Here is a 57671-nt window from a genome sequence, read left to right as displayed (position 1 = left end):
CAGGCCAGGACAAATTGCTCAATATCCGCTTCCCATGGCCATGGGAGCGTTCACGTGATCCAGTCGTGAGCATTGATACTTTCTCTGAAAAGAAAGATCACATCCTGCATGAATCCCGTATCGATGCCGACACCGTGATTCATGCGCATACGCCTTACCTGGCGGCGTGGTCACTGGCGCAAATCAACTTCCCGATTTTGTATGTGGCGGCGCAGCGTTATTTGCTGGCGCGCGAGATTCCTAACCATCTTGACCGCACCCGCAGCATCCTGTCGATTATTTCCGAGCGCCTGGATAACCATCCCGAACTGGCACCACCGCCAGCCTTACTGGAGTCCAATGGCGGCGCCAATATCTGGGGCAAGGGCATTATCGGCACCTCACAGCTGGTACTGCTGGTTGAAGAGGCTGCACGCTTCCAGTCACTGGCTGAACAAGTCGGTGGCGCTAAAGAATACACGCCGGGTGCACTCGAAGTGCAATGGAAACGCACTGGCCTGGTAGAAAAAGCCAAGCAATATTCCGGACGTTTTATTGCCGATCTGCTCAAGCAAAAAGCAGCTTAATTTTATTTTTCTGTCAGTCGGGGCAAGGTCAGCTTGTCCCGACTTTTTATTGAAAGTGTTGATCATGAGTCAGAGCAAAAAAAGGCAATTGGCCCTGAATGTATTTTTGTTACGTTACGGACACCATCCGGCAGGCTGGCTGCACCCGACATGGACGGAGAACGGGCGCCCGGATTTGCAGTGGTGGATACGTGCTGCCCAGATTGCTGAGGCCGCCAAGTTTGATACTTTTTTTGTGGCTGACTTTATTGGTCGTTCGGGTGTGATAGACAAACAGTCCGTCAAGAACCCAAATAACTTTCACTTCGAGCCATTTACTTTACTGTCGGCAATTGCTTCTCAGACCAAAAATATCGGCCTGGTAGCGACAGTGAATACTAACTTTTCTGACCCATACAATGTGGCGCGCCAGTTCACCTCACTCGATCACCTGAGCGGTGGCCGCGCGGGCTGGAACGTGGTGTCGTCATTGAATCCTGTCACTGCCAAAAACTTTGGCATAGAAGCACCGATTACCCATGAGGAGCGCTATGAGCGCGCCAGTGAGTTTATCCAGTTAACCAAGGCGTTGTGGGATAGCTGGGATGACAATGCGTTTGATCACCCTAACCGCCAAAGCGGGCAGTTTTATGATCCGGCTTCGGGCCATCCGGTCAATTTTAACGGCCAGTATTTCAAGTCAGAAGGCCTGCTGGATTTCCCGCGGCCGATTCAAGGTTACCCGGTATTTGTGCAAGCAGGTAATTCTGAGACTGGTCGCGAATTTGCTGCACGCGAAGCCGAGATGACCTATAGCTCGGCCACGTCTTTAGAGGTGGCCAAGGCTTATTATGCCGATGTGAAATCACGCATGGCCAAATATGGCCGCGCTGAAGACCAGCTCAAAATTACGCCTGGCCTGAACGTCGTTGTCGCTGAAACGGATCAGGAAGCACAGGACAAATATGGTGAGTTGCAGGCATTGGTCGATTTTTCGGATTTAGAGTTTGGCGGGCAGGATTTATCCAAGTACCCACTCGATGGCCCATTGCCAGACCTCGCTTATGATCCGGGTGAGAATGGCCGTGGCCGTTTTCAGCAGCAACTCGAATTAGCTCGCCGTGAAAACCTGACGATTCGTCAACTGGTACTGAAATTCCGCGTGGCGCGTGGTCATTTGCAAGCGATCGGTTCGGCGAAAAGCGTGGCTGACACCATAGAACAATGGTTTGTGGAAAAAGGAGCAGATGGCTTTAATGTGGTCCCGCCATATTCGATCAAAGGCCTGGAGGACTTTACGCGTCTGGTGGTGCCAGAATTACAACGTCGCGGTATCTTCCGCACAGAGTATGAAGGTAAAACCTACCGTGAGAATCTGGGTTTAAACCGGCCGGAAAATGCCAATACCGCGGCACCTCAAGCACTGAAAGCGGCATCATAAGTCTATTGATATCTGGCGTCTACGCAACATGAAAATCCACATCATGGGCGCTTCAGGCAGCGGCACTACCACGCTGGGACAGGCGCTTGGCCGCACCTTATCACTCAGGCATCTGGATACCGATCACTACTACTGGCTGCCGACACATCCGCCCTATCAGGAAAAGCGGCCGCCATCGCAACGGCAAGCGTTACTCCTCACGGATCTTAACGCTGAAACAGGCGTGGTGGTGTCGGGGTCGCTGGTGGGGTGGGGACCGGAAATTGAAAATGCATTCGACCTTATCGTATTTTTATATCTGCCCGCCAGTATTCGAGTGGCGCGGTTGCATCAACGCGAAGTCGCTCGCTATGGCAAAGTCGATCCGGCTTTTTTAACGTGGGCATCACAGTATGACGAAGGTCAGGCAGAAGGTCGCAGCCTGTCGAAGCATCAGGCCTGGTTGGCTGAGCGGACAAGCCAGATATTGCTTCTTGAGCAAGACTTGACGGTGGCCGAGCGCATGGCAGCCGTCATTGCTGCCATACACCACCTATCACCTCAACCGGCTGCTTTTGGCAGCCATTTTATTTAAACAAGATCAGGACCATCATGGCAAGCACCGCCCGCCAACTTATTCTTAATGTGTTTTTTCAGCGTTTTGGCCACCACCCTGCCGGGTGGCGTCATCCTAGTTCTAAGGATGATGGCCGCCCTAATCTTGACTGGTGGCTGCGCGCCGCCAAACTGGCAGAAGATGCCAAATTTCATACCTTCTTTCTGGCTGACTTTATTGGCCGGTCGGCTGAAGTGACACCGCAGACAGGTCGCAGTGGCCTGAGCTACCAGTTTGAGCCACTCACCTTGCTGTCAGCGATTGCGGCTTCTACGCAACATATCGGCCTGGTGGCGACGGTGAATATCAATTTTTCTGACCCCTATAATATCGCCAGGGAATTTACCTCGCTGGATCACTTGAGTGGCGGTCGTGCGGGTTGGAATATTGTCTCGTCGTTTAGTGGCGCCACCGCCGCCAATTTTGGCCTGGAACAAGACCGCGCGCATGATGAGCGCTATGCCCGTGCGGCCGAGTTTGTTGGACTGACCAAAGCCTTGTGGGATAGCTGGAATGATGATGCATTTGACCATCCCGACCAGAAAACGGGCGTGTACTTTAATGCCGACAGTGCGTATCCGGTGAATTTTCAAGGTAAATATTACCGGTCTGAAGGCCTGCTGGATTTCCCGCGGCCATTACAAGGCTACCCTGTGTTCGTACAGGCAGGCAATTCAGAGACCGGGCGCGAATTTGCCGCTCAGCATGCAGAAATGACCTATTGCTCAGCGACTTCGCTCAAGGTCGCGCAGGAATACTATGCTGACGTCAAAGGGCGCATGGCCAGATATGGCCGTGACCCGGATCAACTCAAAATCTCTCCTGGCTTGTCTGTCGTCGTGGGCGAGTCTGACCAGGAGGCTCAGGATAAATTTGGCGAACTGCAAGCGGCAGTCGATTTCAGCCATATCGAATTTGGCGGCTATGACTTAAGCCAATACCCCCTGGATGAGCCTTTGCCAGACCTGCCTTACAAGCCTAGCGAAAATGGTAAGGGCAGATTCTTGCAGCAGTTAGAGCTGGCGCGTCGTGAAAATCTGACCATTCGCCAATTGGTACTCAAATTCCGCGTCGCGCGCGGCCATTTGCAGGCCATCGGTTCAGTGAAAACCGTGGCCGACCTCATCGAGCAATGGTTCGTCGAAAAAGGTGCGGACGGTTTCAACGTGGTACCGCCTTTATTGCCGCAAGGTTTTGAAGACTTCACACGACTAGTGGTTCCCGAATTGCAGCGCCGTGGCATTTTCCGCAAAGACTACAGTGCGGGCACATATCGCGACAACCTCGGCCTCAATCGACCTGCGAATCCATATCAGAAATAGCGGCTGTTTGATGCAAGTGGTTGAACTCATTATTTTTGATTGTGATGGCGTGCTAGTCGATAGTGAGTTAATTGTTAATCGGGTTTTTTTAGAGGCGCTCAATCAAGCGGGTGTGCCCATCACGCTCAATCATTTACTTGAACGGTTTGTTGGGCACTCTTTGGAGCAATGCTTAACGATGGTTCATGATCAATACGGTGTGGCATTGGGGAGTAACTTTGTTGCGGAATATAAAGTAAAACGCGATCTGGCATTGGCGCAACAGGTCAGGGCCGTTGATGGAGTTGAGGCACTGATTAATCAATTGACAATACCATTTTGTGTGGCATCAAACAGTGAAGCGCAAAAAGTACATACCATGCTCACGCTCACCGGCCTGATAGGCTACTTTGCCGGAAAGATATTGAGTGCAACTGACATGTCCAAACCCAAGCCTGCACCTGATGTGTATTTAAAAGCGGCCGCCATGTTTGGAGTGAGTCCGGCACATTGCCTGGTGATTGAGGATACCCCTACTGGAGTGAAAGCCGCGGTGGCAGCGGGCATGCCTGTGTTTGGCTATGCCGCACTTACGCCGAAACAGATTTTGCTACAGGCTGGCGCGGCGCACACTTTTTTCTCAATGACTGAAATACAGCAAACAATCAGTGATTTATTAATAAAGGAAACATCATGACGAGTACGTCACCAAAACGTTATAACAACACCGCGATTGTGCTGCACTGGTTGTTGGCACTGTTAATTATTGGCCTGTTAGTGGTCGGTTTCTTGATGCCTGACCTGCCTAAAACGCCGCTGCGCAAACTCATCTACAACTATCACAAGTCATTCGGTCTCATTGTATTTGCGCTGGTACTGTTCAGAATCTACTGGCGCCTCACGCATGCTGTGCCGGATCATGTGCCGGGCAGCCGCTGGCAAGTGCAGTTGGCACATTATGCGCATATTTTTATTTATGCGCTGATCCTGATTGTGCCAGGCGTAGGCTTGTTAGCGAGCGCATTTAATCATGGCTTTAACCTGTTTGTGTTTCATTGGGAACCGCTGTTTGCTATCGATAAAGATCTGGCACACAAGATCATGGGTTGGCATGGTGTGACCGCCTATGTGTTGGCCGGGTTGCTGAGCCTGCATGTTGCCGCGTTTGTCTGGCACCAGTTTGTGCAAAAAGATGGTTTGATCAGTCGACTCTGGTTTAGCTCTCCCCGTCACTGATTTAAATGTGTTTCCTGCAACAGCTGCCATCCGCAGCTGTTGGCAGCGCATCACACGCCCTGTTCCCCTCCTCTCGTGCTTTTGTCTTTAAAAATCCATAAGCTGATGATTTTAAATAAATAAGTTTAATTTCATTGTCGCTTGAAAAAGAAATCAACAGTTGGTACGGAAACTGCAATACCTCATCGACCAGATGTAGTCATCAACCTTGATCCCTTAGAAAATAATATGTGGCATTACCTGTTAAAACGCTTGCTGATGATGATACCCACCCTGATCGGGGTGATGACACTCACTTTTCTGGTGACCCAGTTTGTGCCCGGTGGGCCGGTCGATAGTGCCATTGCGCAAATTGATGCACAAGACGCACGCTCAGGTGCTGATGGTTCTTCCAGCACAGGTGGCTGGAGTTACAGTGGCAGGCAGGGCATCGATACGCAGCAGGTTGAACAACTCACTGCTTTGTATGGGTTTGATAAGCCTGTGCTGGAACGTTACTGGCAGATGCTGGTGAATTATGCGCACTTTGATCTGGGAGAAAGTTATTTCCGCAATCAGAGTGTCTGGGATCTGATTAAGGATAAATTAGGCGTTTCAGTGGCACTGGGCATCTGGACGTTTACACTGACCTACCTGATCGCCGTGCCATTAGGTGTCGCCAAAGCGGTCAGGGCCGGCAGCAGTTTTGACTTTATCACCAGTTTCCTGGTGCTGTTTGGGTACGCTATTCCTGGTTTTGTATTAGGTGTGCTGTTGATTGTACTGTTTGGCGGGGGGTCGTTCTGGGACGTGTTTCCGCTGCGCGGTTTAACTTCGGATAACTGGGCAGAACTCAGCCCGTTGGCCAAAACCACCGATTACTTGTGGCATATCACTTTGCCGGTGACGGCTTCCGTCGTCAGCACGTTTGCGTTCAAAACACTGCTGACGAAAAACACCTTTCTTGAAGAAATCCGCCGCCAGTATGTGCTGACGGCGCGTGCCAAGGGCTTGTCCGAGCGACAGGTGTTGTGGAAGCATGTGTTCAGAAATGCTTTACTGCCCTTGATCACTGGCTTTCCTGCTACGTTCATCATGGCTTTTTTTACCGGCAGCCTGCTGATTGAGACTTTGTTCTCACTGGATGGCCTGGGCCTGCTTTCATTTGAATCCATTAATAGCCGTGATTACCCGGTGGTACTGGGCACGCTATATCTGTTTACCTTAGTCGGATTGTTCATCAAGTTGCTGGGCGATTTTGCTTACGTATTGGTGGATCCCCGCATCAAGTTTGATCGTCAAGATTCGTAAGGCCGGAGTCATCATGAGTCAAGTTATTCCCCATCTTTCTCCTGCCCGTCGCAATTGGCAGCGCTTCAAGCGCAATCGCCTGGGATACTGGAGCCTTATTGTATTTGTCGTGCTGTATGTGCTGAGCCTGGCCGGGGAAGTAATTTCCAATGACCGGCCGCTGGTGGTGCGTTATGAGCAGCAATGGTATTTCCCTTTGCTTAATGAGTACCCAGAATCCATTTTCGGCGGCAATTTACCTATTAAGGCCGACTATCACGACCCGTTTATCAAGGCACAACTGAGCAAAGCGGGCAATTTTGCCATTTATCCGCTCAACCCTTATTACTACGACACACTCAACTATTTTTCCAAGGCCGAGCATTATCCTGGCAAGCCGGATGATGAAAACCTGCTAGGTACCGATATTGCCGGTTATGACATTCTGGCCAGACTCATTTATGGCTTCCGCGTCTCAGTCACGTTTGCGCTGGGCCTGACTGCGGTAGGTGTGGTGTTGGGTATCTTTTTTGGTGCCGTGCAAGGCTATTTTGCTGGCAAGACCGACCTGGTAATACAGCGCCTGATTGATATCTGGGGCTCCATGCCGGAGTTATACCTGCTGATTATTTTTGCCTCGATTTTTGATCACAGCTTGCTGTTGCTGTTTGGCTTGTTGTCGCTGTTTGGCTGGATCACTTTGTCTGACTATGTCCGCGCCGAGTTTTTGCGCAATCGCCAGCTTGAGTATGTGAAATCTGCCAGGGCTCTGGGCTTATCCAACACGCAGATTATCTGGCGCCATATTCTGCCTAACAGCCTGACACCGGTGATCACCTTTTTACCGTTTCGGATGAGCGCCGCCATTATGGCGCTGGCCAGCCTGGACTTTCTTGGCCTGGGCGTGACTGCACCAGCGCCCAGCCTGGGGCAGTTACTGCTACAAGGCAAGGAAAACCTCGACGCCTGGTGGATTGCACTGTCTTCTTTTAGTGTGTTGGTACTGACATTGCTGTTACTGACTTTTACCGGCGAGGCGCTGCGTAATGCGCTGGATACCCGCATTTCTGATGCCAGACAAGGTGGGACGTTGTAATGACACAGCCATTATTATCCATAGAGAATTTCTCGGCCCGTTTTGACCAGAAAACCGTGGTTGAACAGTTGAACCTGACCATACAAGGCGGCGAGCGGCTGGCCCTGGTAGGTGAGTCTGGCTCGGGTAAAACTGTGACGGCACTCTCGATTTTAAAGCTGGTCGAAGCGGCGCAATTGAGCGGCAAGATCGTGTTTAACGGCGAAAACCTGTTGCAAAAATCCGCGCGTGACATCCAGCGTGTACGTGGTGCCGATATTGCCATGATTTTCCAGGAACCGATGACGGCGCTCAATCCTTTGTTCACCATTGGCGAACAGATTGTGGAAACCATTATTGCCCATCAGGCCTTGTCACGTGCTGAAGCAACGCAGAAAACGCTGGAATTGCTCACGCGCACCGGCATCCGCCAGCCAGAAAAAAACATCAACAGTTATCCGCACCAGTTATCGGGTGGCCAGCGCCAACGCGCCATGATTGCCATGGCCTTGTCTTGCAAACCCAAGCTGCTGATTGCCGACGAGCCGACCACCGCACTGGATATGACCATCCGTGCACGCATCGTCAAATTACTGATTGAACTGCAGGAAGAAGACGTGCGTGCAAATGGCACGCAGGGGATGGCGATCCTGCTGATTACGCATGACCTCAACCTGGTGCGTAAATTTGCACACCGGGTGGCGGTGATGGAGCGTGGCCGCCTGGTGGAAACCGCCGATACGCAAACCTTGTTTGCGCAGCCGCAACATCCTTACACCATCAAGCTGATTAACAGCATCCCCGAGCGCAATGTGTTACCGGTGGCCAGTGATGCTAAAACCTTGCTGGAGGCACGCAAACTGCGCGTGGAGTATCCATTGCCCCGCAAAGGCTGGCGTGGTTTGTTGCAATCGCACAGCTTTACTGCCTTGCATGGCGCAGATGTGACGCTGCGTGAAGGTGAAACTGTAGGCATCGTTGGTGAGTCCGGCTCAGGAAAATCGACACTGGCGCAGGCCGTGCTCAACCTGATCAAGGTCAAGTCGGGCACCATCGAAGTTGATGGCGCACCGCTGTATCAACTGAGCAAGCGTTTACAGCGCGAAATGCGCGCCAGGTTGCAAGTGGTGTTCCAGGATCCGTTCGGCTCATTGTCTCCGCGGCAGACCGTCCGCCAGATCGTTGGCGAAGGGCTGGAGTTGCATTTTCCAGCGCTGACTGCCGAAGAGCGTTACACACGCATTGTGCAGGTGCTGTCCGAAGTGGGCCTCAGTGCACAGGTACTGGATTCTTACCCACATGAGTTTTCTGGCGGCCAGCGCCAGCGTATCGCGATTGCGCGCGCATTTGTGCTGTCACCCAAAGTCGTCATTCTCGATGAGCCGACTTCAGCGCTGGATGTGTCGATCCAGAAACAGGTGCTGGAATTGCTAGTGAGCCTGCAGAAAAAGTTTGGGCTGAGTTATTTGCTCATCAGCCATGACCTGACCGTGATCCAGGCACTCGCGCACCGCGTCTATGTGCTCAAGGATGGCGAAATCATTGAGTCCGGCGATACCGAGCAAATCATACACACGCCACAGCATCCTTATACACAGTCACTGGTGCAAGCCTCGCTTTAATCAAGATAAAAACAATATGCATATTCGATCCAATCATTCTTTATTGCCCTGGGCCTTGCTGATGGCGCTGTCTTTTGTGACAGGTGTCATGCTGCCTATGGATAGTGCTTTGTCTGCGCACGCCGTGGCTCAGTTTGGCGAGCCAAAATATCCAGCCGATTTCAAACATTTTGACTATGCCAATCCTGACGCCCCCAAAGGCGGCCAGATTCGTTTTGCCGTGATCAGCCAGAACAGCGGCTTTGATAAATTCAATCCATTCAGCCTTAAAGGCAAGCCAGCCCCCGGCCTGATTGAGCAGATGTTTGAAACACTGACGGTATACAGCCTGGATGAGATCAATACCCAATATGGCTTGCTGGCCGACGACATCAAGCTGGCGCCGGATTTCAGTGCCGTGACGTTTCATATCAACCCGTCTGCCAAGTTCTCCAACGGTGACCCGGTCACGGCCAAAGAGGTCAAACATTCGTTTGATACCTTGACCAATAAAGAAGGTAATCCACGCTTCAAGGCTTACTTCTCAGAGATTAAATCACTGACGGTGATTGACGCACAAACCGTGCATTTTGAATTTAAACGCAAGGGCAGGGATTTGTCGTTTGTGGCAGGCAGCCTGCCAATCTTTTCGCCCAAGTGGGGATTGAAAGCGGATGGTAGCCGTGTGCCATTTAACAAGATCGGCCTCGAAATCCCGGTGGCTTCCGGGCCTTATTTAATCGAGCGTGCCGTCAGTGGCCAGGGCGTGACGTATAGACGCAATCCCGCCTATTGGGGTAATCAGGTGCCTTCACGCGCGGGTAGTTACAACTTTGAACGCGTGATTTACCGCATTTATAAAGACACTGACACCATGGTCGCCGCGCTGCGTGCGGGGGACTTTGACTTTTTGAACGAAAACAAAATGCGTTACTGGTGCTGCCAGTATATTGGCAAGCGCTTTGATGAAGGCGAACTGGTCAAGGAGCTGGTGCCGCACCAGAATCCGGTCGCCATGAATGGCTGGATTGTGAATCTGCGCCGCGAAAAGTTCCAGGATCCGCGCGTACGGCTGGCCTTGAACTACGCCATGGACTTCGAGTTTATGAACCAGAAGATCTTTGATAACGAATTCAAGCGTGTGAATAGTTATTTTGCCTATAGCCCATTGGCGGCCAAGGGCGTGCCTAGCGCAGAGGAGTTGGCGATTCTGGAACCTTATCGCGACCAGTTACCGGCGGAAGTATTCGGCCCCATGCTGGAGCAGCCCAACACAAAGCCGCCAGGCAGTGTGCGGCAAAGCCTGACCAAGGCGCTGGAATTGTTAGGCCAGGCCGGTTGGCATAACCGCGATGGTGTGTTGCGCAACGCCAAAGGCGAACCGTTTGTGATTGAGGTGACTTTTGCTAACCGCGGGCAGACGCCTTATATGGATCCCGTGTGCTTGAATATGACCAAGCTGGGAATGATAGTCGTCAAACGGGTAGCGGATGCGGCCACCGCGCGCAGCCAGATGAGTAAGTTTGATTATGATTACACGACCATTGCATTACGCGAGGCCAGAATGCCTGGTGCTGAGCTCTGGCGTCAGTTCAACAGCAAGGATGCTGATGTCCCTGGCTCGGAAAACGTGATCGGCGTGAAGTCGCCCGTGGTAGATGCGCTGATCCAGAAGCTACTGGATGCCGATAGCCAGCATGAGCTGGAAATAGCCGCACATGCACTGGACCGCGTGCTGGTGCATAGCCATTACGTCATTCCGTGGCGCTACCTGACCAAGCATTACATGATCTATCACCAACGTTTAAAACGCCCGCAAGTGCTGCCCAAGTACTACGGTGCGCAAGAGTGGGTGCTGGCGTATTGGTGGGATGGTCAGCCCAATCATAACCATTCAAAATCTCATTAAGCGTGACTCAGATGCAATTACAAAAAAAAATCTTAATCGGGCTGGCAGGGGTGCTGTTATTTGCCGGGATCGGCAAAGGCTGGAGCGAGTTGCGTAGCAACCCGGCAGACAAAGGGGCGGCGCCTGCTGAAGCGACTGATAAAAATCCAGCTAAAAAGGGCGGTAAGCCCTTGTTCGTTTCGGTAGAGCAGGTCAAGCCGGGCACCATCCATGTGTATCACCAGGCGCTGGGCAACGTGACTTCATTTGCGACGGTGGCCGTGAAAAGCCGTGTCAATGGGCAACTGACCGCCATTCATTTCCGTGAAGGGCAGTTGGTCAAAGCTGGCGATCTGCTGGCCAGGATTGATGCCAAGCCTTTCGAGGCGCAGCTGGCGCAGATTCAGGGCCAGCAAGTGAAAGATAAAGCCCTGCTGTCGAATGCGGTGGCCGATCTGGACAGATACCAGACCTTATTGAAACAGGATTCGATTGCCGGCCAGCAGGTGGATGCGCAGGCTTCACTGGTGCAGCAATACAAAGGCGCCGTGCTGTCTGACACTGGCGCGGTGGAGAGTGCGCAGTTACAGGTAGCGTATACCAAAATCGTGTCGCCTATCAGTGGCAGGATAGGCCTCAGGCAGATTGATGGCGGCAATAATATCACCACTGCGGATACGCTGGCCGTGATCAACCAGATTTCCCCCATCGCCGTGACCTTTACCTTGCCCGAGAACATGGCGCAGGAAGTCAGCCGTTTGCTCGATCAGCGCGCCCATCACGGATTGCCGGTACTGGCGCTGGACAAAGGCAATACGCAAGTGCTGGCGCAAGGCAAGTTGCTGACACTGGATAACCAGATTGACCCTGCTACCGGCACGATTAAACTCAAGGCCGAATTTGCCAATGATAACAATGCTTTGTTCCCCAACCAGTTCGTCAATGTGCGCTTGCTGTTGAATACGTTGCCGCAGGTGAATGTGCTGCCGCCGGTTGCTATCCAGCATGGCAGCCAGGGTGATTTTGTCTATAAGGTTGACGCGCAAAATACCTTGCATGTGCAACTGGTGAAAGTCGGGCCCAGTGACGGCGATGCCGTGGCCGTGCTGAATGGCCTGAATGTGGGGGACCGCGTGGTAGTGAGTGGCCTGGATAAATTGCGTGACGGTGCCAAAGTGGTGGTGGCCGGTGGTAAAGGCAAACCTGGCGGCGGCAATGAATTTAAGCACTCTGGTGAGTTCAAACGGCCGGGTGCATTCCAGCAGTCTGGCGAATTCAAGCGCCACCAGTCATAGGCTGAGCGCGTATGAATCCCTCACGGTTATTTATTGAGCGGCCCGTGGCGACGCTGCTGTTGATGCTGGGCGTGTTACTGTCCGGCCTCATGGCATATCGCCTGTTGCCGCAGTCGGCTTTGCCGCAAGTTGATTACCCGACCATACAAGTGGTCACCATGTATCCCGGTGCCAGCCCCGATGTGATGGCCACAGCGGTCACCGCGCCACTGGAGCGGCAGTTCGGCTCCATGACCGGCCTGAGCCAGATGTTTTCTTCCAGCTCGGCGGGGAGCTCGGTGATTACCTTGCAGTTTGCCTTGCATTTAAGCCTGGATGAGGCAGAGCAGTACGTACAGGCCTCGATTAACGCTGCCGCCAATTACCTGCCTACCGATTTGCCCGCGCCGCCGGTATTCAGCAAGGTCAATCCGGCCGATACAGCGGTGCTGACCCTGGCCGTCAGTGACGAAAGCCTGGCTCTGCCGGATTTGCAAGATGTCGTAGAAACGCGTCTGGTGCAGAAAATCTCACAGGTCAGTGGGGTTGGTCTGGTGAGCGTCGGCGGCGGCAATCGCCCGGCGGTGCGTATCCGTGCCTATCCACAGGCACTAGCAGCGTATGGCATCAGTTTTGAGACCTTACGTACCGCCATCGCTGCGGCCAACTCCAATCAGGCTAAAGGCAATATAGATGGTACTTATTTGTCGATTGCCCTGGATGCCAACAGCCAGTTGAAAAAGGCCAGCGAATACCGCACGCAAATTGTCGCTATCCGCAATGGGACACCGGTGCGTTTGGGCGATGTGGCAGAAGTCACGGATGATGTCGAGAATCGCTATCTCGGTGCCTGGGTCAACCAGAAGCCGGTCATCTTGCTCAGCATACAACGGCAGCCGGGCGCGAACGTGATTGAGGTGGTCGACAGGATACAGGCGCTGCTACCAGAGTTGAAAGCGACCATTGCGTCCAATATCCAGATTGAGGTTATTTCAGACCGCACCACCAGTATACGCAACGCTATTCACGATGTGCAACTCGAGCTGATGCTGGCGATTGCACTAGTGATCATGGTGATCTTTCTGTTCCTGAAAACCCTGGCCGGCACCCTGATTCCTAGCCTGGCGGTACCGTTATCGCTACTGGGTACATTTAGCGTGATGTATTTTGCGGGCTTTAGCGTCAACAACCTGACCTTGATGGCCCTCACCATCGCCACCGGCTTTGTGGTGGATGATGCGATTGTGATGATAGAAAACATCTCGCGTCATATCGAGGAAGGTGCCAGCCCTATGCAGGCCGCCTTGCAAGGTTCGCGGGAAATCGGCTTTACCATTATCTCGCTGACCTTCTCACTGATTGCGGTGCTGATTCCATTGTTGTTTATGCAGGATATCGTCGGTCGCTTGTTCCGCGAGTTTGCCAGTACGCTGGCGATTGCCATCCTGATTTCCGGCATTGTGTCATTGACCCTGACACCGATGCTAAGTGCGCGCCTGCTAAAGCGTGCCGATGCGCGCAACACGGCCGCCTGGCAACGCTGGCTGGAGCAGCGGTTTACCGCACTCACCAACGGCTATGCGCGTTCGTTACGCTGGGTATTGGCACATCAGGCACTGGCGCTGGCGGTGACCCTGGTGACGCTGCTGCTGACCTTCTGGCTAGTGTGGTGGGTGCCCAAGGGCTTTTTCCCGATTCAGGATAATGGCTTGATCCAGGCAGCCATCGAAGCGCCACAATCATGGTCATTCCGGCAGGTATCCGAAAAGCATCACGCGATAGTCGAGCAACTATTGCAGGACGATGATGTGGACAGCATTTCTTCTGTGGTCGGTGTAGACGGTATCAATAAAACCCTAAATGAAGGCCGGCTGCTGATTAAACTCAAGTCGCTGGAACAGCGGAAAACACGCATTCAACAGGTCATAGACCGTTTGCAGCAACGCGTGCCTGAAGACCAGGGTTTTACTTTGCGCATGCAACCGGTACAGGATTTAACCGTGGAAACCCGCACCGGGCCGACCAGCTACCAGCTGACCGCCGTCAGTCTGGATGCGACGGCCTTGCAGCAGGCATTGCCAACCCTGGTGCATGCTTTGCAACAATTGCCATCCCTCAAAGAGGTGACCAGTAGCGAAAAGTCTGCGGGGTTGAAGCTGTATGTTGAGGTCAATCGTGATGCGGCCAGCCGCCTGGGCATTAGTATGTCGGCCATTGATGATGTGTTGTACAGCGCGTATGGCCAGCGCTTTGTGTCTACTATTTTTACCCAGACCAACCAGTACCGCGTCGTACTCGAGGCACATGCCAGTACCGATGTGGGCATACAGTCACTGGCACAACTATATGTGACCAATGCTGCAGGCGAAGCCGTGCCTTTGTCTACCATTGCTCAATTCAGTGAGCGTGTGGGCGATTTGCTGATTCACCGCCAGGACCAGTTTCCGGCGGCAGTGGTGTATTTCAATGTGGCGGAGGGCGTGTCTTTGGGCGAAGCCGTGTCTGCCATTGAGGCTGCGACGGCCAAACTGGAATTGCCTTCTACCGTGCAACTGGGTTTCCAGGGGGCTGCCAATGCGTTCAGGGCGGCGCTGGATAATGAATTGCTGCTGGTGGTTGCAGCGCTCATCACCATGTATATCGTGTTGGGTGTATTGTATGAAAGTTTTGTGCACCCGCTGACTATCCTCTCCACTTTACCTTCGGCCAGTGTCGGTGCCTTGCTGGCTTTATCCGTGAGTGGGCAGTCCCTGACGATCATCGCCATTATCGGCATCGTATTGCTGATCGGGATTGTGCAAAAAAACGCCATCATGATGATTGATTTTGCACTGGATGCCGAACGTGCGCATGGTAGCCCGCCCTCGCACGCCATTTACCAGGCATCGTTGTTACGCTTCCGGCCTATCCTGATGACGACGCTGGCGGCATTGTTGAGTGCCTTGCCGCTGATGTTTAGTCATGGCACCGGTGCTGAGCTGCGGCAGCCACTGGGCATTGTCATGGTCGGCGGTTTGTTGTTCAGCCAAGTACTCACTTTGTATACCACGCCAGTGATTTACCTGACGTTTGACCGTTTGGCCGACCGTTTCAGGCATCGTCATGTGCATATTGCGCAATCGGTGACTACCGCGTTGGAAAAGCCATGAGTGTGCTGACCCTCTTTATCCGGCGCCCGGTAGCGACTGCCTTGCTGACACTGGCGATTGCTTTGCCCGGCCTGCTGGCATTTAAATACCTGCCACGCGCTGCGTTGCCACAAGTCGATTATCCGACCATTAATGTGGCCGCCAACTTGCCCGGTGCCAGCCCGGAAACCATGGCGGCGACGGTGGCAACCCCCTTGGAACGCGCTTTCGGCAGGATTGCCGGCATTGAGGAGATGACCTCTACCAGCACGCAAGGCGCCACGCGGATTAATTTGCAGTTTGAGCTGGACCGCAATATTGATGGCGCAGCACGTGATGTGCAGGCTGCCATCAATGCGGCGCGGGCTTTATTGCCGCGCAATATTCCGTCCAATCCCAGCTACCGCCGCATCAATGCCTCTGCCGCGCCTATCCTGGCGATTTCGCTGACCTCGCCTACGCATACCAAAGAGCAGTTGTATGACTATGCGTTTTCTATCCTGGGCCAGAAAATCTCGCAGGTACGCGGTGTTGGCCAGGTCAGTATCAACGGTAGTGCCTTGCGTTCAGTGCGCGTGGAGGTGAATCCAAACGCGCTCAACCAATATGGCATCAGCCTGGAGCAATTGCGCACGGCGATTGCGGCTTCTAACCAGAATCGACCCAAAGGGCAGGTGCAATCAGGGGACCATGCCTGGCAGATTGAGGTCAATGACCAGGCCAAACGCGCGGTGGATTATCAGAACCTGATTGTGGCTTACCGGGGGCAATCGCCCATCCGTTTGACCGATGTGGCCGTGGTCAGGGACTCGGTGCAGGAGGTGCGTAATGCAGGCTCCGCCAATGGCAAGCCGACCGTAATGCTGGTCGTGCTAAGCCAGCCGGGCGCCAATGTGATTGAAACGGTGGATGCCATTCGCACCATGCTGCCAGCATTGAAAACACTGATTCCACAGTCTATCGACCTGGAAGTGATTATTGACCGCAGCACCACGGTGCGCAAATCCATCAGCGAAGTGCAGCACACACTGTATATCTCGATTGCGCTCGTCATCCTGGTGACCTTTGTCTTTTTGCGTAATGGTCGCGCGACACTGATTCCCAGCATTGCGATCCCGGTCTCTTTGCTGGGGACTCTGGCGGTGATTTATTTGTTGGGCTACAGCCTGAATAATTTGTCACTGATGGCGCTGATTATTTCGGCCAGCTTTGTGGTGGATGATGCCATCGTGGTAGTCGAAAACACCATACAGCATCTGGAAAAAGGCGAGTCTCCGCTAGAGGCCGCGATCAAAGGCATGCAGGAAGTGGGGTTTACCGTGCTGGCCATGAGCGTGTCGCTAGTCGCAGTGTTTGTGCCCTTGCTGTTTATGGATGGCATTCTGGGGCGCTTATTCCGTGAGTTTGCAGTGACCTTGTCGGTGGCAGTCATGATTTCATTACTGGTGTCACTGACCGCCACGCCCATGTTGTGCGCACAGTTTTTAAAAGCACCTGAGGCCAAGCCGCAAAGCCGCTGGGCAAGATATTTCTCTAACTTGGTCGATGCACCGTTTGTGTTTTACCGCTGGACGCTGGGCTGGACCTTGCGCCATGGCTGGCTCATGCTCATCCTGCTGCTGGGCGTGATTGTGCTCAATGTGCATCTGTATAAAATCGTGCCCAAAGGCTTCTTTCCGCAACAGGATACGGGCCGTTTGCAGGGCTCTTTCCAGGGCGATCAAAGTCTGTCTTTTGCCGAAATCCGCAAGCGCATAGACCGCCTGATGAAGATTGTCAGCGAAGACCCTGATATCAAAACTCATTATGAATATACCGGCGGTGCGGGTGGCGGCCAAACCAATACCGGCACCATGTTTGCCAGCCTGCGGCCCTTGCCTGAACGTGAAACAACGGCGGCAGATGTGGTTGCACGCCTGCGGCCAAAACTCATGAAAGTGCCTGGCGTGTCACTCATGCTGACCTCGCAACAGGAGCTCAGCATAGGTGCGCGGCAGGGTGGGGCACAATTTCAATATACCTTGCTGGCAGACGACCTGCCTACGCTGGAAAAAATCACGCCCAAATTGCGCGGGCTGATGAATCGCCTGCCAGAACTCACCGACGTCAATACGGACTTTCAGACGCAGGGCTTGCAATTGCAATTGCAAGTAGACCGTAACGCCGCTGCGCAACTGGGGATCACCGCCGCACAGCTGGATGCGACCCTGAACAACGCCTTTAGTCAGCGGTTGATTTCGACGATTTATGAACCACTGAACCAATATTACGTGGTGCTGACCTTGTCGCCCGAATTCACCAAAGGGCCGCAAGCGCTGGAGCAACTCTATCTTAATGGTCTGAATAATACGCGGGTGCCCCTGTCGGCCCTGAGTCGCTGGCAGCTCAAGAGTACGCCGTTAGCGGTGAACCATCAGGGGCAGTTTGTGGCGGCCACCATCTCGTTTAACGTGGCAGAAGGATATTCGCTGGAGCAGGCGACCAGCGCTATTGAGGCGGCGTTTGAACGCTCTGGTGCGCCAGACAATGTCAATGCGACCTTCTCCGGCGCGGCAAAAATGTTCAAAGCTTCACTGGCCAGCCAGCCATGGTTGATACTGACTGGCTTGCTCACGGTGTATATCGTGTTGGGCATCCTGTATGAAAGTTTTATCCATCCGCTGACTATTTTGTCTACCTTGCCCTCGGCTGGTATTGGCGCTTTGCTGGCGCTAATCGTGTTCGACAGTGAGTTTTCCATCATCGCCCTGATCGGCGTCATTCTGCTCACCGGCATCGTGATGAAAAATGCCATCATGCTGATTGATTGTGCCCTGCAACTGGAGCGGCAGGGCTATGCGCCCTATGACTCTATCAAAGAAGCGTGTTTGCTCAGGTTCCGCCCGATCTTGATGACCACGCTGGCTGCCATGCTGGGCGCATTGCCATTGGCATTAGGCTCCGGTGATGGTGCGGAAATCCGCCAGCCATTGGGCATTTCGGTCGTGGGTGGGCTGGTGTTCAGTCAACTGCTTACCTTGTACACCACGCCAGCGGTGTACCTGGCGCTAGACCGCATGCGGCACGCCTTTATGCGCCGCTTTCAACATAACCCTACTTTGCATTTAAAACAGGCTTGATATGTCTCGTCAATTTCAACATGCCGGATTGATTCCATTATTACTGCTCTCGGCTTGCTCGCTCTGGCCGCAGTATGAGCGGCCAGTGGTTGCCGTGCCGGAAGCTTTCAAACAGGCTAATGCCGTCAATGGCTGGAAAGTCAGCCAACCGGGCGACACGGCATTGCGTACCGCCTGGTGGGAAAGTTATGAGGATGCACAGCTGAATACGCTGGTGACGCAGGCACTGGCAGCGAACCAGAACTTGTTATTGGCAGAAGCGAATTATCGCCGTGCTTCAGCCTTATCGTCAGCCAATCGGGCGCCACTCTGGCCGACCATCACCGCCAACGGTTCTGCCTCGCGCGCCAAACGTAGTACCAATGCTATCCGTGTTGGTAGCAGCCCGATTCTGGAAACCTATAACCTGGGACTTAACGCCAGCTGGGAGCCAGACCTCTGGGGGCGCATCAGGAAACAGATCGAATCCGGTGATGCTTCATTGCAGGCCGCTAATGCGGATGTTGAAGTCGCGAAACTTTCTATTGTCGCCAATCTACTGCAGGCCTACTTTCAGCTCAGGGTACTGGATACACAGTTAGTGTTATTGGACGACACACTGAAAGCACTGGAACGCTCACGGCAATTGACGCTGAACCGCTACCGCGCGGGCGTGGCGACTAAAACGGATGTGAATCAGGCTGATGCCTTGCACAAGAACACGCAGGTGACCGCCACAGATACCCGCTTGCAGCGCGCACAAACCGAGCACGCAATTGCCTTGCTGCTGGGTAAATCACCGGCAGAAGTGACCATTGCCGCCAATCCTTATCAGATGCAGGCGCCGCTGGCCCTGCCTGCGATCCCTGCCAGTTTGCCTGCGGCCTTGCTAGAGCGGCGCCCGGATATTGCCGCGGCCGAACACCGTGTTGCCGCTGCCAATGCCGATATTGGCGTGGCAAAAACAGCCTATTTTCCCAGCCTGAACCTGACCGCTGGCCTCGGCTACCAGAGCAATACCCTCAGCAACCTGATTTCTTCGCCTAGCCGGGTCTGGTCTATCGGGCCACTGGTTGCGCTTAATGTGTTTGATGGTGGCTTGCGCAAGGCACAAACGCAGTCAGCCATTGCCAGTTATGACGCCACGGTTGCCCAATACCGGCAAACGGTGTTGGGTGCTTTTCAAGAGGTAGAGGACCAGTTGGTGGCGATCAGCCTGCTCACTGAAGAAGCCGAGTTTCAGCAAGCGGCCGTGAAAGCGGCGAGCGATGCGTTACAGGAGTCAACCAACCGTTACAAAGCGGGCACGCTGGATTATCTCAATGTCATCACCTGGCAAACCAATACCTTAAATAATCAACGTAATCAAATCGCCATCCACGGTCGCCGTTTGCAGGCCAGTGTGGCACTGGTCAGCGCGATTGGCGGTGGCTGGAACGCTAATCATTCGGCTGAGACCATAACCCCATCCAAAGGAGAATCACATGACACAACTCGCTAGCAGAAATGCACAACACAGCATAGAGCCCATCTTTATTGACCGCTGGTCACCACGCGCCTACACCGGCGAAACGATTGATGACGCCACTTTGCTCAGCCTGTTTGAAGCCGCGCGCTGGGCCCCTTCGGCCAATAACTCGCAACCCTGGCGCTTTATCTATGCTAAAAATGGCTCTGCACACTGGGACGATTTGTTTGCATTGCTCAACGAGAACAACCAGCGCTGGGTCAATCGCGCCGCTGTGCTGATTGCACTGGTTTCCAAAAAGACACATGTGCGCCCGGGCGAGACGGCAGCATCGCCATTAAAAAACCATTCTTTAGACGCAGGTGCGGCATGGGCCAGCCTGGCTTTCCAGGCCTATCAACTGGGCTGGCGCACACGGGCGATTGGTGGCTTTAACCGTGACGCTGCGCCAGAAGTATTAGGCGTGCCAGAAGGTTACCAGGTAGAAATCCTGATTGCCGTGGGTAAGCAAGCAGACAAGTCTGTGTTGCCAGAAGACTTTCATGAGCGCGAGCAGCCTACACCTAGAAAACCGGTTGAAAAATTCGTTGCTGAAGGCAAGTTTAGCTTTGCAGAATAATTCTGCTGCCCGGTGAGTTATTGTGTCTTCATTCTGCGAATACTTTATGCATCAAGCCTTGCGGGAAGCTCGTAAGGCCTTGCCCGCGTGTCATCCTAATCCGCCAGTGGGTTGCGTGCTGGTAAATGGAGGAAGAGTGATCGCAACTGGCTATACGCAACCGCCTGGGCGACATCACGCTGAAGCGATGGCCTTGGCTAACGTACAAGGTGACCTGTCCGAAGTCACGGCATACGTCACGCTGGAACCGTGTTCCTTTCACGGCAGAACCCCCTCCTGCGCGAAAGCGCTAGCTGCGAGCGGCATTAAACGTGTAGTCATCGCCACGCTTGATCCTGATACGCGTAATGCTGGTGCTGGTGTCGAAATCTTACAGGCAGCAGGGATTGAGGTCGTGGTCGGTGTGCTTGAGCGCAAAGTGCTAAATGAAATTGGCGCATACCTGGCTGTGCCATACCGGGCTGGCAGTAAGTGAATATTCGGCATTTAACGCGTCAAGATTTGCCCGCGCTGTTTGCGTTATACGAATATCTGCATGCTACGGACTCACCTTTGCCAACGCCACAAGATGTCAGTGCTGTTTGGGATGTCGTTGAGAAAAATGATGGCATTCGCTACTTTGGTGTGTTTATAGACAATATGTTGGTATCAAGTTGCACCATTACCGTGATTCCCAACCTCACGCGAAGCTGCCGTCCTTATGGCGTGATCGAAAATGTGGTGACGCATGCCTTGCATCGAAAGCATGGTTACGGCACAGCGGTTCTTCAATCAGCACTCACGCATGCGTGGTCATTAGGCTGTTACAAAGTCATGTTGCTAACGGGGCGTAAGGATGAGGCAGTTTTCCGTTTTTACCAATCTGCCGGATTCGATTCACAGAGCAAGCAGGCATTTCTTGCCAAGCCTGATCATTAATCAATATATGTGAAGGGATGACTATGGAGTTACGTCATATCACTGAAAACGACCTCGATGCGACCTATGTGTTGTTAGCAGAAAATGGCTGGACCCATCGCCTGGGTTCGGTGGCGGAGTTTCGCACGCTGGTCGCGGCCTCACAAATTGCGACGGTTGCGACTGTGAATGATGAGATAGTCGGCTTTATTCGCGCCCTGACGGATAGACAATCCAATGGCTATTTGTCCATGCTGGTTGTGTCTGAAAAATACCGCCGACAAGGCATCGGTCGCGCATTGGTGGAAAGTGTTGTGGGCAGTCATTTACAGGTGACATGGATACTGCGCGCTGGGCGCGAGGGGGCGGTAACATTTTTTGCCAAGCTGGGTTTTGAGTTTTCTACGATAGCCATGGAACGTCGTCGTTTGTAACGAGCGGCTAGCTTATTTCGCTATTGCAAATGGTGGGAGTGTTATTTGATCTTGACGGTACCTTGCACGATCGCATTGAGGGTGTACGTGCATTCGCTAAAGATCAATTCTCCCGCCTGGGGATAGATATCAGGCAATTGGATCATTATGTAGCACGTTTTCTAGCGCTTGATGCGAATGGCAAAGTATGGAAAGACGAGGTTTATGCTCAACTCGTTGAGGAGTTTCAACTGAAAACAGGCCATGTAGTGGATACGTTAGTGACCGAGTATCTGATGCTTTACCCTCGTTTTGCTATTGAGGTGAAAGATGCAACATTTGTTTTGCAGACGTTAAAAGCGTGTGAAGTTGCTATCGGTATTGTCACGAATGGCCGCAGTGATTTGCAGCAGGCGGTGATCAAGTCATTGGGTTTTGGCGCATTTGTCAAAACTATCGTGATTTCTGAAGAAGTCGGATTCCGCAAGCCGCAGCATCAGATCTTTGAGATCGCTCTTGAGCAATTGGGTACTCAAGCTTCTGAAACTACTTTTGTCGGTGATGACCTGTATGCTGATGTAGGCGGCGCGTTAATGGCGGGTCTTTATCCCATCGCTATGCATTGTCGTGAGGCGCCAGATGGCGTGATTTGTGTGAATACTATGAGGGATGTTTTACATGCAATCTGTACAAGGTATGGCTTGCCGGAAAGGGAAGGATGAAATTTGTTTGTATTGAGTTCTCCTGGCGTGCTGCTTTTGTTGGCATATATATGACCCCTGAGCGGGATCGGCTTTGGGTGGCGATTGTGCCTTTCTTTCCGCTTTATTTTAAAAGGCATTAATGGATGCGCTTTATTGAACATTTAAATGCGTCGCAAAAACGTAGTCATTCGTTGTTGTGTGTTGGCTTGGACCCTGATTTGCAGCGCTTTCCGGCACGTTTTGGCCGCAATGACATCTTTGCGTTTAATCGGGCCGTGATTGATGCAACGCACGATGTGGTCTGTGCATACAAGCCACAGGTGGCATATTTCTCCGCCTTGGGCGCAGAGCGTGCGCTTGAAGAAACCATAGATTATATCCATACATCTTACCCGCATATCCCCGTGATTCTGGATGCCAAGCGCGGGGATATAGGCAGTACGTCTGCCCAGTATGCCAAAGAAGCCTTTGAGCGTTATCAGGCCGATGCGGTGACGATTAATCCATACATGGGGTTTGATAGTGCGGCGCCTTTTCTGGCTTATGCGGATAAAGGTGTGATTTTCTTGTGCCGGACATCTAACGCGGGGGCCGGTGATTTTCAGGATTTGCTGGTTGACGGTGAGCCTTTATACCTGCGCGTGGCCAGAAAAATTGCTGATGAGTGGAATCAGGCAAATAACTGTTTGCTGGTGGTAGGTGCAACCTGGCCGGAGCAGATGGCCAGGTTACGCACGGTTGTCGGCGATATACCCTTCCTGGTGCCTGGTATTGGCGAGCAAGGCGGTGATTTGCCCAAAATTCTGCATGCTGGTCAGACGGCTGGTGGACATGGCCTTATCCTGAGTGCGTCCAGAGCGATTCTCTACGCCAGTCAGCACGCTGACTTTGCCGAGCAAGCCAGGGCCTCGGCGCTGCGTTACCTTGAGTTGATCAGGCGTGCACAATCTTCTGCAGGCATTTTGTAGTTGTAATAACAACACTTAAAGTAGGGGAAATGTTTGCATGGCAACAATGCTGTTGGATTTGCGGCTTTTCCTGCTGGTGTGTCTACATTTGTTGAATGTTTAATTGTTTTTAATATTCATATAGATAGCACTATTTATCACTTCCAAGCTAACCCGTAAAACAGTTGGCACGGAACATGCCAATACATCTTCGTAAGTGCATATTTGCAACGGGCAGGCACAAGCTGCTTGCACAACGAAGGAGAAACATTTTGGCTAATCAATTTTATTGGCAATTACCCACTTCAGGCGATGCGCGCTATGGCAATGCGACCAGGCAGCGCCGCGGCGAAGCCTCTGATCCCAACTATCCTGTATTCGGTAACGGCGTGACTGACCCGCGTCGCAATGCGTTCAGTTATTTCGATTACATCCACCAGGTCACCAAAGCGGCTGACCTTTCCGGTTTTAATGGCATTTTTATTCCAGATAATCCGGATGGCGAAGAGCCGTGGATTGTTGCGGGCTACGTCGCACGCAGCACGCAGCGTTTGAAATTGCTGACCCAGTTTGATGCTTCACGCGGTTCTGCCGTCTATGCGGCCAAAAATGCGGTCAGTTTCCAGCGCTATACCGGTGGCCGGTTTGCCTGGCATATCACTGAAGGCAGCCAGGACGAGCGCATCCGCAAGCAATTGGGTGACTTTGTCCCCAAACAGGATATTTTGGCGCGCATTGATGAATTCATCACCGTGGCAAAAGGCGTGTTAACGACCTTCCCGTTTAATTTTGTCGGACGCTTTTTTGAAGTGCAGGATGGCGGTTTTCAAGGACCTTTGTCTGAGCGTCAAGTGCCAAGCATTTATTTGGGTGGCAACAGCACAGAACAGCTTGAGCTATCCGCAAAGCATGCAGATGTGCATGTGCTGGATGCAGTGGAACATGATGCCATTGCGCAGCAAATTGCCGCGTATCGCCAGATTGCACAAGGCCGGGCAGTCGACTTTGCCTTGCGCATAGATGTGCTGGCCCGTGAAACGCGTGAAGAAGCGCTGGAGGATGCCAAACGTTTCCTGAATCAAACCGAGGCTGCTATCCCCGCCGATGACTCCCCATTGTTGTGGCCAGGCTTCTCTGAGCAACATACGGGCGCCAAAGCTTCACTGATTGGTAGCTATGACGAAGTAGCGACTGCCTTGGCGGCTTACGCACATTTGGGCGTGACGCAATTTGTACTGGCCGCGGTGCCGCATTTTGAAGAGGCTTATCGCGTAGGCACGCATGTGTTGCCGCTGGTCCGCCAGTTAACTAATCCTGCGCAAAAGCAAGCCGCTTAGGACTTATAAGGAGAAAATAATGAGCATAGATGTTTTTTGGAGAATTCCAACCCACGGCGAGCCAGGGTCACACCGGGCACGTGATCCTTTCCGTGGTGACTGGTTTCCTGGCAATGACAACAAGACCTTGAGTGGCCTGGGTGGCGGAGGCGACGATGGCTTCACCTATATCGACTACCTGGCAGAAATTGCACGTGCCGCTGAAATTTCCGGCTTCCAGGGCGGTTTGATTCCCTCTTTCCCGAATACGGATGAGCCTTGGGTGATTTCTGCATTCCTGGCCCGCGAGACGAAAAATTTCCGCTTCATGATCCCGTTCCAGCCTGGGTTTCTTAACCCGGTGGTGGCTGCGCGCATGACTGCCAGCCTGCAACGTGCAACCGGGGGCCGCGCCTTATATAACATTATTACCGGTGGTGGCGGTCCTTCACAATTGTGGTGGGGAGACCCGGTCAAGCATGATGACCGTTATGGCCGTACCACTGAGTTCCTGGATGTGCTTAAAGGCATCTGGGCAGGTGGCCCGTTCTCCTATAATGGCCAGTTCTACCAGGTTGAAGATGCAGGCCTGCCAGATCCGCTGTCCAAAGAAGAGTACCCGGAAATATACTTCTCCGGCTCTTCTGACGCCGCGTTGGCTTCGGCTTCCAAGCATGCGGATTACTACCTGTCATGGCTGGAGCCTTTTGACTTGATCAAAGACAAATTTGCGCGGGTGAAAGAGCGCACCGATCACCTCGGACGCAAGATCAAGTGCTCCATTCGTGTCGATATCGTCGCGCGTCCAACCGAGGAAGAAGCGTGGCGTGAAGTCAGCCGTGGCTTTGAGAATATTCCGAAAGAGATACTGGATCGTTACAAAGCACAAAACGCCGGGGATTCCGTGGGTGCCAGCCGCCAGCGTGGCCTGAGACCGCAAACCATTAACAGCTACAAAGACTTTATCCTGTCGCCCAATATCTGGACGGGATTCAGCTTGCTGCGCGGTGGCCAGACCTTGGGGATTGTCGGTAGCTATGAGAATGTCGCCGCCAGACTGGATGAGTTGGTGCAACTGGGTACGGATGCCTTTATCCTGGCCAGTACGCCGCATCTGGAAGAAGCGTATCGTGTCGGTGAAGAAGTGTTGCCGCTGGTACGTGGTAAATCAGGCGCGAGTAATTTGCGCGCAGTGGCTTAAGTTAACAAGCTGGCAAACAAAGCCCTCATGCACAGCTTGCATGAGGGCTTTTTGGTATGAGTGAATAGTGAGAAAGTGTATATGGCATGACTGCCAAACTGATTGTAGATGCTAATTACAGGTTTATTGCGGCTTACCAGGAGGTCAATGCCAGAATTGCGCAACGTCAGCAAGCGCTGGCGTTGTATGTCACGCTCACAGTCAGTTTGCTTGCCGCCCTCGTAGCACTGAAACCAGGCGAGGGGGCCAGCCAACTGCCCGTTGAGTGGCTGGTACTTGGTTTCCCTGTCTCGTCGACATGTCTCGCATTTTTGAACTACAAGGCTGAGCGGGCGATCACTAATTTGAGGGCATTTTTGTCTGAGCTTGAGCGACTGCAAAACGCACATGTTGAATTGCCCAGCTATAACACGGATCCAAAATGGGCGATGGGTGCGAATAAGGCCAGACGGTTTCATGATTACGCTGCGGCAGTATTAGTGGTTGGCGGCAATACGATTGGCCTGGGCGCTGTGTTAAAAATTTATCCTGAACACATGGCAGAACACCATGTTGTGGTTTGGCTTTCTGTAGCGATTGCCATCGGTTCACTGCTGGCGTTGTTATTGATTCCACGCTGGCGTTACAGGCCCGGTTGAATCTAAAGGAATGCATGAGCATTGACACAATACAGGCCTATTACTCAGCGAGAGCACGCGAATATGATCGTGTTTATTTAAAACCGGAGCGCCAGACAGACCTGAGAAATATTGAGCACTGGTTGCCATCGGTGTTTAAGGGCCATTATCTGCTTGAAGTTGCTTGTGGCACGGGCTATTGGACGCAGTTCTTGGCACCGGTTGTTCAAGCATTACTTGCTATTGATGCATCGCCTGAGACACTCGCGATTGCTAATGAGCGCGTTCAGATATCACATGTACAGTTTGTGATTGGGGATGCCTATCATCCCCCAGTGCGTGAAGACGATTTTTCTGCCGCCTTTGCTGGATTCTGGCTTTCTCATGTACCACGTGAACGGCTTGGTTTCTTTCTCCATCAACTCCATGCCTCCCTAAAACAGGGGGCACGTGTCGTGCTTCTGGACAATCGATATGTTGAGGCTAGTAGCACGCCGATTAGCGAACCAGACGCTTCAGGCAATACTTATCAGGTACGTCGTTTGGAGGATGGTTCCACACATCGCATACTGAAGAATTTTTTTACCGAGCAGGAGCTGCGAGGCGCGGTGAGTGCTTCGGCTAGCCAGGTTCGCTTTCATGCATGGCAACACTTTTGGGCACTTGAATATGTGCTGGCTTAGTATTCGAGCTTTTTGACTATTTCACCTGACAGGCCATGTAGCATTAAAAATGACATATGAGATTAAACCTATAAGCGAGCATGACATTGATGGTTTTGCCGCTGCTGTAGATAGTGTTGCCAGAGAGCTTAAATACCTGTCTTTCACAGAAGGACCGCCGCATGAGATGACCGTTAATTTCGTGAGGAAAAATATTGCCGGACATTGGCCGCATTTTATTGCACTTTACAACCAGCAAGTCGTGGGTTGGTGTGATATTGCCTCACTTGATCGGCCGGTGTATGCACATGCAGGCGTGCTCGGGATAGGCGTTGTGCGCAGACATCGGCAACAGGGAATTGGCAAACGTTTAATGCAAGCTGCGCTGGAAGCTGCATGCGCGTCCGGTTTAACCAGGATTACATTAACAGTAAGAGAGCATAACGATGTTGCCATTAAACTCTATGAACAATTTGGCTTCTTAAAAGAAGGACTTCACATCAATGCTGTGAAAGTTAATGAACACTATGAAAACTATATTTCAATGGCCTTGTTGCTCTAAACATATTTAAATTGCTAGGAGATGTATCAAATGTCTAATCCTCCCAAACACACTGCAAGTGACTTTCACCCGGAAGCATTAAGGTTGTTTGATCAATTTGTACACGGTGACATAGACCGGCGTACATTTATCTCTAAAGCTGGCAGATTTGCCGGTGCGTTTACGGCCGTCGGCTTGCTGGAGACTTTGACCCCAAAGTTTGCCTATGCCCAGCGCATTGCGGGTAATGATGGTCGTATCCAGGCGCAGTATGTCGAAGTCGAGTCGCCCAAGGGCTATGGCAAAGTCAGAGGCTATCTGGTCAAGCCGGTCAACATCACTGGTAAATTGCCAGCTGTCCTGGTGATTCATGAGAATCGTGGGCTGAATCCGCATATCGAAGATATTGCCCGCCGCGTGGCGCTGGAGAACTTTATTGCTTTTGCGCCTGATGCGTTAACGCCGCTGGGCGGGTATCCGGGGGATGAGGATGCTGCGCGTGAGCTGTTTAAAAAGCTGGATCAGCCTAAAACCCAAGAGGACTTTGTGGCGGCATTTCACTGGCTGGCACAATTGCCTGAGAGCAATGGGCGAGTGGGGGCGATTGGTTTTTGCTATGGCGGCAGCCTGAGCAATCTTTTGGCGACGCGATTACCAACATTGGCCGCAGCCGTGCCTTTTTACGGTAGCGCGCCGCCATTGGAGGCCGTGCCTGCTATCAAGTCACCATTGCTGATTCATTTTGCCGAGCAGGATGAGCGTGTTAATGCCAGCTGGCCGCCTTATGAACAGGCGCTGAAATCTGCGGGTAAAGCATATCAGGCCTATCAATATGCGGGCACCCAGCATGGGTTTAATAATGATACGACACCACGTTATGATGAGGCCGCCGCTACGCTGGCCTGGCAACGCAGCATAGACTTTTTTAACCAGCACTTGAGAACATCAGCATAAAAAAGCCAACCCTGATAAGCGGCTGGCGGGAAAGTAATAAAAGTGGGCAAATGCCCACTTTTTTGTGTATATGGTTAGCTTCTGCCTAAAAAATCCTGTTTACCAACATCCACACCGATATGGCGCAAAATGGCGTAGGCAGTGGTCAGGTGGAAGTAAAAGTTGGGCAAAATGTTATTCAGCAGATGTGGCTGGCCTTGTACGACGCGAACTTCGGTGCCACGCGGGATAGAGATTTCCCTGGTTTCCTGGCCATCAATCTGGCTGGCTTCCAGTCCGGACAAGAAATCGATGGATGCTTTGATCAAGGCTTGATACTCGGCAAAGGTGGTCAGTGGCAGGTCAAATTTGGGGGGTGGCAGGCCAGCCAGTCTGGCGGAGTAACTAGTGGCATGATCCGCTACGCGTTGCAATTGGCGGCCAAAGGTAAACATATTGGGATAGAGGCGGGTTTCTAGCAGCACGCTTTGTTCTATCTTTTTTTCTGTGGCAAACGCAGCGGCTTTGTCCAGAATATGGGACAGGTTGCCGAGAAACTTAATAAAGGTCGGGACGGATAATTGATATAAAGAAGTGCTCATTTTTAATCACCATAAAGTGGGGTTGAAGTTAGGCTCAGGCGACGGCCAGATGCCCTTTGGATTGCAGTGAAAATAGTCGTGCATACAGCCCTTGCACGGCGAGTAGCTCGGCGTGATGGCCTCTTTCGATAATATGGCCGTGTTGCAATACCAGGATCATGTCTGCATTCATGACCGTGCTCAGACGGTGCGCGATGATGATGGAACTGCGGCCTGACACCAACTGCTCCAGGCCTTGCTGCACCAGGTGTTCTGATTCAGAATCCAGTGCGCTGGTGGCTTCGTCCAGAATAATCAGCTGCGGGTTTTTAAGAATGGCGCGGGCAATCGCCACGCGTTGTTTTTCGCCACCAGACAATTTGATCCCACGCTCACCGACCCGTGTTTCATACTGGTCATCCAGATGCCGGATAAATTCGTCAGCATGTGCTGCAACCGCCGCGGCAATCACGTCCTGGTTGGTCGCGCCCGGTCTGGCAAAGGCAATGTTCTCACCTATGCTGTCATTAAACAGGGCGACGTCTTGCAACACCACGCCCATCACGGCACGGATGCTGCGTTGCTGGTAATCCCTGAGGTCTATGCCGTTAATGAGGATACGGCCTTCGGTCGGGTCATAAAAGCGCATCAGCAGTTTGACGATGGTGGTTTTGCCACTGCCGCTGGTGCCGACCAGGGCCAGTGTCTGGCCCGCATTGAGATGAAACGACACTTGATCTAAAGCACTGGTTTCTTTGCCAGGGTAACGGAAAGTGACCTGCTCAAAAGTGATGGTTTCCAGTTGTTCCAGCACGATGGCATCAGGTTTGTCTCTGTGTTCTGCTTCTACATCCAGCAGTTCCACCAACCGCTCGGCACTGCTCTCGATTTCACTGGCCTGGTTTACCTGTCTGGCAATCGGGCCGATGGTGCTGATCAGGCTTTGGCTCAAGGTCAGTACCAGCAGGATGTCTCCCGTGGTATATGCACCTTTGAGCGCACCGTTGACAGTGAGGGCTACTGCGGCAAACACGCCAAACGTGTTCACCACATTGAGGCCTTGTTCTGATTTCCATTGGGTTTTATGCAGGTTGTCGCGCACCACGCGCCATTCGGCCTGGGTGGTGTCATAGCGTTGTTTCACTGCCGGTTCGCCGCCAAAGCTGCGTACGGTGGCAATGTTGCCAACCATTTCTGCCAGCAATCCGGTCATACGGCCTGCCAGGGCTTGCCAGCCCCGGCGATACTGGTGTGTCCAGCCTACGGTGCGGTAAGACACCCAGAAGTTGATGGCCAGCACCCCGGCCATGATCAGGCCAATGACGGGGGCCTTGACCAGCAGCACGGTGATGATAAACAGCATTTGCAGGATGCCAGAGAGGGTGCCTTCAGTGAGCGAAGACAGCCACATGGTGATGCTGGTAATGGTGCCAAAGCGATCCATGATTTCGCCGACACGGGTTTTTTCAAAGTAATCAATCGACTTTTGCGTCATGTTATCGAACACGCGCTGGCGGAAGGTGCTCACGGTATCCAGCCACAAATCATCGGCCTGCTTGTTCTGGATCGCGCCGAATATCACCACCCCCAGGCGCAAGGCAAAAAATATCCCGAGTAATACGGTCACACTCCAGGTGGCTTGTTGCTGGGTAATGGTGCCTGACAGCAGGTGTGCAATAACATCAACAATCATCTTGTACAAATACGGGGTGGCGGTATTGATAAATCCCAATGCGGTACCGACCAGGATCACCCCAATGACTTTCCCTTTATATTCGGGAATAAACTGAATGGCACGCCATACGTTTTGCATAGTTAACTCTCTATTCTTTCGCTATGACCAGGGTTGTCCCTGATCCAACTGAAAGACTAATCAAACTTCGTGCCATGATTTTTGCTAATCAAAACAATGGGCTTCGAAGGCTTGATGATTTCAGGTGTTGTAAATGAAACACTGCGCGACTATCGGCTGTTTGCTTGGCAACAGTATGGACTAGTATGCCTGTACGAGGTTCATGCAGGTCATGCCAGTTTTTACTAACCCGGGTGCGCGTTATGGCGGATGATTGCATGCACAATCTAAGGAGACTTGAAATGGGAAGTTTTAGTATTTGGCATTGGGTCATTGTGTTGGCCGTCGTGACCATGGTGTTTGGCACCAAGCGGTTGCGTAACCTGGGGGGCGATGTGGGTGGCGCGGTGAAAAGCTTTAAAGAAGCCATGAACGAGCAACCCGCTGCCGTCGAGGATCAATCCAAGCATGTTTGAGGTCGGGTTTTCTGAAATCATCGTCATCGTCGTGGTGGCGTTGATTGTGATCGGCCCCGACAAACTGCCGAAGCTGGCCAGGACTTATGGCTTGCTGTATGGCCGTGTGCAACGCTATATCTCTGGCGTGAAGCAGGATATTGACCGCCAGGTGGCGCTGGATACCATGAAGAAAGCCACAGCTGATGCGCAGCAGAAGTTGCTGTCTATGCAATCTACCTTGATTGATGTGCATACAGAAATTGAGGATATGGTGCTGCCGCCAGCCGCCACCAAACCGGCACCACCGGTGCCAGTTGCAGAGCCAGTCGCTTTAAAGTAAAACCAAGATGGAACACACCGATACCCTCAGCCATTTTTACGAGTTACGCACGCGTTTTATCCGTATCTTGCTTGGCCTGTTGCTGGCCGCATGCATGACCGTGCCATTCGCCAATGAGTTGCATCAGTTTTTTGTGGCGCCTTTACTGAGCCAGTTGCCAGCAGGGGGCAGGATGATTGCCACTTCTGTCACATCTCCGTTCATGATTCCGCTGAAGATTGCCTTGTATGTGGCGTTTGTATTGAGCCTGCCGCACACTTTGTACCAACTGTGGAAATTTGTGCAGCCAGGGCTGTATCCAAAAGAAAAGTTCATGAGCGTGCTGGGCGTATTGGCCAGTTTGTCGCTATTTATGCTGGGCGCCTGTTTTGCCTTTTATGTGGTGATCCCGGTGGTGTTTAAGTTTATTATCGGCAGCGCGCCAGCAGGGGTGGCGGTGATGACGGAAATCGGTAATTACCTGGATTTTCTCATCTCCATCACACTGGCATTTGGGGTGTCTTTTCAAACACCGATTATCGTCGTGGCGATTGCCTACATGGGACTGGTCGAATTACAGACTTTGAAAGAAAGCCGCGGTTATGTGATTGTCGGCGCATTTGTCGTGGGGGCTATTTTTACCCCGCCCGATATCATTTCGCAGTGTATGCTCGCTATCCCGTTATGGCTGTTATATGAGCTGGGATTGCTGGTAGCACGTGTGTTGATTTACCGCCGCAATCGCGCAACGCTGGCGGTGTTACCCGGCACTTAAATGAATAGATGATTGAGGCGATGTGAAAAAAAGAGGCCTACTTTTGGCCTCTTGCTCTTTGCAAGGTATCAATGGGGCACTCGCCAAACAGTTCACGGTAATAGCGCGAAAACAGGCTCATATGCCAGAACCCCCACTTGCTGGCCACATGCGCGATGCTCGAAACATCTTTTGAGGCATTGAGCAACTCAATGCGGATACGTTGCAAACGCACATTGCGCATATAGGTCACTGGCGTAATGCCCAGCACACGGATAAAGGCGTGATTGAGTGTTCTGCGGCTCACTTTCAAGACCTTACACAATTCCTCTATCGTCAACGGAAAGCCGGGATTGGTTAAAGTCGAGCTGCGGACGCGGTTCACAATATAGCGTGGGATACGGTAGTCGAAATGCGGGTGCGTATTTTCACTGGCGTGGAATAGCGCATGCAAACAGGCTGACATCAGGTCCTCTTCAAAGCTTTCCCATTTTTGCCGGTTATCCAGTTGTTGTTCCTGCTCGGCGCCAAATTGCAAACCATAGTGCAGGGTGCTGAGTAAAAGTTTGGCGACATTTGCAGGCAGTAATTCCACCGGTTTGATCGCGCCCATCACCTGGCTGAAATTCATCCAGTCTATTTTCTCTGCATAGGCTTCCAGCCGTTTGGCCGGAATCACCGCCACGGTAATTTCTGAAATGGTTGATGTCCTGAAATACAGCTCGGCATTTTTATCCAGTGTAATCAGTGAGTTGACCCGCACGGGTAGCAATCCCCAACTGGCTTCGCCTTCGACCACCGTGGTGAGCCCGATCACATAAGAGTCTTGCGGCGCACTGGCAATCTGGTCCACCGCCCGGTTCATGGTTTCAGTGAAAATTTGAATCCCATTACAGCTCACACTGTTCACTGCCCCTGAAAAAACACCTTTACTCAGTTGCGTATAGTCCTGCGACCAAAACGGCAAAGCATCAGCCTGTTCAAGCACATCACCAGTATTGCGTTTCACCAGGTGAAAGTCAGGACTGACCAGCTGGTCCAGCCCCAGTATTGTTTCTCTAAACCCCATTTTAATCGCTCCTGATATTCACCGCTTTAGAGAGTGCGGTGGGGATATCCATGAAAGTCCATTTATATAAATATTCGGACTAAATTCATTGTTTTTTATTATTTTTATTGCTTTTTAGGCCTTAAACACCCGGTTTTATTATTTTTTATGACAGAAAAACTGCCTGTCAGTGCCACTTTAGAGCGGAAATGTCCAGATGGATAGCAATAAACGGCAAAACACGCAGGCTTTTTCTGCATTTTTCCGCAGCTTTGCCAATTCTTGCTACATCGCTTTCTGCATCGCCGCTATTGTCACATCGCTTCAAATTGAAATGCATCAACTAGCCGCTAGTGCTAGGCAGGGGGATATCCACGATTGACCGTGGTGTTTGCATCATGACAAACAATGTTACAAAACACCAGTCACGACACGCGGTTGCGCGTCTTCATTTCCTCGCCTTTCTTTCTAGCCTGGTTGTTAATCAACACTAAAAAATCAAAGAGCGATGAGAGAGGAAATCTATGCACGAGGAAAGAAAGCGCCAGCTTGGCGCGTGGTTATTATTTGCCCTGCTTACCAGCCAGGCACACGCAGAAGAGGTGATTGGTCTGGGTAAAGATGGTCAGGCTGAGCTAGTCGCATCCCCGCACCATATCACTGGCAATGTGGGTGTTTATAGCGATTATTTGTTCAGGGGCATTTCATATGGTCGTGGCCGTGGCGCGTTTCAGGCGGCCGTGGATTATTCACATGATAGTGGCTGGTTTCTGGGGTTGGGCTATACCAATGTCAATAAAGATGCGATTTATGGCAATACCTATGAGATCGATCTGTATGGCGGCTTTAAAAAAACCTTTGCTAACGATGCCACAGTGACCGCAGGCTTTATTGAGTATTACTATCCGCAAAACCGGCATTATGTCGGCCAGCATCCGCATGTGGCAGAAGCCAATATCGCTGTCGATTACCATCAGTTCAATCTCAAATACTCACACTCACTCACGGACTGGTTTGGTGTGAACACGGTGTCTATGGGACACGCCATGATAGGCAATCACGAGATGGGCGAGGGTGGCTCTAAAGGTAGTCACTATGTAGAGGCGAGTTACACCACATCATTAGCCAATACCGGCATCAACTGTGTGTTTCATGTTGGCCACCAGGTGGTTAAAAACTATTACATCGGCAATTACACCGATTACTCGGTTGGCCTGAATAAAGATTTCAGCATCGGCAGTGTGAAAGGCTGGAATGCCGGGGTGAGTTATGTGGCGATTGATGCCAACGATGACTGGTACACGGCCGCGGATGGCTATAAAACTGCCCAAAACAAGTTTTTTGGCTATATCCGCCTGAATATGTAGGCAGCGTTTTAGCCCGCCAGCTGGCTTGCCAGGCCGGCTGTGCCCGATTGATAGCCCCTTCCAGATATCTCCGACATGTCCTTCATAAGGAAGGGGCTTTTTTCTCAATAGTAAAAACTGGCATGACTTGGCCTTCATAAAACGTTCACAAAAGGGATATGCCGATTTTTGCTAAAGCCCGCTAAACAAGATCGCTATATTCATGCTTCATTCAAAACAAAGCTTAGGCCAACAGGCCAAAGGAGGAAATATGAGTATGAACATAGGGACTGCTGCCATCAGTCATGCGTCCCAAACTTACGCAGCTGAGACCTGTGTCCCTGATGCGTATCATTTTTCAAAATCGCAATCGACCGGCACCCGCTTCATCATGATGCTCACTGCGATTGCCACCGGTGTGTTTGCCGGTCGCGTCATGCATGGCACTTTGTCCGTAGATGTAGCACTCACCGGCCTGTTTGTGTTGCTGGCCTTTGTCGGCGGCTTGCTGTCTACCTGGTCTCCTTGTGGTTACTCAAGTTTAAGTTTGTTGAGACCAGCAGGTCGCTACTCATTCGGCTCGGTTGCCCGTTGGGCGCCTACCTTTTTTACCCATGCCGTGGGCTATGCCATCGGCGCTGTGGTACTCGGTGGCGCGCTGGGAGGTATCAGCTGGTTGTTGTTTGCCGAAGTGCCATTGCAGTACTCGGTGATCGGCCTGGCAGCGCTGGCGATTGGTTACGGTTTGCACCAGTTCGGCTTTTTGAAGATGCCTTATCCGCAACGCCGTGCGCAAGTGCCACATGATGCACGTTTCCGCTTCCGTTCCTCTGTGATTGGCCTGCTGTATGGCTTCTCGCTGGGCATGAACTACCTGACTTATGTGCAAACGCCGATGCTGTACATCGTGACTGGCGTGGCTTTGCTCAGTGGGGGTGTCAAGGCGGGCATTGCCGTGATCGCCGTATTCAATATCGGTCGCTGCTTGCCAGTGGCAGTTAACTTCTTACCTGTTAAGGATCAGTCGGTTCAAGCCTGGTTGGCCCGTTGGCAGGAAAGTGCAGTTGAAGTTGATGGTTTCCTGTTATTGGCGATCGCTTCAGCAGCTTTAATGCTGGTGATGCTGTAAGCCGGTAGCAACACCAGACGCAATAGCAAGTTCTATCCATTTAAAAATATTAGGAGGATTTATGACAACATTCGATCATCCATCGATGATTCGTCAAGCTAAGCCGACAGGCTTGGCGGGGGGGCTGGTTTTGGCAGCACTCATGCTATCCAGCAGCCTGGCCATGGCGGATGCAACACCAAACCAGCTCGGTTCAGAGATCACTGCCAAGTTGCAGGATGAAACATCTATCGCAGTGGCACCACCTAGCGATTCCAAACGTGTTTACGTGATGGATCCAGGTAACTTCCACATGACTTCTACCGTATATACGATAGATGGCAAATCCAGCAAGTTGCTGGGTATGACCGATGCCGGCAAGTTACCTAACGTGATGGTGGGTTCAGATGGCAAGTTTTTGGCCATCGCCAGCACGATGTACTCCCGCGTGGCCCGTGGCAAGCGTGATGACTACCTGGAATTGATCGACACCAGAACGCATGAACCCATCGCCGATATCGATATTCCTGAAGGCCGTTTCCTGACCGGTGTGTTCGAGCGTACGGCGGGCTTGAGTGTGGATGACAAGCACCTGCTGTTCCAGCAGTTCTCACCTTCACCTGGTGTCGGTCTGGTGGACCTGGAGAAAAAAGCCTTCGTGAAAATCATGAATGTGCCGGATTGCTACCATATTTTCCCAACGGCAAACCAGAACTTCTTTATGCACTGTCGTGATGGTTCCCTGATGCAGTTCACCTATGACAACAAGGGCAATACCAAGCAGAAGCCAACCAAGGTATTCCATACTGAAAAAGAGTATCTGCTGAATAACCCGTACTACTCCAATTCAAATAACCACCTGGCTTGGCCGACATACGAAGGCAAGATTTTTCAGGCGAAATTATCTGAGAGCGGTGCCGAATTCATCAAGCCAATCGAAGTGTTTACCGACAAGGAAAAAGCGGACAAATGGCGTCCAGGTGGCTGGCAAACCCTGACTTACCACAAAGCACGTAACGAGCTGTACTTGCTGGCAGACCAACGTGAAAAATGGACACACAAACTGCCTAGCCGCTATGTGTTCGTCGTGGATGCGACCTCCGGAAAACGCCTGCGTCGTATCGAGTTGAAGCATGAAATCAACTCTATCGCTGTGAGCCAGGATGAAAAGCCGTACTTGTACGCGGTGTCTGAAGAAGCGAAAACACTGTTCACTTTTGATGCTGTGAGCGGCAAGGCCTTATCCAGTATTGATGAACTGGGCCGTGCTCCTTCCATGATCTACATTGCGGATAAGTGAGATCGATATGGACTCGATGGTGAATGATCCTACCGTTGCGATATTCGCGTCACTGTTTGTGGCGCTGATTCTCGCAGCAGCAGCAATTCCCAAGCTCCGCAGTCAGGATGAGTTCCTGGGCGTAGTGGCCAACTACAAGCTTTTGCCAGGGTTTCTGGTTGCACCTTTTGCCAAGTTATTGCCATGGGTGGAACTGGGGTGCGCAATCGCCTTGCTGGTGCCGTCACTGCGCACAGTCGCCGCCTGTGTGGCTGCCGGGCTGTTCATGCTGTTCTCTTTCGCCATTGCGGTGAATGTCGGCCGTGGCCGCACCCACATTGATTGTGGTTGTGTGCGCCGCCCGACCAGCATGAGCCGGATCGGCATGTTTCATGTGCTGAGAGCCTTGGCCCTGGCTGGAATGAGCTTGTATGTCGCTGCGGTGCCGTTGGAGATAGCGAGCATCAGCGTGGAATCAGCCCTGACTGCATTGGCTTCGGCCGTCATGCTGTCACTGATTTACATGGCGGCAGACCTGATGGTTGGCTTTCCAGCGACCAAACATAAATTAGAAATCTATAAAGGAAATTCAAATGACTAGTGGAATCTTGATTGCATCAAATGTGCTGTTGTGGGGAGCATTTTTGGCATTGGCAGCATTAATGCTGGGCGTGATCCGTCAGATTGGTTTGTTACATGAACGTTCAGCACCGCTGGGCGCCATGATGATAGACCACGGTCCGGATGTCGGCGAACGTTCACCGATTTTCAATGTGAATACCTTCGACGGCGAGCCTGTCCTGGTTGGCCGCTCCATTAATCCAGGCCGTCCTAGCCTGCTGATGTTCACCGGCCCCTCCTGCCCGATCTGCCAGAAACTGTTGCCTATCATCCGCTCTGTTGCGGCGATTGAAGAAACAGATGTGGTGCTGATCAGTGATGGTACCCAGGCAGAACACCGCCAGTTCCTCAAAGATCACCCGCTGGATGGTGAGTTGTATGTGGTTTCTGCCGAGATTGGCATGCGCTACCAAGTATCAAAAGTACCTTACGGCGTGTTGCTGGATCAGGACGGCAAAATCCTGGCTAAAGGCCTGTGCAACACCCGTGAGCATGTAGAAAGCCTGTTTGAGACTATCCGTCATGGCCACTCAACCTTGCAGAACTACCTCAAGGATGAAAACACTGCACCTAAATTTAAACAAGTGACCGCGAACAAAGTGCATTAAGCGCTGGTTCACGTCTTGATTACGGAGAGAGTAAACGAAATGAAAAAAGAAACTGGGTTTGACTCAAAAATTGAGAAGCTGGCACGGACCACCGCCAGCAAAACCGGCCGCCGTGGCTTTATCGGCCGCCTGGGTGGCTTCCTGGTTGGTTCTGCCTTGTTACCATTGTTGCCGGTAGACCGCCGCTCACGCCTGGGTGGCGAGGTGCAGGCAGCTACCACTGGCAACCTGACCAGAAGCGGCTTCAAGCCGCAGGACAAGGACCCTAAAGCGTGTGACTACTGGCGCCATTGTACGATTGACGGCAACCTGTGTGACTGCTGCGGCGGTACCTTGACCTCTTGCCCACCAGGCAGCAGCCTGTCACCAAGCTCGTGGGTGGCCAGTTGTTACAACCCGGGTGATCAGCAGACTTACCTGATTGCCTACCGCGATTGCTGTGGTAAACAGACTTGCGGCCGTTGTAACTGCGTCAACACACAAGGTGAATTGCCGGTGTACCGTCCAGAGTTCAACAACGATATCGTCTGGTGCTTTGGTGCTGACAATGATGCGATGACGTATCACTGCACCATCTCACCTATCGTGGGTAAAGCAAGCTAATTGCGTAACGCATATTAGCGCTTGTTGTTAAAGAAAAATCAGTATGTGGTTTAGACGCTTAATGTTGTTTAGAAACTGGGTTCTAATCATAAGCACGCTGATGGTGGTGAATACTGCCTGGTCCGCCGATCTTCCTCCGAGGGAAAAATTCAAGCGGCCAGACAGTATTCCATCACCCCTGTCTAACCCCCTGACCCTGGAAAAAGCCACGCTGGGAAAAACCCTGTTTTTCGATCAGCGCCTTTCAAGGTCAGGCGGGATGGCTTGTGCCACCTGTCATTCACCAGACCAGCGCTGGAGTGATGGCCGCAACTTGCCGTTGCAGGCAGAAGGCGTCAGCAATGCCCGTCGCACGCCGACGGTATTAAACAGTGCCTGGTTAAGTGCACTCATGTGGGATGGCCGTGCAGCGACCCTCGAAGCGCAGGCCGTGTTGCCGATTACCACAGCGCATGAAATGAATTTTGACCTCACCAGTCTGGTGGGGCGTTTACAGCAAATCCAAGGTTACCGGCCTTTGTTTACCCAGGCTTTTGGCGATGACAGTATTAACCAGCAGCGCATCACGCAGGCGCTGGCCAGTTTCCAGCGTACGCTGGTGTCTAATCCGGCGCCATTTGACCGCTGGGTAGAAGGCGACGAGCAGGCCATCAGTGAGCAGGCCAAGCATGGGTTTGTCGTGTTTAACGATAAAAATAAAGCTAATTGTGCCGCTTGCCATAGCGCATGGCGGTTTACCGACGACAGTTTTCATGACATCGGTTTGCCGAGCAAGGATTTAGGCCGTGGTGCCAAAGTACCCGCGCAGGTGACTTTGATGCAGCATGCGTTTAAAACCCCTTCGTTGCGCGACCTGTCGATAGAAGGGCCATATATGCATGATGGCTCTATGCGTGGCCTGAAAACAGTGATCAAGCATTACAAAAGTGAAGCCATTCAGCGTGAGAGTCTTTCCAAGGATATACAGAAATTTGAGCTTTCAGACCTGGAAGAAAGTGACCTGATTGCGTTTATCCAAAGCCTGGATGGTGGTGCCTTGAATATTCAAGCGCCGATGATGCCACAGTAGCAGTTCTGAATGATGGCAAAAAAACAGATGAAAACGCATGTGCCCTTAATGATGAATATATCGCGCAAACTCTCCACCTGGATTGGCATGTATGCCTTGCTCATATTGCTGGCGTTCTACCTGGCCAGCTGTAGCACACCCCGTCAGGCGCCCATGAGCCGTGCGAATAATCACATTATTACCACTCATACCATGACACTGTCTGACCATGAGTTCGCACCGGTGGATTTTGTACCACAGCCAGGCGACACCATTACCATCCGCAACCGTTCAGATATTTCGCACAGTATTTATGTGACTTACCCGGACGGCACCATGGTGAATCTGGGGGTGCAAACCCCGGGCACCACTGTCCATTGGCAAGTGCCCGCCGATGCCAAAGGCGAGTTTGTGCTGCAATGCTGGATACATCCGATTATTCGTGCCAATTTGCTTATAAATGCGGCGAAGACGTCTTCTTCTGTTTCTAAGTCTGACTTACCTAGGTTCACTCGTCAGGAGATTCTCGATGGCCGACAAAATATCTGTAGCAGCCGAAATCGCCGAGCCTGAACGGCGTAAGGTTTTTCGCAAGATTTTCCGCCAGTTAGGCGCGGCGACGGTCATTACCATGTTTGGCAAAGCGGTACTGGACTCGCGTCCGGCGCGTGCGGCCAACGTGCTGCGGCCACCAGGCGCCTTGCCAGAGCTGGAGTTCAATGCCGCCTGTATCCGCTGTGGTCTGTGCGTAGAAGCCTGCCCCTATGACATTTTGCACCTGGCCAGCTGGAGTGATCCGGCGCCCACCGGCACACCTTATTTTGTCGGCCGCAATGACCCTTGCCGCATGTGTCCCGATATCCCTTGTGCGCGTGCCTGTCCGACGGGAGCGCTCAGCCCCTTGCTGACTGATATCAAAAAGGCCGATATGGGCGTCGCGGTGCTGGTCGGGCATGAGACCTGCCTCAATTACAAAGGCCTCACCTGCAGTATTTGTGTGCGCGTATGCCCGATTATTGGGGAAGCCATCTCGTTAAAGCCGATTAAAAACGAGCGCGGTGTATTGCAGATTCCTACGGTAGATAGCAGTAAGTGCACCGGCTGCGGCACCTGTGAAAAACACTGCGTGCTGTCTGAGGCGGCCATACGCGTGTTGCCGCGTGAATTGGGTTTAGGCGTTGAAGGTGCGCAATCGGTGGGCCGCTGGTAAGCCTATGCGACGTCTGCAAGCCATGCTCTACCGCAATCGCTGGCTGTTCAGTCGGCGTATCATTCAGTTGCTGATTATTGCCGCTTTTGCCGTTGAGTTGCCAGCCGGTGGCTATTTTGCACAAGGTAATCTGTCCTCCAGCGTCTGGTTCGGTATTGGCCTGACCGATCCTTATATCTGGCTGCAATCACTATTCGCTGGTGCCCCTTTGGGCAAGGCGGTCCTGATCGGTGTGGCTATCGTGGCCGTGTTTTACCTGCTTCTGGGCGGGCGCATTTACTGCAGCTGGGTATGCCCGATTAATCTGGTGACGGATTTGTCTTACTGGGTGCGGCAAAAGTTAAATATCAAAAGCAATTTCACGCTCTCAAAAAACCTGCGCGTGGCGATATTGGGGTTATCGCTGCTGCTGTCACTGCTTTCCGGCACCTTGGCCTGGGAGGCGGTTAACCCGATCACCTTGTTCCAGCGCGAACTGATGTGGGGCTCAGTCGCAGGTGCAACGGTGCTGGCCAGTATTTTCCTGTTCGATGTGTTTGTGACGCGCCGTGGCTGGTGCAGCCATATTTGCCCGGTCGGTGCGTTTTATTCCGAGCTGGGGCGAATGGGTCGTTTACGCGTCAAAGCGACACAGGTGGGGGCTTGTCACGGTTGTGCTGAATGCATCAAGGTCTGCCCGGAGCCACATGTGCTGGCACCTGTGGTAGCGAAGAAAGCGGCTTTTGTCACGTCAGGTGATTGCACCCGCTGCGGGGCTTGCCTGGACCAGTGTTCGACGGGGGCTTTAGCGATGAATCTCAGCTTTAAAAAACAGGGCGAGTTCAAAGGCATTTCTGTGGTGAGTGAGCACTAGCCGTGCTTGTTTCAAGCGTATGACGCAGATGCCAAGTGATGCCGATTTTTGCCATCAGACGCCCGCGCTGACCATTAGAATTCTCTTACCAAATACACTGGATTTCATGATGAACACTCAATCAAAACAAGCATGGTTACCCGTGCCCACCCTCACCAGTTTGCTGTTTGTCGCAGCGCTGGGTTTGGCCTCACAAGCAGCCTGGGCTGATGGTGCGGCACTGGCAGACAAAGGCGGTTGCCTGGCTTGCCACAATGTCGATAGCCGCAAGGTTGGCCCGGCATTTAAAGATGTTTCTGCCAAATATAAAGGCCAGGATGTGCAAGCGACATTGATCGAAAAAATTAAAACAGGCGGACGTGGCAATTGGGGCGTGTTGCCTATGCCGCCTAATGCTGGCAAATTGAGCGATGAGGAATTCAAAGAAGTGGTGCAGTGGATTACTTCTCTATAAGAAAATGGTTGATCTCCATTCTGACGGGGCAATTGCCCCGTTTTTTTACATCTGTTGCTGGCATGGATCTGCGTTTCTTGCTATTTTCAGTATTTGCGCAAGAATTTTTAGCTAAAAAGCGTTAATTTTATCGTTGGCGTGACGTTATTTCAGGTATTGAATGCCGCTCAATATGTGAGTACAAAAATGGTGAATGATGAACAGCGAAGATTAGAAAAACTCTACGCCTTAGGGCTGCTCGACTCTGCGCCTGAAGATTTTTTCGACACCATTACCAGGGTTGCCTCGACCATTCTTGATACACCGATCTCGCTGATTTCACTGGTGGATGAACATCGGCAATGGTTTAAGTCCAAACACGGGGTTGAGGTGTCAGAAACTGCACGCGATATTTCTTTTTGCACGCACGCGGTTGAAAGCGGTGAGCAGCTGATTGTTGAGAATGCGCTGACCGATGAGCGCTTTGCCAAAAATCCGCTGGTGTTGAATGCCCCCAATATCCGTTTTTATGCCGGCATCCCGATCAAAAGCCTGGAAGGTTATGCGCTGGGCACACTATGTGTCATTGATGAAAAACCTAAAAAACCTACTGAAAAAGAGTTGGCTGCGCTGAATGACCTGGCACATCTTGCGACGCGTGAGTTGCAGTTCCGTGAGCGTATGCTGGCAGCCAAACAATCGCTTCAAAGCTCTGAAAGCAAGTTTAAAACCCTGTTTGAAAATGCGGCCATTGGCATTGCCATGGTGAAGCCAAACGGCAGTTGGTTAGAAGTGAACGAAGAGTTATGCCGAATCGTTGACTATTCCAAGGCGGAGTTATTGCCGCTGACATTTCAGGACATTACTTTGCCTGAGGATTTAAACACTGATTTAAATCTGCTGGATCAATTAGTCGCCGGTAAATTAAATCGTTATCAGCTTGAAAAAAGATACGTGAAAAAAAGTGGTGAGCCGGTGTGGGTTGAACTGACTGTCACCAAGCAGTTAAACCCCGCGGGCGAACTCGATTATTTTGTGGCGATTGTCAAAGATATCCAAAGTGCCAAAGAAACAGAAGCAGCGCTGACCTTGTTACGTAAAACGCTGGAAGAGAAAGTCAGCCAGCGTACTGAAGAGCTTAAACAGGCAAACAAATCCATGCTGGCGGCCTATCAGGAAAAAGCAGCCTCGGAGCAGCTGTTACAAAATGCAGAGTTAGAGTTGCGCACCATTTTAGATAACGCCAACGACGCCTACGTATGCATGGATGCAGAAGGCATTGTCAAAGCCTGGAATAAGCAGGCGGAGCATATATTCGGCTGGGGCGATGAGGAAGCGATCGGCCGCAAGCTGGATAAGCTGATTATTCCTAATGAGTTGCAGCAGGCACATCAGGCAGGCATGCGGCGGTTTGCACTGGAAAAACAGTCAGACATGATGGGCAAGCGCATCGAGCTTGAAGCGATGCGGAAAGATGGCGTGCGTATCCCGATAGAATTGCAGGTGAATGTGCTGGAGATCAATGATCAAACGCTGTTTACCTCGTTTCTCAGGGATATTACCGATAGAAAGCAACTGGAAAGCCTGCTCAAAAACGAAGCCCGCAATGACCCGTTAACTGGTCTGCCCAACCGACGCAAGCTGGAAGAGATACTGCCCATTGCGGTGCAGCGTGCCAAAGCCAATCAAACTACGCTGTCTATTTTGTTTGTTGACCTGGATGGCTTTAAATCGGTGAACGATACTTATGGCCACAATGTCGGTGATATGCTGTTGCGCGAGGTTGCCAACAGGATAGATAAGTCCACGCGTCAATCTGACACGGTTGCCCGCTATGCCGGTGACGAGTTTATTATTGTGCTGGAAGGGGTCAGCCAAGTTTCTGATGCGACCAGAATCGCAGAAAAAATTCTGCATACGATCTCAGAACCATTTCACTTTAACCAGGTGACCTTAAACATCACCGTCAGCATTGGTATTGCTTATTACACCAGTGAGCATTCTCAGGAAACGCAACCCACCGAGCTTATCCGGCAAGCGGACAAGGCCATGTATACCGCCAAGAAAAACGGTAAAAATGGTGTGTTTATGGTTGAAACAGTGTAGATCATTATTGAGGCATGGTAGACATGCCACTGCCAGTGATCTTAACGTATGAAAATAATGCACATAGCCTCTTGCATGGGCGTATAGTGAATTGAAACCCTCTCGGAATCCCGTTTTACCTTGCCCTCTTTGTCGTTTGAGGCCTTCTCAGTTAAGTCATTGTCTTTAGTCGTCGTTTTAAACTTCTTGCTCGTGCTTCCCTAGTAGCGTTTTTACTTCAGTGGCATGCGTTTGTAGTCGTATAGATTCACAACGTAACACGCAGTGTGCGTGGGTGTCTTCGTGATTGCTGCTCTTTCATCCCTGACTCGCCCCCGTCTAGATAGCTCTAAAGGAGCAAGCCATGGATAGAAAAGTATTTTTCAGCGATGGTGGTGTCATCATCAGCGACAGCCGCTTTATCGCGAGTGGCTATATATACAATATACGTGACATCATTTCAGTGCGGCTGGGCGTGGTTGAGCCGCCACGAAGTCTGGCGGTTTTCATCCTCTCTATCGGGTTATTATTTCTGCTGACCGAAGGCGCGCTATTTGTCGTGGGCGGTTGCTTAATCGCGCTTGGTGTGATGACTTGGCTGTTTGTCAAAACGGCCTATGTTGTGGTGATAAAGACTGCCACGGGCGAGCATAAGGTACTGAAAGATCACAATAGCAGTTATATTGAGCAGGTTATTCGGGCGCTGGATGCTGCCTTGATTAATCGAGGCGTATCTGCGGTGAGTGGCGCTGTGCCTGTGCGAGGGGCATCTCACGTCACGCATACGGATTTTCCACCGATGTCACCGCCACTTATTGAGTGAGGCGCTAGCTTGCTACTCGTCTTCACTGAAGGCGCCGTGAAAATCGATCAGTTCGATCACGCCTTTGGCGCGCATATGGCCAATAAAGCCGCTGCCTTCTTTTGTCAGCTGGCTTTCTTGCGATTGCCTGCCTTCCCGAATGTCGCCATTGGCCCTTAACGGACGGCGGAAAACGGCTTGATGAAACCTGAGCGACGCTTCACCTATGCCTTTGCGTTTGCACTTTTCCAGGTCCAGCACGGTGATCAGATAGCTCTCGGCACCTTGTATGCCCTTGCTAAACTGAAAATCAATCACACCGACCTGCTCGTGATCGAGTAAGACAACAATTTCCTCGCCTGTTTCGTTGAGATTCAGGGTGTAAGTCTGACCATCTTTTGCCAGAAACGTTTTTTGATGCATATCGCTATCCTTTATGTCTGTGCCAGCACAGGGTTTGCACCTTATTCAAGGCAAGTATAGCGGTTACTGGTCACCAAAAAGCCCCACTTAATTGTTATTAATAGTTAATTGTTGATGTTTTCGTGTTAAAATTTTATTCATTGATAACAATGGAGATGCGCTATGGAAGAAGCAATCTATTTCAGCCATCAAGGCGTCAGCGTGAGTAACAGTCGCTTTATTGTTAACGGTAAAACCATCGCCATTAAAAGCGTGACCACCATAGAGCGCAGAATCCTCAAACCGCAACTTGGTTTTGCCCGCGTATGCCTATTCGGTGGCCTGGCGCTGTTGTTCGGCAGTGGCAGCTTGCCGCTGGTGGGTATTTTTTCAATCATTTATGGCGGTGTGCTGTGGTTTTTAGCCACGCCCAGATATTCAATCGTCATCCATACGCCAGCAGGTGAACATCAGGCATTAGTCAGCGAAAACAGCCTGGACGCAGAAAACGTGCTCACAGCTTTGAATGTAGCGATTGCTTTAAGAGGCGATGCCAGCTAGGCACTATTTGAGATTGTTGAATGGCTGCGTCTCCCGCAGCCATTCAATCATGAAGCTCAGACCGATACAAAACTCATACTTATCACCCCGCGAGTTTCTGCTCCAACTCTTTCAGTCGCGCCTCCAAAGCGGCAATCTTTTGATCACGCGCCTGAATCGCTGGTATGACATCCTCAACTTTCAAAAGCTTGGGGATATGTTTAGGGCAATTCGCATCCCAGGCCTTGATCGTAAACACAATCACACGCTCCACCCTTGCCTGATAATCCGGCGAAGAGACGCTAGCTGCCAAGTCACTGTCGCCCGTCACGACTTTGGCTTCCCCCCAGATTTTGATGCGTTGCGCATTGGCATAATCCATCAGAAATAGCTGTGCTTTCGGGTTTTCATCCAGATTGCCTGCGGTGATGTATTGCTTGTTACCGGCATAATCCGCAAAGGCCAGTGTTTGCTCGTCGAGCACATGCAAAAAACCACGCGGGCCGCCGCGATGCTGCATATAAGGTTGCCCCTGGGCATTGGCGGTAGCCATATACATGCTGGTTTGCTCTGCAATAAAGTCGGCAAGCACTGGCGTGACACGGGACTCCCAGCCGCGCGTACTCTCAAATTTTGCATAGCCCGCTCTTGAGCCATGTTCTTCTTGCCTGGCTTTCACCGCCGGTGTGAACGCGATATCGCTGGGTGACGCGAAATCTGCAACCAAATGTGTTGTCATGATTTTCTCCTGGCTTTGTTTACGTATGGGCAAATTCTAGTCAATAATGCGAATGAGAGAATCAGGGCTAGCTGCAATACATTATTTCATCAGGAGAAATACTATCGACCAGTTTCACTTAATGCGTGTGTTTGCGAGCGTGGCCGAAGAGGGCGGGTTTGCAGCAGCCTCACGCAAGCTGGATATTTCTCCAGCGGCGGTGACGCGTGCTGTGGTTGCCCTAGAGGAGCAGTTAGGCGCCAGGCTGTTACAAAGAACGACGCGCAATGTGCGCTTCACGGACGCAGGCCGCCAGTATTACGAACATGTGCGCGCCATCCTGGTGAGTATCGCAGAGGCGAATGAGGCCGTCGCCGACAGTAATGCCACGCCACGCGGTACGCTGTCGATCACGGCACCAGTGATGTTCGGCCGCATGTTCGTCATGCCTTGCATTATTGACTATATGCAACGCTATCCGCAGGTGAAAATCATTGCGCATTTGGTCGACCGCGTGACCAACCTGGTGGATGAAGGCATGGATGTGGCGATCCGTATTGGTCACTTGCCTGATTCCGGGCTGCGGGCCATCAAAGTGGGGGAGGTCAGACGTGTGTTATGCGCATCACCAGCTTATCTCGAAAAGTCCGGCACGCCCAAGCTGCCTGCTGACCTTTCAAAGCATTCCATCATCTCATCAAGCGCCGTTTCACCGCATACCGAGTGGCATTTTCGATCTAGTAGTGAGCGATCTCATAGTGAACCATCTAATGGCGAGCCTTTATTGCTCAGGATGGATCCGCGATTAACCGTCACCAGCAATGATGCGGCCTTAGCCGCTGCAGTAGGTGGTTTAGGCATCGCGCGACTGCTTTCATATCAGGTCTGGAGTGAAGTAGAAAATAAGGCATTACGACTGATCCTTGAAACTTTTGAAGAAGCGCCCTGGCCGGTGCATGTCGTGCATCGGGAAGACAAATTAGGCTCTTCCAAAGTCCGTAGCTTTATAGACGAGATGGTCGAAAATTTACGCAGCCATCCCACCTTAAACCCCAAGTGATCTTGCGCGCGGCGAAACAATCCATTTCTCCCTGAGTAGTTTTTCCTGCTGCCTTTTGTGCCTAGAATCCGGCTGTCAATCAACGACATGACCAGATCAAAGGAGATCAGTATGAAAGCAGCTATCATTATTTTTTCAGACCCAACACACGGCGGGGAAGAGGCACTTGGCCGCGCATTCAATGGTTTAGCAGCCGCCTACGACTTCAAGCAAAAAAACATAGACGTCGCTATTTACTTTCAAGGCACCGGCACGCGCTGGGTCAGTCATCTGACCAAAGTCGGTCATCCGCTCTATCAACTATATGCCGCAGTTTCTGATGTGACGGTTGGCGTTTCATGCGGATGCGCCGATGTATTCGGCGCGCGCGAGGATGCTGAGGTGAATGGTTTCAATCTGGTGACGGACAACAGTGTACCAGGCACGTCTGGTTTGCCAAGCATTGCCCAGTTATCCAGCAGTGGCTATACCGTGTTCAGTTTTTGATGTTGTACTATGTTGCGGCTAGCACCTGCAGTAGTGTTGCTAGCCGCAGCCTTGAATGACGCTATTTTCCCAAAGTAGACTGCTGTAAGCGCCCGTGTAAAGGCGCTTTCAATGGGGGGAGGTGTTATTTAGTTACCCACAATAAACACGGTGCCGCCGTAAATACCTTGAAATTTGCTAATGGGTTTTCCTGTCCACAGCATGGCTTCGTTATTGAGGGCCGCGTAGCCAGTCCCATTTTGCTGGTAAGCATACTCCCCGCGCTTAATAACCGTTTTGGTTGTTCCCGCGCCAGTGACCTCTGGCAGGTGATATCCGCTGGCAATGATCGCCACCAAGTTAGCCCCCGGTTCTTTCATTAAATTCCAGCGCACTGGTTCATAAGCACTCAGCATCAATACAATCGGCTGGTCTGATTTTTTGATCATGACATTGACCCCGCTTGAAGAGCGATCTTTTGCTTCATACACGCCGACAGCCTCTACTCTCGCGTTACTCGGAATAGCCCCTAACATGCGGGATGTGGTATTGGTGATTGCTTGCTTGCGCAGCTCATTTGCCGCCGCGCTATAGCTTTGTATTGGAGAGTTTTGTATTGGCGCACTTTGTATCAGAGGGCTGGGCATGGGCGCAGGCGCCATGGCAGGAGCCTCTGCTGCCGGTGCTTCTGCCGCAGGTGACATCGCTGGCGACATACGCACGGTATTGGGATAATAGCCTCGTTCTACCTGCCTTCTGATTAATATGTCTTGCGACATGGTAGGTGCGCCATACGGGTACATTAGCCGGGGTGCACGGCTCATATCTTGCCCCATTTTCAATGCTTCCAGCCTGGCCTTGGATAACCGTTCCTCTTGTTCCAATGCCTGCAATTGTCGTTCAAGTTTGCGTCCGGTAATCATGTCGTCCAGTGACTCAGGCGTGCCGGCTTGCAGCTCGTCACCTACCCAAACCTTTTGGTGAGACCTGCGCATAAATCCCGTCCGTCCGTTTAATTCATAGATAATCCCCTGATTACCCTCGGCCGTTTCAACGGGGGACAAGGTGGCGTCTTTGACATTGAAAATAAACGGTTTGGTGGTGCCGGTATTTGGCTGGCCATAACCATCCACTAAAATAGACTCCTCACTCCATTTTGCATAGTTGTTTCCAATAACTTCATGAGACTCCCATAGCCTTTCTTCCCGGGTTTCCAGGTTAAACAACATGAAATCGCGGCCTGTCACAAAGACAATCGCCTGGCCATTCAGCATAGCCGTCGGCGTGAGTGAGCTGACACTGGCGGATGGCGACTTGATTCTAAACTCTTTGACCACAGATGCATTGACCCCTTCAGTGGTGCGCGTGTTTTCAATGAGTGAAAACTCCTTATAAGAGCCAATCAGCAGTCGAGAGGGCGACGAGCTTAAGTGTAATGCCCAAGACTGATTTTTCAGTGGCACCTCATAGGGTTTGCTGGTCCCTGTTTTAAAGTCGATCAGCACTACGCCGCCATTGCCGGGGCCACTTTTATTGTCTTGCACCAGGATAGCTTGCATTTCTGGTAGCCAGGCATACAGTTGCCCGACGTCTCTCGCTAACCATAGATCCTGTCCGGTTTCGTTATCAATAAACCGCAGGTCTCTATTGTTAACGGCAATGGCAAGCACTCTGCCGTTAGGCGAAATCGCGTAATTGGTGTGAGAGGCTTCGGGGATAGTTGGCAAACTCGCAATCTTTTTGCCACTTGGAATCTCGACAGAAGTAAACTCACTACGAGTGCCTCGCAGTACGACCACGCCTGCCTGTGAGGCGGATTTTCCCGTGTAAATTTCGGCATTCTCAGTGCCATGAATCACTGTTGGTGGACCGAGTTTTACCAGGGGGCGTAATGGCGGCTGTGCCAGCCGGAGACCGACAATTTTGATCCCAATCAGCGCCAGCAGCTGGTCATCTTGTTCTTTCAGGCAGTCACGGTCTATGGCTTGTTTTTTGATGTCGTTGACAGAGTCAAAGCGGCCGATAGGGGTTGCTTGGGTACAAGTCAGTGCCCTGAGTGTCAGCCTGGATTCATACGCACTTTTGAATGATGCCAGCGATGGGTCGTCAGGCTCAATCAAAGACGTCATGGTTTCAAGCTGAATCCTGACTTCAGGCCTGGGCGGAAAAGCAATATTCACTTTTTCGACGGTACTGAGATGCATGTCGAGCTGCCATCCGATGGCAAGGACGATGACGAGCAGCGCCAACCCAATCAGTTTGTTCATATTATTTTTCTTTTTTAAACGTTAAGACATGATAATAACCAATCTGTCAGCAATTGATTGTTTAAATTGACGTGATTTATGTCGCCGTCAATTTAAATTGGCAGGTGCGTTCCATTTTTATATTTTCGTCATGGCTATTTGCCACCTTTGCGATGGCTGAAGAGTTCAATGCCAAAGAAACATTCAGGCCGCCTGTGAGTATGCCTGGACCTATCGTCGCCTACTTGTCGAATGAACCGTGTGGCAATCAGCTAGCGGCCTGTCATGAGGTCAAAGCCCTGGATCTATTTGAAGCACAATTGGTGAATTTGAACGCCACAACCAAGGCCTATCTGGTCAAGCCTACACGCATGTGTCTGTGTGGAGAGATGATTATCCACTGTGACTATTTAAAGCTTAAAGAGTCTGGCAGTGCAGCTGAACATGGTTATGAAGCGATGTACGGCTGGGATCGTAACAGTTATACAGAAATCTACACCAATGTGCGGGCGTGGGACGCTGAGAAAAACTGTCGTGTGGGCAAAGAAACCACGCAGTGAATGGATGGCAGCATGGTGCACCACCAAAACATGTCTACAAAATGGCGAAAAGCCAGCATTAACAACACCGTAGCATGATGTAGTTTTTATTGTAACAATAAAATAATTTTAATGTTACAATAAAAACCATGCAAAACGATGATTCCACAAAATCTGCTAGAAAACCCGGCTCAGGACGCAAGGCTGGCACAGGCACGTATAAAGAAAATACCAGTGTCATTCGCGTACCAGATAGTCAAAAGCCGGTTATTGCCAGTTTTCTCGAAGCCTATGCCAGAAAGCAAAGGCTGAGTGAGTTAAAAGAGAGCCTAGATAGCGTAGACGAGTTTATACAGCTATCAGGTGACCTCATTAACCTGAGTTTGCCACTGTTTGAGTCCAAAGTCCCTGCAGGTTTGCCATCACCCGCCGATGATCATATTGGCTCAGCGATGGATCCCAACGAATACCTGATCAACAAGGCCGACAAAACCTTTTTTGTCACCATTCAGGGCGAGTCCATGATTGAAGTTGGCCTCATGCCCGGGGATAAAGCCATTGTGGAAAAAGACAAGGTTGCGGCGGTAGGCGATATTGTGCTCGCCATGATCGATGGCGAATTTACGGTCAAAATCCTGGCCAAACAAAAAGACGGTAAGCCCAAACTATTACCCGCCAACTCTTCAGGTAAATATCCCCCCATCCTCATTCAAGGGCAAATGCAGTTTGCCATCTGGGGTGTCGTCACCGGTTCTTTCAGAAAGTTTTAATCATGACCCGTAAAAACATTATTTCAGCCAACTGGACGAATGCCGTGTGCCGGGCAAACGGCATCAATATTCACTATTTAAGAACAGGTGGCAACAAGCCCACTTTGATTGCGCTGCATGATCTCACTGCGAGTGGCGCGTGCTGGTCACAATTGGCACGTGAGCTTGAAGACCACTTTGACATCATCATGCCGGATGCGCGCGGCCATGGTCAGTCGAGTGCACCCTTGCATGGATACACCTACCAAGACCATGCCAATGATGTGATTGAACTGATCAGGACACTAGACATTCAATCGCCCTATCTGCTCGGCCACTCAATGGGCGGCATGACTGCTGCGATGGTTGCCAGCCGCTTAGGCTTTGCGATTGAAGGCATTGTGCTGACTGACCCGACATTTATCAGCCCTGAGTGGCAGGGCCAGCTGGATGAGCGTGAAGCGGTTAAACAGCACCGCCAGATATTGCGGTCCAGCAAAACAGACTTGTTTAAAGAAGCCAAAGCCAGATATCGCTATCGCTCATCTGAGCTGCTGGAACATATGGTTCAAGCCAGGTTCCGCACCAATCCGCGTGCTTTCGATGTGCTGATCCCGCCGCACCCGGAGTTTGATGAGCTGGTTCGGAATATTTATGTGCCGACCTTATTAGTGCTTGGCAGCGAAGGCATTGTTTCTGCCGAAACCGCCCGCGAACTGCATGCACTTAACCCTGACCTGCAATACAAGTTAATCCCTGATGTCGGGCATGGGCTGCCATATGATGAGCCTGAACGTTTAGCGGCTGCGATTCATACATTCTTAAAACCAACATTCACCACTACCCGGCCCCTGAAGGCGCCAGGCAGTTTTTCAGTCAGTGCCGCAAGTGCTTATTAGGTCGGGAGGCTGCTTCAGTTGAGGTGTGGTGAGTTCACCATCGGCTGGTGAGTAAATAGAGAATGAATGGCGATTCAAGACTCAAACTTCATTAACACTTCTTCATCCGCCACCATGTCCAGAATCTCATCACTGAATGCATCCGTGCACTCGCTAGACCATTCTGCCCCCGCATTGGCATCTGTGGTAAACATGGGCAAAAAGCTCATGTACATAAATCGCCCATCTTCAAGCTTAATTGCTTGCACATCGTCCGGGTGCTCGACCAGATTCCAAGTATCAGGTACATCCATTTCCAGCTGAACAGTGACTAATAGTTTTTTCATACGGCGTCTTTCATCGATAAATGTGCGGTGACTATAGGTGTTGTTGCGGTGAAACACAAGAAAACTTCTAGCTAAGTTTTTATGAGTGTGTGGCTAGTGAATAGCACAGAGATGAATTGTTACGAGTTTATTTGTGAATCGCTAATAATTTACTAGGCTATTATGAGGTTTCAAGATGCAGTCATATTTATATTTTGTGAAATCTGCATCTAATTAAAGAAATTAGCCGTATGTATGAATTGTTGCAATATAAATTTTAAAAGAAAACTTGGAATGAATTGTGATAGATGACATCGAGGGTTTAATAGCTCGAATAATAGATAGAGACGAGGATGCTTTTAATGATTTGTACGAAGCTACTTTTAGTAAAGTCTATAGTTTGGCTTTGAAGATTACAAAAGATCCAAGTACTTCTGAAGAGGTGGTTGAGGATACGTATTACCAGATATGGCAGGAAATTTATCGTTACGATTTCAACAAGTGTCCTTTGTATAACTGGATGTTAATCATTTGCCGTTCTCGTGCTATCGATGCGTTGAGGAAGCGCAATGCAATCCCTGAGATGGTCGTTAATTACGATTGGGCAATAGAATCAACTGACTTGTCAGCAGACGATAGGTTGCAGGACAAGCAAGCGTCGCTGGCAGTTGTTAAGGCTTTGTCAGAAATTAAACCCTTACAAAGACAACTATTGCACCATGTTTTTTATTATGGATTAACGCATCAAGAAATATCTGATGTGATGAATATGCCGCTTGGCTCGGTGAAATCAACGATTAATAGAGCTCAAAAATTATTAAGAGAGAAACTCAAAGGTGAGCAGTTTTGAATAAAAATATTACAACCAACAAGCCTGAATCATTGGATTTTGATTTATTTCTTGAGTTGTTTCAGGCGACGCCAGATTTGGTGCCTAATCCCGATACAAAAAGTCACATCAAGGCGAAATTGATGCAACGCGTTGCACAAAGTCAGGGCGCGCAATTTTTTGTATTTTCAGAGCAAGGTCATTGGAAGTCAATTAACCAGGGAATTCAGATAAAGATCTTGAAGAGTGATACCCAAGCTAAATCATTTCTGCTGAAGCTCGAACAAAATACCATTATTCCATACCATGACCATCAAAAAAATGAGGAAACTTTTGTGCTTGATGGCGAGGTCTGGCTGGATGGGATTCATTGTAAAAACGGTGATTATCATTTTGCTGGTGCAGGCACGTTTCATAAAGAAATCCGCACTGAAAACGGATGTACGCTTTTGATTAAGACTTATTGATATGTCATCAGCCAATACAAAATGAAAGTTATTTATTTTATTCTGGCAATGACAGCATCAATGTTTTTATGTTCATCAACATGCCTTGCGACCAATGATTTTAAGGCACCGATATGGCAAATTGGCGGGCACATGCAAACGATCATTCCCTCTCTTTTTCCACTGGTTGCAAAGCAAACCTATGTGCGAGAGCGTTGGGAGTTATCGGATGGGGATTTTGTGGATGTCGATTGGACAGAACCGCCTGAAGGTTTGGATAACACGCAAAATAAACCTGTATTGGTCCTGTTCCACGGCCTGGAGGGAAGCTCTCAAAGTCATTATGCCAGGGTGATGATGTCCTCTGCAAAGCAGCGTGGATGGCTTGGCGTGGTGGTACATTTTCGCGGCTGTTCAGGCGAGCCTAATCGACTACCCCGTGTTTACTATGCCGGGGATGCTGAAGAGATTAATACGTTTATTTCAATCATTCATCACAAGCTCCCTCACAACGAGATTTATGCGGCTGGCGTGTCTTTGGGTGGGAATGCGCTTCTGAAATGGCTAGGTCAATATCCGAGTGATGCGCTTCGCTTAGTCAAAGCCGCTGTTTCAATCTCAGCGCCGATTGATTTGAAAGAAACGGCTCATAGTCTCGATAAGGGCGTTAATTACTGGTTATACAGTAAACACTTTGTCGCTTCGATGAAGCCAAAAGCGTTGCAAATGGCTCAGCGGTTTCCTGATTATTTAGATACAAAACGTATTCAGGCAGCCAGCACTGTGCAAGAGATGGATAATGCGGTGACCTCGGTGTTATTTGGCGCAAAGAGTGCTGACGAATATTATGAAGTGAATGCCTCCAAACCATGGTTGCTGGCGATACAAACAGAGACCCTGGTTTTAAATGCAAAAAATGATCCTTTTGTTCCCTTTGATACCTTACCTTCAGAAGCTGAAGTATCAAGCACTGTTCATCTTGATTACCAGGCTGAGGGCGGGCATGCCGGTTTTTATGGCGATGCAGACCAAGACGCTCCATGGCTTGCGGAAAGAGTATTCAACTTTTTTAATGCGACGCAACAATCACAGCTGGATGCCGTGTTAGACCCCCTTATTCACTTTCACCCTTCCTCTCTTTATCAATAACCGCTAATCCCTTCCTCTCATTTTTCAGCGCGTCATTCGCCAATAGCGACGTCGCCGTCACCCTTGGGCAATTGATGTGATTTATTTTGCCCAATCACCAGTCAATCGCATTGGGCATGCATCCATTTGCATATGCATTACGTATATATGTGGTGAGAGAAGTTTTTCTGCTCTCACAATCAGCATTTAGCCAGGGATAGGTGAGTGTTGCGTTATTACGGTTTTTTGTTAACGCGATAATAGATGCTGATGTGTGGTATTGAGGGGAATCCAGTCATAAACCGTTAAGGGATTGTCATAAAAACGGCTTTTGTTGTCGTTGATACTGGGGAGCGTTAGTTGTGTATCTGGGCTTGGCTGATGGTTAAGGCTGGTCTAGGCCACAATTTCTTCGATGTAATTTTAATAACTTAATAGTAATTTTGAAGAGAGGTTCACATGAAGATTGGCTTTTTTTATAAGGCAGTGTTAGGTGCAAGTCTGCTGGTGGGGTCCCATGTCAATGCAGATACCTTGTATGGATTTAATAGCAGCAATATTGCTGTGATTGATACCTTGAATTTAGGTGCCGTTTCTTATATTAATATTTCGGGCCTGGGGGCGAATGAAAGATTGCTTGGTGTTGATCTCAGGCCGACTGATGGCCTGGTTTATGGCCTGACCAGTCAAAACAGGTTGTATACACTGGACACGACTACCGGTGCAGCGACCTTCAAGAGTAACCTCACAGGGGCTTCTCTGACTGGGGAGTCTATCGGGGTCGACTTTAATCCAGTCGCAGATTTCGCTGGTAACGCTTCGCTACGCGTAGTCACTGGCACAGGCAATAACTATGCGGTCAATGCCAATACCGGCGCGGTGGGAAATACCACCGGTGCAAATATTGGCAGTGGTTACACTGCCGTTGCCTACATCAATTCAACCCCCGGCATCGCGCCAGCCAGCACGGGATTGTATTATGTGAACACAACTAGCGACTCGCTACATTTTCTGGCTACTGGATTTAATAATCCAGCCGGTGCAGGTGGAATCCAGACAGTTGGCTCGCTGGGTGTGAGTGTGTTGTCCGCAAGTGGCTTTGATGTTCTTGGCAATGGCAAGGCCTATGCCTTGTTTAATGTGAACGATGGTACCCTGGATTCACAGTTATTTTCGATTAACCTCACAACTGGCGCTGCTACTTATATCACGACTCTAAATGGTACTTTTAACGGTCTGACTGGTCTAGCCACTGTACCTGAGCCAGAAAGCTATGCGTTGTTATTGGCTGGCTTGGGCCTGATCGCNNAAAAAACGGATATCTCATACACTGGTATCTTATATTTAAGAAGGCCGATGTCTCTAAGCATCGGCCTTTTTTATAGGATTTTATTCTGGTGGGCTAGACGGCACTCACACCTGAATGGCACGCGCCCTGAAGCGTTTGAAGAGGTCTGGTGCAAACAAGGTGAGGTGTCTACAAAACCGTGGGTAGCTCACTCTTCCTGTTTGAGATGGTGCGCCCGAGAAGATGAAAGTGGGCACTGGTCAATTAAGATTCCGTTGGTTTGAATGACAGTTGAAACTAGTCGCTAGTCATTGCCGAAAAGGGATAGGGTGGATTGCCG

At 51.0% G+C, this 57671-nt stretch carries 58 protein-coding genes and 1 pseudogene (1 of these 59 running past the window's edge); 52 read left to right on the top strand and 7 right to left on the bottom strand.

Translation table 11 applies throughout. The features are described from left to right. The 26 genes from B3355_RS06725 to B3355_RS06600 all read left to right on the top strand — a co-directional run. Positions 1–566 carry the 3' portion of a class II aldolase/adducin family protein gene (locus B3355_RS06725; protein ID WP_292781804.1) on the top strand. It extends 139 nt beyond the left edge of the window, so the window shows 566 of its 705 coding nt (coding positions 140–705); its start codon lies beyond the left edge, outside the window; its stop codon occupies positions 564–566. A 64-nt stretch (positions 567–630) separates the two neighbouring features. Then, complete coding sequence (locus B3355_RS06720; protein WP_292781800.1) at positions 631–1986, top strand: LLM class flavin-dependent oxidoreductase; 1356 nt, start codon at positions 631–633, stop codon at positions 1984–1986. Positions 1987–2014: 28 nt separating this feature from the next. Continuing rightward, positions 2015–2560, top strand: coding sequence for an AAA family ATPase (locus B3355_RS06715; RefSeq protein WP_292781797.1), 546 nt, complete (start codon positions 2015–2017; stop codon positions 2558–2560). Between the two features lie 17 nt (positions 2561–2577). Then, entirely contained in the window at positions 2578–3903 is a 1326-nt protein-coding gene (locus tag B3355_RS06710) for an LLM class flavin-dependent oxidoreductase (RefSeq protein ID WP_292781795.1), read from the top strand. A gap of 10 nt (positions 3904–3913) precedes the next feature. Continuing rightward, positions 3914–4579, top strand: coding sequence for an HAD family hydrolase (locus B3355_RS06705; RefSeq protein ID WP_292781791.1), 666 nt, complete (start codon positions 3914–3916; stop codon positions 4577–4579). Then, positions 4576–5118 (top strand): cytochrome b, encoded by a 543-nt coding sequence (locus B3355_RS06700; RefSeq protein WP_292781788.1) that lies wholly within the window; start codon positions 4576–4578, stop codon positions 5116–5118. Before B3355_RS06705 ends, B3355_RS06700 begins: the two co-directional genes overlap by 4 nt. 228 nt (positions 5119–5346) lie before the next feature. Further along, positions 5347–6408, top strand: coding sequence for a microcin C ABC transporter permease YejB (locus B3355_RS06695; protein ID WP_292781785.1), 1062 nt, complete (start codon positions 5347–5349; stop codon positions 6406–6408). 13 nt (positions 6409–6421) lie between these two features. After that, positions 6422–7483, top strand: a complete 1062-nt coding sequence (locus tag B3355_RS06690; RefSeq protein WP_024930747.1) for an ABC transporter permease — start codon at positions 6422–6424, stop codon at positions 7481–7483. After that, entirely contained in the window at positions 7483–9084 is a 1602-nt protein-coding gene (locus B3355_RS06685) for an ABC transporter ATP-binding protein (protein ID WP_019883235.1), read from the top strand. The genes B3355_RS06690 and B3355_RS06685 overlap by 1 nt, the downstream gene beginning before the upstream one ends. Positions 9085–9100: 16 nt before the next feature. Beyond that, positions 9101–10972 (top strand): extracellular solute-binding protein, encoded by a 1872-nt coding sequence (locus tag B3355_RS06680; RefSeq protein ID WP_292781780.1) that lies wholly within the window; start codon positions 9101–9103, stop codon positions 10970–10972. An 11-nt stretch (positions 10973–10983) separates the two neighbouring features. Next, positions 10984–12246 (top strand): efflux RND transporter periplasmic adaptor subunit, encoded by a 1263-nt coding sequence (locus B3355_RS06675; RefSeq protein ID WP_292781777.1) that lies wholly within the window; start codon positions 10984–10986, stop codon positions 12244–12246. 11 nt (positions 12247–12257) lie between these two features. Further along, the gene (locus tag B3355_RS06670; protein ID WP_292781774.1) at positions 12258–15374 is read left to right on the top strand and encodes an efflux RND transporter permease subunit; all 3117 of its coding nucleotides are present in this window, start codon (positions 12258–12260) and stop codon (positions 15372–15374) included. Further along, on the top strand, positions 15371–18472 hold the full coding sequence (locus tag B3355_RS06665) for an efflux RND transporter permease subunit (protein WP_292781771.1): 3102 nt from the start codon (positions 15371–15373) through the stop codon (positions 18470–18472). Before B3355_RS06670 ends, B3355_RS06665 begins: the two co-directional genes overlap by 4 nt. A gap of 1 nt (position 18473) precedes the next feature. Further along, complete coding sequence (locus tag B3355_RS06660; RefSeq protein WP_292781768.1) at positions 18474–19952, top strand: efflux transporter outer membrane subunit; 1479 nt, start codon at positions 18474–18476, stop codon at positions 19950–19952. Then, entirely contained in the window at positions 19936–20538 is a 603-nt protein-coding gene (locus B3355_RS06655) for a nitroreductase family protein (RefSeq protein ID WP_047516565.1), read from the top strand. The genes B3355_RS06660 and B3355_RS06655 overlap by 17 nt, the downstream gene beginning before the upstream one ends. A 46-nt stretch (positions 20539–20584) precedes the next feature. After that, a complete protein-coding gene (locus tag B3355_RS06650) occupies positions 20585–21013 on the top strand; it encodes a bifunctional diaminohydroxyphosphoribosylaminopyrimidine deaminase/5-amino-6-(5-phosphoribosylamino)uracil reductase RibD (protein ID WP_292781762.1) in 429 nt (142 codons plus the stop codon). Then, positions 21010–21456 (top strand): GNAT family N-acetyltransferase, encoded by a 447-nt coding sequence (locus B3355_RS06645; RefSeq protein WP_292781759.1) that lies wholly within the window; start codon positions 21010–21012, stop codon positions 21454–21456. The genes B3355_RS06650 and B3355_RS06645 overlap by 4 nt, the downstream gene beginning before the upstream one ends. Positions 21457–21479: 23 nt before the next feature. Then, the gene (locus B3355_RS06640) at positions 21480–21869 is read left to right on the top strand and encodes a GNAT family N-acetyltransferase (RefSeq protein WP_292781756.1); all 390 of its coding nucleotides are present in this window, start codon (positions 21480–21482) and stop codon (positions 21867–21869) included. A 29-nt stretch (positions 21870–21898) separates the two neighbouring features. Then, positions 21899–22570 (top strand): HAD family hydrolase, encoded by a 672-nt coding sequence (locus tag B3355_RS06635; protein WP_292781753.1) that lies wholly within the window; start codon positions 21899–21901, stop codon positions 22568–22570. Between the two features lie 125 nt (positions 22571–22695). After that, complete coding sequence (pyrF, locus tag B3355_RS06630) at positions 22696–23520, top strand: orotidine-5'-phosphate decarboxylase (protein WP_292781749.1); 825 nt, start codon at positions 22696–22698, stop codon at positions 23518–23520. A 251-nt stretch (positions 23521–23771) separates the two neighbouring features. Further along, a complete protein-coding gene (locus B3355_RS06625; protein ID WP_292781746.1) occupies positions 23772–24836 on the top strand; it encodes an LLM class flavin-dependent oxidoreductase in 1065 nt (354 codons plus the stop codon). 19 nt (positions 24837–24855) lie between these two features. Further along, positions 24856–26016, top strand: coding sequence for an LLM class flavin-dependent oxidoreductase (locus B3355_RS06620; protein ID WP_019883230.1), 1161 nt, complete (start codon positions 24856–24858; stop codon positions 26014–26016). 86 nt (positions 26017–26102) lie between these two features. Further along, positions 26103–26654, top strand: a complete 552-nt coding sequence (locus B3355_RS06615) for a hypothetical protein (protein WP_292781743.1) — start codon at positions 26103–26105, stop codon at positions 26652–26654. A 14-nt stretch (positions 26655–26668) separates the two neighbouring features. Beyond that, the gene (locus B3355_RS06610; RefSeq protein ID WP_292781740.1) at positions 26669–27316 is read left to right on the top strand and encodes a class I SAM-dependent methyltransferase; all 648 of its coding nucleotides are present in this window, start codon (positions 26669–26671) and stop codon (positions 27314–27316) included. Positions 27317–27365: 49 nt separating this feature from the next. Further along, positions 27366–27857 (top strand): GNAT family N-acetyltransferase, encoded by a 492-nt coding sequence (locus B3355_RS06605; protein ID WP_292781736.1) that lies wholly within the window; start codon positions 27366–27368, stop codon positions 27855–27857. 30 nt (positions 27858–27887) lie between these two features. Further along, entirely contained in the window at positions 27888–28790 is a 903-nt protein-coding gene (locus B3355_RS06600) for a dienelactone hydrolase family protein (protein ID WP_292781733.1), read from the top strand. Positions 28791–28864: 74 nt separating this feature from the next. On the opposite strand, the gene B3355_RS06595 is transcribed toward B3355_RS06600, so the two are convergent. Beyond that, positions 28865–29371: a DUF1993 domain-containing protein gene (locus tag B3355_RS06595; RefSeq protein WP_292781731.1), complete on the bottom strand. Its 507-nt coding sequence runs from the start codon at positions 29369–29371 to the stop codon at positions 28865–28867. 34 nt (positions 29372–29405) lie between these two features. Beyond that, on the bottom strand, positions 29406–31163 hold the full coding sequence (locus tag B3355_RS06590; RefSeq protein ID WP_292781728.1) for an ABC transporter ATP-binding protein: 1758 nt from the start codon (positions 31161–31163) through the stop codon (positions 29406–29408). Between the two features lie 281 nt (positions 31164–31444). Here B3355_RS06590 and tatA point away from each other — a divergent pair, with 281 nt between their 5' ends. Genes tatA through tatC form a run of 3 tightly spaced genes read left to right on the top strand, consistent with a single transcriptional unit; the run spans position 31445 to position 32694 of the window. Beyond that, entirely contained in the window at positions 31445–31618 is a 174-nt protein-coding gene (tatA, locus tag B3355_RS06585; protein WP_292781725.1) for a Sec-independent protein translocase subunit TatA, read from the top strand. Then, positions 31611–31940, top strand: a complete 330-nt coding sequence (gene tatB / locus B3355_RS06580) for a Sec-independent protein translocase protein TatB (protein ID WP_194754690.1) — start codon at positions 31611–31613, stop codon at positions 31938–31940. The genes tatA and tatB overlap by 8 nt, the downstream gene beginning before the upstream one ends. 7 nt (positions 31941–31947) lie before the next feature. Continuing rightward, on the top strand, positions 31948–32694 hold the full coding sequence (tatC, locus tag B3355_RS06575; protein WP_292781717.1) for a twin-arginine translocase subunit TatC: 747 nt from the start codon (positions 31948–31950) through the stop codon (positions 32692–32694). A 37-nt stretch (positions 32695–32731) separates the two neighbouring features. Here the strand turns inward: tatC and B3355_RS06570 are convergent, their stop codons facing one another. Then, positions 32732–33742 carry a helix-turn-helix domain-containing protein gene (locus tag B3355_RS06570; protein ID WP_047516597.1) on the bottom strand — a complete coding sequence of 337 codons (1011 nt, stop codon included), beginning with the start codon at positions 33740–33742 and terminating at the stop codon, positions 32732–32734. 503 nt (positions 33743–34245) lie between these two features. Between B3355_RS06570 and B3355_RS06565 the strand changes: the two genes are divergently transcribed. From B3355_RS06565 to B3355_RS06505, 13 genes are all read left to right on the top strand, one after another. Then, a complete protein-coding gene (locus B3355_RS06565) occupies positions 34246–35088 on the top strand; it encodes a TorF family putative porin (RefSeq protein ID WP_292781713.1) in 843 nt (280 codons plus the stop codon). Positions 35089–35338: 250 nt separating this feature from the next. Beyond that, positions 35339–36196, top strand: coding sequence for a methylamine utilization protein MauF (locus B3355_RS06560; RefSeq protein ID WP_292781709.1), 858 nt, complete (start codon positions 35339–35341; stop codon positions 36194–36196). A 61-nt stretch (positions 36197–36257) separates the two neighbouring features. Next, the gene (gene mauB / locus B3355_RS06555; protein ID WP_292781706.1) at positions 36258–37475 is read left to right on the top strand and encodes a methylamine dehydrogenase (amicyanin) large subunit; all 1218 of its coding nucleotides are present in this window, start codon (positions 36258–36260) and stop codon (positions 37473–37475) included. A gap of 7 nt (positions 37476–37482) precedes the next feature. Further along, positions 37483–38055, top strand: a complete 573-nt coding sequence (locus B3355_RS06550; RefSeq protein WP_019883214.1) for a MauE/DoxX family redox-associated membrane protein — start codon at positions 37483–37485, stop codon at positions 38053–38055. After that, a complete protein-coding gene (mauD, locus tag B3355_RS06545; RefSeq protein ID WP_047516606.1) occupies positions 38048–38683 on the top strand; it encodes a methylamine dehydrogenase accessory protein MauD in 636 nt (211 codons plus the stop codon). The genes B3355_RS06550 and mauD overlap by 8 nt, the downstream gene beginning before the upstream one ends. 39 nt (positions 38684–38722) lie before the next feature. Beyond that, positions 38723–39286, top strand: a complete 564-nt coding sequence (gene mauA, locus B3355_RS06540) for a methylamine dehydrogenase (amicyanin) small subunit (protein WP_019883212.1) — start codon at positions 38723–38725, stop codon at positions 39284–39286. Between the two features lie 100 nt (positions 39287–39386). Then, the gene (mauG, locus tag B3355_RS06535; protein WP_292781697.1) at positions 39387–40355 is read left to right on the top strand and encodes a tryptophan tryptophylquinone biosynthesis enzyme MauG; all 969 of its coding nucleotides are present in this window, start codon (positions 39387–39389) and stop codon (positions 40353–40355) included. 9 nt (positions 40356–40364) lie between these two features. Beyond that, complete coding sequence (locus B3355_RS06530; RefSeq protein WP_292781695.1) at positions 40365–40907, top strand: methylamine utilization protein; 543 nt, start codon at positions 40365–40367, stop codon at positions 40905–40907. Beyond that, positions 40864–41544 (top strand): ferredoxin-type protein NapG, encoded by a 681-nt coding sequence (gene napG / locus B3355_RS06525; protein ID WP_019883209.1) that lies wholly within the window; start codon positions 40864–40866, stop codon positions 41542–41544. Before B3355_RS06530 ends, napG begins: the two co-directional genes overlap by 44 nt. A 4-nt stretch (positions 41545–41548) precedes the next feature. Continuing rightward, complete coding sequence (gene napH / locus B3355_RS06520) at positions 41549–42397, top strand: quinol dehydrogenase ferredoxin subunit NapH (protein WP_292781690.1); 849 nt, start codon at positions 41549–41551, stop codon at positions 42395–42397. A 109-nt stretch (positions 42398–42506) separates the two neighbouring features. Next, entirely contained in the window at positions 42507–42851 is a 345-nt protein-coding gene (locus B3355_RS06515; RefSeq protein WP_235273066.1) for a c-type cytochrome, read from the top strand. A 186-nt stretch (positions 42852–43037) separates the two neighbouring features. Continuing rightward, a complete protein-coding gene (locus tag B3355_RS06510; protein ID WP_292781686.1) occupies positions 43038–44936 on the top strand; it encodes a diguanylate cyclase domain-containing protein in 1899 nt (632 codons plus the stop codon). 343 nt (positions 44937–45279) lie between these two features. Further along, positions 45280–45738, top strand: a complete 459-nt coding sequence (locus B3355_RS06505; RefSeq protein ID WP_292781684.1) for a DUF6232 family protein — start codon at positions 45280–45282, stop codon at positions 45736–45738. Between the two features lie 12 nt (positions 45739–45750). Here B3355_RS06505 and B3355_RS06500 read toward each other — a convergent pair whose 3' ends face one another. Continuing rightward, positions 45751–46140: a hypothetical protein gene (locus B3355_RS06500; protein WP_019883202.1), complete on the bottom strand. Its 390-nt coding sequence runs from the start codon at positions 46138–46140 to the stop codon at positions 45751–45753. Positions 46141–46302: 162 nt separating this feature from the next. Between B3355_RS06500 and B3355_RS06495 the strand changes: the two genes are divergently transcribed. Continuing rightward, positions 46303–46680, top strand: coding sequence for a DUF6232 family protein (locus B3355_RS06495; RefSeq protein ID WP_019883201.1), 378 nt, complete (start codon positions 46303–46305; stop codon positions 46678–46680). A gap of 82 nt (positions 46681–46762) precedes the next feature. On the opposite strand, the gene B3355_RS06490 is transcribed toward B3355_RS06495, so the two are convergent. Next, on the bottom strand, positions 46763–47398 hold the full coding sequence (locus B3355_RS06490; protein ID WP_292781680.1) for a pyridoxamine 5'-phosphate oxidase family protein: 636 nt from the start codon (positions 47396–47398) through the stop codon (positions 46763–46765). A 121-nt stretch (positions 47399–47519) separates the two neighbouring features. Between B3355_RS06490 and B3355_RS06485 the strand changes: the two genes are divergently transcribed. After that, on the top strand, positions 47520–48437 hold the full coding sequence (locus tag B3355_RS06485) for a LysR family transcriptional regulator (RefSeq protein WP_292781677.1): 918 nt from the start codon (positions 47520–47522) through the stop codon (positions 48435–48437). A 111-nt stretch (positions 48438–48548) separates the two neighbouring features. After that, positions 48549–48923 carry a DsrE family protein gene (locus tag B3355_RS06480; RefSeq protein ID WP_292781674.1) on the top strand — a complete coding sequence of 125 codons (375 nt, stop codon included), beginning with the start codon at positions 48549–48551 and terminating at the stop codon, positions 48921–48923. A gap of 128 nt (positions 48924–49051) precedes the next feature. Here B3355_RS06480 and B3355_RS06475 read toward each other — a convergent pair whose 3' ends face one another. Further along, entirely contained in the window at positions 49052–51169 is a 2118-nt protein-coding gene (locus B3355_RS06475; protein WP_292781671.1) for a hypothetical protein, read from the bottom strand. Between the two features lie 152 nt (positions 51170–51321). On the opposite strand from B3355_RS06475, the gene B3355_RS06470 reads away from it, so the two are divergent. The 3 genes from B3355_RS06470 to B3355_RS06460 all read left to right on the top strand — a co-directional run bounded on the left by B3355_RS06470 (position 51322) and on the right by B3355_RS06460 (position 53335). After that, positions 51322–51708 carry a hypothetical protein gene (locus B3355_RS06470; protein WP_292781668.1) on the top strand — a complete coding sequence of 129 codons (387 nt, stop codon included), beginning with the start codon at positions 51322–51324 and terminating at the stop codon, positions 51706–51708. A 128-nt stretch (positions 51709–51836) separates the two neighbouring features. Then, positions 51837–52457: a LexA family protein gene (locus B3355_RS06465; protein ID WP_047516638.1), complete on the top strand. Its 621-nt coding sequence runs from the start codon at positions 51837–51839 to the stop codon at positions 52455–52457. 2 nt (positions 52458–52459) lie between these two features. Beyond that, positions 52460–53335 (top strand): alpha/beta fold hydrolase, encoded by an 876-nt coding sequence (locus tag B3355_RS06460; RefSeq protein ID WP_292781663.1) that lies wholly within the window; start codon positions 52460–52462, stop codon positions 53333–53335. A 74-nt stretch (positions 53336–53409) separates the two neighbouring features. On the opposite strand, the gene B3355_RS06455 is transcribed toward B3355_RS06460, so the two are convergent. After that, positions 53410–53661, bottom strand: a complete 252-nt coding sequence (locus B3355_RS06455) for a hypothetical protein (protein ID WP_019883192.1) — start codon at positions 53659–53661, stop codon at positions 53410–53412. Between the two features lie 280 nt (positions 53662–53941). Here B3355_RS06455 and B3355_RS06450 point away from each other — a divergent pair, with 280 nt between their 5' ends. The 4 genes and pseudogenes from B3355_RS06450 to B3355_RS06435 all read left to right on the top strand — a co-directional run. After that, positions 53942–54490: an RNA polymerase sigma factor gene (locus tag B3355_RS06450; RefSeq protein ID WP_052179073.1), complete on the top strand. Its 549-nt coding sequence runs from the start codon at positions 53942–53944 to the stop codon at positions 54488–54490. Then, the gene (locus B3355_RS06445) at positions 54487–54936 is read left to right on the top strand and encodes a cupin domain-containing protein (protein ID WP_292781653.1); all 450 of its coding nucleotides are present in this window, start codon (positions 54487–54489) and stop codon (positions 54934–54936) included. Before B3355_RS06450 ends, B3355_RS06445 begins: the two co-directional genes overlap by 4 nt. Positions 54937–54957: 21 nt before the next feature. Then, complete coding sequence (locus B3355_RS06440; protein ID WP_292781651.1) at positions 54958–56064, top strand: YheT family hydrolase; 1107 nt, start codon at positions 54958–54960, stop codon at positions 56062–56064. 438 nt (positions 56065–56502) lie between these two features. Beyond that, a pseudogene (locus B3355_RS06435) lies at positions 56503–57350 on the top strand (DUF4394 domain-containing protein); the annotation flags it as partial. Between the last annotated feature and the right edge of the window lie 321 nt (positions 57351–57671).

The sequence above is a fragment of the Methylophilus sp. UBA6697 genome, assembly GCF_002454655.1.
Taxonomy (GTDB): domain Bacteria; phylum Pseudomonadota; class Gammaproteobacteria; order Burkholderiales; family Methylophilaceae; genus Methylophilus.
The sequence above is the reverse complement of the archived record's forward strand: the minus strand, read 5'-3'. Positions and strand labels throughout refer to the sequence as shown.

Excerpts from the sequence above, each read along its gene's own strand:
- B3355_RS06705 (WP_292781791.1), top strand. The coding sequence starts at position 3,914 with ATGCAAGTGGTTGAACTCATTATTTTTGATTGTGATGGCGTGCTAGTC.
- pyrF (WP_292781749.1), top strand. The coding sequence starts at position 22,696 with ATGCGCTTTATTGAACATTTAAATGCGTCGCAAAAACGTAGTCATTCG.
- B3355_RS06570 (WP_047516597.1), bottom strand. The coding sequence starts at position 33,742 with ATGGGGTTTAGAGAAACAATACTGGGGCTGGACCAGCTGGTCAGTCCT.
- B3355_RS06565 (WP_292781713.1), top strand. The coding sequence starts at position 34,246 with ATGCACGAGGAAAGAAAGCGCCAGCTTGGCGCGTGGTTATTATTTGCC.
- B3355_RS06715 (WP_292781797.1), top strand. The coding sequence starts at position 2,015 with ATGAAAATCCACATCATGGGCGCTTCAGGCAGCGGCACTACCACGCTG.
- B3355_RS06685 (WP_019883235.1), top strand. The coding sequence starts at position 7,483 with ATGACACAGCCATTATTATCCATAGAGAATTTCTCGGCCCGTTTTGAC.
- napH (WP_292781690.1), top strand. The coding sequence starts at position 41,549 with ATGCGACGTCTGCAAGCCATGCTCTACCGCAATCGCTGGCTGTTCAGT.
- napG (WP_019883209.1), top strand. The coding sequence starts at position 40,864 with ATGGCCGACAAAATATCTGTAGCAGCCGAAATCGCCGAGCCTGAACGG.
- B3355_RS06490 (WP_292781680.1), bottom strand. The coding sequence starts at position 47,398 with ATGACAACACATTTGGTTGCAGATTTCGCGTCACCCAGCGATATCGCG.
- B3355_RS06620 (WP_019883230.1), top strand. The coding sequence starts at position 24,856 with ATGAGCATAGATGTTTTTTGGAGAATTCCAACCCACGGCGAGCCAGGG.
- mauB (WP_292781706.1), top strand. The coding sequence starts at position 36,258 with ATGACAACATTCGATCATCCATCGATGATTCGTCAAGCTAAGCCGACA.
- B3355_RS06650 (WP_292781762.1), top strand. The coding sequence starts at position 20,585 with ATGCATCAAGCCTTGCGGGAAGCTCGTAAGGCCTTGCCCGCGTGTCAT.
- B3355_RS06680 (WP_292781780.1), top strand. The coding sequence starts at position 9,101 with ATGCATATTCGATCCAATCATTCTTTATTGCCCTGGGCCTTGCTGATG.
- B3355_RS06640 (WP_292781756.1), top strand. The coding sequence starts at position 21,480 with ATGGAGTTACGTCATATCACTGAAAACGACCTCGATGCGACCTATGTG.
- mauD (WP_047516606.1), top strand. The coding sequence starts at position 38,048 with ATGACTAGTGGAATCTTGATTGCATCAAATGTGCTGTTGTGGGGAGCA.
- B3355_RS06615 (WP_292781743.1), top strand. The coding sequence starts at position 26,103 with ATGACTGCCAAACTGATTGTAGATGCTAATTACAGGTTTATTGCGGCT.
- mauA (WP_019883212.1), top strand. The coding sequence starts at position 38,723 with ATGAAAAAAGAAACTGGGTTTGACTCAAAAATTGAGAAGCTGGCACGG.
- B3355_RS06460 (WP_292781663.1), top strand. The coding sequence starts at position 52,460 with ATGACCCGTAAAAACATTATTTCAGCCAACTGGACGAATGCCGTGTGC.
- B3355_RS06455 (WP_019883192.1), bottom strand. The coding sequence starts at position 53,661 with ATGAAAAAACTATTAGTCACTGTTCAGCTGGAAATGGATGTACCTGAT.
- B3355_RS06515 (WP_235273066.1), top strand. The coding sequence starts at position 42,507 with ATGAACACTCAATCAAAACAAGCATGGTTACCCGTGCCCACCCTCACC.
- tatC (WP_292781717.1), top strand. The coding sequence starts at position 31,948 with ATGGAACACACCGATACCCTCAGCCATTTTTACGAGTTACGCACGCGT.
- B3355_RS06670 (WP_292781774.1), top strand. The coding sequence starts at position 12,258 with ATGAATCCCTCACGGTTATTTATTGAGCGGCCCGTGGCGACGCTGCTG.
- B3355_RS06660 (WP_292781768.1), top strand. The coding sequence starts at position 18,474 with ATGTCTCGTCAATTTCAACATGCCGGATTGATTCCATTATTACTGCTC.
- B3355_RS06595 (WP_292781731.1), bottom strand. The coding sequence starts at position 29,371 with ATGAGCACTTCTTTATATCAATTATCCGTCCCGACCTTTATTAAGTTT.
- tatB (WP_194754690.1), top strand. The coding sequence starts at position 31,611 with ATGTTTGAGGTCGGGTTTTCTGAAATCATCGTCATCGTCGTGGTGGCG.
- B3355_RS06610 (WP_292781740.1), top strand. The coding sequence starts at position 26,669 with ATGAGCATTGACACAATACAGGCCTATTACTCAGCGAGAGCACGCGAA.
- B3355_RS06665 (WP_292781771.1), top strand. The coding sequence starts at position 15,371 with ATGAGTGTGCTGACCCTCTTTATCCGGCGCCCGGTAGCGACTGCCTTG.
- B3355_RS06690 (WP_024930747.1), top strand. The coding sequence starts at position 6,422 with ATGAGTCAAGTTATTCCCCATCTTTCTCCTGCCCGTCGCAATTGGCAG.
- B3355_RS06550 (WP_019883214.1), top strand. The coding sequence starts at position 37,483 with ATGGACTCGATGGTGAATGATCCTACCGTTGCGATATTCGCGTCACTG.
- B3355_RS06485 (WP_292781677.1), top strand. The coding sequence starts at position 47,520 with ATGCGTGTGTTTGCGAGCGTGGCCGAAGAGGGCGGGTTTGCAGCAGCC.
- B3355_RS06720 (WP_292781800.1), top strand. The coding sequence starts at position 631 with ATGAGTCAGAGCAAAAAAAGGCAATTGGCCCTGAATGTATTTTTGTTA.
- B3355_RS06600 (WP_292781733.1), top strand. The coding sequence starts at position 27,888 with ATGTCTAATCCTCCCAAACACACTGCAAGTGACTTTCACCCGGAAGCA.
- mauG (WP_292781697.1), top strand. The coding sequence starts at position 39,387 with ATGGTGGTGAATACTGCCTGGTCCGCCGATCTTCCTCCGAGGGAAAAA.
- B3355_RS06510 (WP_292781686.1), top strand. The coding sequence starts at position 43,038 with ATGGTGAATGATGAACAGCGAAGATTAGAAAAACTCTACGCCTTAGGG.
- B3355_RS06635 (WP_292781753.1), top strand. The coding sequence starts at position 21,899 with ATGGTGGGAGTGTTATTTGATCTTGACGGTACCTTGCACGATCGCATT.
- B3355_RS06475 (WP_292781671.1), bottom strand. The coding sequence starts at position 51,169 with ATGAACAAACTGATTGGGTTGGCGCTGCTCGTCATCGTCCTTGCCATC.
- B3355_RS06710 (WP_292781795.1), top strand. The coding sequence starts at position 2,578 with ATGGCAAGCACCGCCCGCCAACTTATTCTTAATGTGTTTTTTCAGCGT.
- B3355_RS06695 (WP_292781785.1), top strand. The coding sequence starts at position 5,347 with ATGTGGCATTACCTGTTAAAACGCTTGCTGATGATGATACCCACCCTG.
- B3355_RS06605 (WP_292781736.1), top strand. The coding sequence starts at position 27,366 with ATGACATATGAGATTAAACCTATAAGCGAGCATGACATTGATGGTTTT.
- B3355_RS06560 (WP_292781709.1), top strand. The coding sequence starts at position 35,339 with ATGAGTATGAACATAGGGACTGCTGCCATCAGTCATGCGTCCCAAACT.
- B3355_RS06675 (WP_292781777.1), top strand. The coding sequence starts at position 10,984 with ATGCAATTACAAAAAAAAATCTTAATCGGGCTGGCAGGGGTGCTGTTA.
- B3355_RS06655 (WP_047516565.1), top strand. The coding sequence starts at position 19,936 with ATGACACAACTCGCTAGCAGAAATGCACAACACAGCATAGAGCCCATC.
- B3355_RS06590 (WP_292781728.1), bottom strand. The coding sequence starts at position 31,163 with ATGCAAAACGTATGGCGTGCCATTCAGTTTATTCCCGAATATAAAGGG.
- B3355_RS06700 (WP_292781788.1), top strand. The coding sequence starts at position 4,576 with ATGACGAGTACGTCACCAAAACGTTATAACAACACCGCGATTGTGCTG.
- B3355_RS06480 (WP_292781674.1), top strand. The coding sequence starts at position 48,549 with ATGAAAGCAGCTATCATTATTTTTTCAGACCCAACACACGGCGGGGAA.
- B3355_RS06440 (WP_292781651.1), top strand. The coding sequence starts at position 54,958 with ATGAAAGTTATTTATTTTATTCTGGCAATGACAGCATCAATGTTTTTA.
- tatA (WP_292781725.1), top strand. The coding sequence starts at position 31,445 with ATGGGAAGTTTTAGTATTTGGCATTGGGTCATTGTGTTGGCCGTCGTG.
- B3355_RS06530 (WP_292781695.1), top strand. The coding sequence starts at position 40,365 with ATGATGGCAAAAAAACAGATGAAAACGCATGTGCCCTTAATGATGAAT.
- B3355_RS06465 (WP_047516638.1), top strand. The coding sequence starts at position 51,837 with ATGCAAAACGATGATTCCACAAAATCTGCTAGAAAACCCGGCTCAGGA.
- B3355_RS06505 (WP_292781684.1), top strand. The coding sequence starts at position 45,280 with ATGGATAGAAAAGTATTTTTCAGCGATGGTGGTGTCATCATCAGCGAC.
- B3355_RS06495 (WP_019883201.1), top strand. The coding sequence starts at position 46,303 with ATGGAAGAAGCAATCTATTTCAGCCATCAAGGCGTCAGCGTGAGTAAC.
- B3355_RS06470 (WP_292781668.1), top strand. The coding sequence starts at position 51,322 with ATGGCTGAAGAGTTCAATGCCAAAGAAACATTCAGGCCGCCTGTGAGT.
- B3355_RS06500 (WP_019883202.1), bottom strand. The coding sequence starts at position 46,140 with ATGCATCAAAAAACGTTTCTGGCAAAAGATGGTCAGACTTACACCCTG.